We start from the raw sequence: 56274 nt of genomic DNA, 5'->3' as shown, positions 1-56274 counted from the left end.
GTTCAAGGCTTTCGGGCTCCGCGTGGCGGACGCCGTTGACGTAGACGGCGTTATCGATGATGGTCATTCAGGAAATCCTAGCCGGGGCGGCGGCACTGCTGAGACCGCTGATGAGGGGTTCGGTCCGGTACGGGATGTGGGTGTGCAGGGCCAGGACGGTTTCTGTCCGGATGACCCCCTTGATCCTCAGGACCTGCCGCAGGGAGGACTGCAGGTTGTGGGTATCGGTGGCTACCACCCGGCACCAGACGTCCCCGCGGCCGGAAATTTCGTGGACTTCCAGAACCTGCGGAATGAGGCGCAGCGCCCCCACGACGCCGTCGAGCTCGCGGTGGGAAACTTCGATGGTCACGAACGCCACGACGTCGTAACCCACCGCCTCAAGGTCAACCTCGCGGCCGCCCGGCCGCAGTACGCCGGCGCGGAGGAGGCGCCGCACACGCGACTGCGCCGTGTTGCGGGCGATGCCCAGGGAATCGCTGAGCTCTCCGATCTGGATCCGGGGATCCCTGATGAGCGCCAGCAGAATCCTCAAATCGGTGGGGTCCAATTTGTTCAAGAACGTCACTCTCCATCATCCAGGGATGCCCATGTTGACTATATTGCTCAATTATCCACCTGTTATTGGATGAATTACTCAGCACTGCCGCACTCTTGAACCAACACAGTTGTATCCGCGCCGGGCTCCCACAAGGACCACCCGCCGCGGCGAACCCCTAAGGCGGCACAAATGACGGTCTTCAGCGAATTGCGCATGCGTCCGGCGACAGCCATGCCCCGCGGTTGGAATGCCTCCACCACTGCGCGGCTGGTGATCTCCGGCGCGGTGATCTTCATGCTCCTGGTGGGCGCCAACCTCGCCACCCCGCTGTATCCGCTGCTCCAGGCCAACCTGGGACTGTCCAGCCTGGAGGTGACCGCAGCGTTCGCCAGCTACGTCCTGGCGCTGGTGGGAACACTGCTCCTGGCCGGGCACTGGTCGGACCACATCGGCCGCCGGGCGGCCCTCCTGGTCGCCGTGCTGACGGGACTGGCGGGCGGCTGGATCTTTGCCGAAGCCCACTCGCTGGCCGCACTGTGCGCCGGCCGGGCACTTCAGGGCGCGGCAGTTGCGCTTGCCACAGGAGCCAGCGCGGCCGCCCTGCGGGAGTTGCTTCCGTCCCGGCCAGAGTGGGCTTCGCGCTTTACGCTGCTGGCCTCGTCCGGGGGAGTGGCGGCGGGACCCGTGATCGGCGGCCTGCTGTCGCTGCTTCCCGGAGCCACCACGGCACCTTATGCCGTCCATTCCCTGCTGATGGCCGGGCTGCTGGTGCCGCTGTACCTGATCCGTGCCCGCCCGGCCATCATGGTTCCCGCGGTGTCCCGGCCGCTGCATGCCCTGGCGCCCCGCCGGCCCTCCGTGTCGCGGCAGGCGAGGGGCCCCTTTTGGCTGGCATCCGGCGTCGGCTTCCTCAGCTTCGCCGTGTTCGGCTTCTCACTCTCACTGGCCCCGGGTTATTTCGCACAGGTCCTGGGCACCGACTCCCGGCCACTGATCGGCGTCCTCGCGGGCCTGCCGCTCGGTGCGTCGGCCCTTAGCCAGTTGGTGACCGTGCACGGCCGGCGGACGGTACCGGCTGGCCTGGCGGTCCTGGGCGTCTCTGTCATGCTGCTGGGTGCCGCAGGGGCCTGGCACAGTCCCATGATGCTGGTCAGCGCCGCCGTCGCCGCCGGGGTGGGGCAGGGGCTGGCGTTCCGGACCGTCTTTAACGATGTGGCGGCCCGCGTGGAACCGGCCCGCCATGCGCAGATCATCAGCACCGTCTATGTGATCACCTACCTGGGAAGCGCAGTCCCCGTCCTGGGGCTGGGCTGGGCCAGCGCGGCGTTTGGGATGGCAGCGGCCGTGCAGGGCTTCGTCCTGCTCTGCGGCGGGGCGGCCTTGGGACTTGCAGCCGTGACGCTGGTGCAATCGGCACGGCGGAAGGTTTCCTGAACGGCCCCGGCCGCCCCGGGTGCTAGTCCGGAAGTGGTCCGTGGTTGCCCTGGATGTGTTCGAAGACGAGGGTGGTTTCGGTGTGGCCCACCACAGGGTCGGTGGCCAGGTTGTCCAGGACCCAGTCCCGCAGGTCTTCGGTGCTCCCGACGGCGATGTGCAGCAGGTAGTCGACCGAACCTGAGGTGTGGAATGTGGAAAGAACTGCGGGCAGGTGCGGCACCCGGGCGGTGAAGCGGTCGATCTGGTCGCGGTCGTGGGCGCGGAGCCGAACAGCCACCAGTGCCTGCACGGACCTGCCGATGGCTGACAGGCTCAGCTTCGCCTCGTAACCCTGGACGATGCCACGCTCCGAAAGGGCACGGGTGCGCATCAGGGCTGTGGAGGGGGCGATTCCCACCATCTCGGCGAGCTGTTTGTTCGAAATCCTGGCATCCGCCACCAGGGCCGCGAGGAGACGCTCGTCGATGGCGTCCAGCGGCTCCAGGTGCGCCCCGGGCCTGGTGTTCCTTGCATTCGTACTCACTGCGGTTCCTTCCAAGCGGTCCTAGTTCATCCTAGACCGCAGAATCGCCGCGAGCTGCGCAGCAGAAGCGCGTCCTGCCGAACATCCTGACACCCCGGGGGCTGCTCGTAACCGGTTAATTCGCCGGCAGGTTACGGCGTCAGGGTGTGTGCTCTGTCCCGGGATGGACGACGGCGACAGTTGCCGCAGTCAGGCACGCCAGGACCATGACCGCTCCCGCAAGGGCGTTCCACCCCCAGGCCTGGAAGACCAGGCCGCCGGCCCAGCCCAGCAGGCTGGAGCCGAGGTAGTAGGCGAGGTTGTACAGTGACGCCGCCTGCGCCCGTCCGGTCCTGGCGATGGCGCCCGTCCAACCGGAGCCGATGCTGTGGGCGGCGAAGAAGCCGCCGGTAAACACCACAAGCCCGGCCAGGATCAGGACCAGGGACTGGGTGAGGGTCAGGGCAAGTCCTGCCAGGGCAAGCGCCAGTCCTGCCAGCAGCACGTTCCGGCGGCCGTACCTGGTGGTCATGCCCGCGGCCCAGCGGGAGGAGAAGGTTCCGGACAGGTAGGCCAGGAAGATCAGGCTGATGACCGTGGCCGGAAGTCCAAACGGTGCACCGGACAACCGGAAGCCCAGGTAGTTGTAGACGGCCACGAATCCGCCCATCATCAGGAAGGCCTGCGCGTACAGGGCCAGCAGCCTGACGTTCCGCAAGTGTCCGCCGAGAGTCCGGACCGCACTGCGGAAGCCGGAGGCCTGGGCCGGGAGGAACCCCCGGGCCCGCGGTACCAGGACAAGGAAGGCGACGGCGGCAACCGTCGCCAGGAGGGACACGGCCAGGGCTGCCGACCGCCACCCCCAGATCTCCCCGACCGGCCCCGCGACCAGCCGCCCGGACAGTCCTCCCAGTGTGGTGCCGGCGACATAGCTTCCCGCGGCAACGGCTGCGTGGGCTTTGCTGACTTCCTCGTTGAGGTAGGCAATGGCGATGGCGGGAATGCCGCCCAGGGCCATTCCCTCGAGGAGCCGCAGCGCCAGCAGCATGGTGAAGCTGCTGGCCATCGGCACCAGCAGGCCCAGGACGGTGGCCGCGGTGATACCCCACATCATCGCCTTGACCCGGCCGATCCTGTCCGCCAGGAAGGACCACGGGATCACCGTGGCAGCCAGGCCGACGGTCGCGAGCGAAATGGTGAGGGCGGCCTCGGCGGCCGTGATGCGCAGGTCCGCGGCCAGGAGGGGGAGGACCGCCTGGGTGGAATAGAGCTGGGCAAAGGTGGCCACGCCCGCGCAGGACAGGCCGGCAAGGATCCGCCCGTACGCCCTGGATCCCTTGGCGTGGCCGGTCCAGAGAGGCGACGCATCAGTTCCGGCGCTTGCGTTCTGAGGCATCCAGCCAGCGTAGTCCCGGTAGATGAATGCCTCCAATGCATGCTTTATGCCAAAGTGATAGCAAATGTTGATTGTTTTTGCCTGGAAGGAACTGCCGATGGAGCCGGACCGGAAACAACTGGCGCAGTTGCTCCCGCTGCTGCCGGTGCTTGCAGAGCTGGGCCGGACCGAGCACGTGACGGAAACGGCGGAACTGCTCGGAGTACCCCAGTCAACGGTGAGCCGGGCGCTGGCGAGGGCCAGCGCCGCCGTCGGCACCGACCTCCTGGTCAGGGACGGACGCGGTGTCCGTCTGACTCCTGCCGCCCGCACACTGCTGCCCTACATCGAGCAGGCGCTCGCAGAGTTCCAGGCCGGACTGGACCTGGTGCGCAATGAATCCGAGGTGGTCAGGGGCACAATATCGGTGTCTTTCCAGCACACCTTTGGCGAGGCCACCCTGCCGCTGCTGATCAGTGCCTTCCGGGCACGGCATCCCGGGACTGGATTCCGCCTCAGCCAGGGGGCCCGCGACACCTGCCTGGATGAGTTGTCAGCGGGGGAGGCGGACCTCGCCCTCACGGCACCCGTTGCGCCCCCGGGCAAGAACCTGGACTCCGCACCCCTGTACCGCGAGCCGCTGCGCCTGGTGGTGCATCACGCCCATCCGCTCGCCCGGCAGCGGATGGCCCGGCTGGCCGACATCCGAACGGAACCCGTCGTGGTGCTCGGGCCCGGCTACGGGCTGCGTTCCCTCACGGATGCACTTTTCCGCGAGGCCGGCTTCCGCCCGCGGATCGCCTTCGAAAGCCAGGATTCCCATACCGTCCGGGGGCTGGTTTCCGCGGGCCTTGGCGTCAGTATCCTCCCGCCCGGCGGCGATGCCCCCGGCCGGAATCCGCGTCCTGAAACGGGGGACCTGGGGTGGGTGGAACTTCCGCTGGACTCGCCGCTCGCCTTCCGGGAAGTCGGCGTGAGCTGGCGCCGCCGGAAACCGGAGAGCGAACCGGTCCCTGCCCGGCTTTTCCGGGAGATGGTGGTGGGGCAGGGCGCCGGACTGCTGGCCGGGCTGGTCACCAGGGCAGAACGCTGAGCGGAGAAAGCGCCCGACGGCGGCGGGCTGGCTTCCGGGGCCCGGGGCCAGGGCACCAAACAGCACGAGGCAAGTACCCTTGTGACGTGACAAACACCCAGAAGCCCCCTGCCGCTCCGTTTGACCAAGCGGCAGGTTCCCCGGCCAGTCCATTGCACGGCATCACGATCGGGCTGGACATCGGCGGCACCAAAACGCACGGTATCCGTTTCGAGGGCGGTGTCCCCGTGGCCGACGAATCGGCCGGAAGCTCGAACGTCCAGAATGTCAGCCGGGAGCAGGCCGCACGCAACCTCGCGGACCTTTTCGCCAGGATCGGCGGAGGACCCGTGGACCGGGTGTACGCGGGATCCGGCGGAATCGATACCGACGAGGACGCCGCCGCCCTCGCCGCACTGATCCAGCCCCTTGCCCCCGGAGCACGTGTCACCGTTGTCCATGACTCCCGCCTCCTGCTGGCCGCGGGACGCGCCACCACGGGCGTGGCGGTCATTGCGGGCACCGGCTCGGCCGCCTGGGGACGCAATGCCGACGGCGGTGAGGCCAGGGCCGGCGGCTGGGGCTACCTGCTGGGGGATGAAGGCAGCGGCTACTGGCTGGGCAGGGAAGCGGTGCGGCACAGCCTGCGCAGGATGAACCAGGGGCTGCCCGTCGACCAGCTCACGGAGGCACTCCTGGTGTCCTGCGGGCTGGACCATCCCAACAAGCTCATCGCCTTGTTCCACTCACCGGACACCGGGAGGCGCTTCTGGGCGCAGCAGGCCAGGCACGTCGTGGAAGCCGCGGCTGCCGGGCACCGGGACAGCGCAACGTTGTTGGACCAGGCCGGGCAGGACCTCGCTGCCTTGGCCGGCCAGGTGCTGGGCCTCTTGAAGATCAAAGGTCCGGTGATCCTGGGCGGCGGGCTGGGCATGAATGTGGCACCCCTGCAGGAGTCCTTCCGCCGGCACCTCGCCGAAACCGGGGTCACGGACGTCAGGGTGCTGGATCAGGAACCGGTATTCGGAGTGCTGCAGTTGGTGGCAGAACCCGCTTAGCCCACGGAACGCTTCCTCGGCGTCAGCCGGACGCCAGGGAGCGGGGGAGCCGGGATGCGTCCGGCTTCCGCCCCGGCATCCGGCCCGTGTCCCGGGACCAGGCCGTAGCGGGCCGCTGCTGTTTCAGCGTCCGGCAGGCCGGCCTGCGCCTCCCAATCGTCCCTCGCCTTTTCCACTTCATCATGCGTGCGGCCCACAAAGTTCCACCACATCAGCAGTTCCTCGGCGAACGGCTCACCGCCAATCAACAGGAACCTCGTACCGGGCAGTGCCGCCACCCTCAATTCGCTGCGGCCGGTGCCGAGGTAGCCCAGCGGCCCCGCCGGCAGGTCCTGCCCATCCACCGCCAGGCCGCCGTCGAGCACCAGGATGCCGTGCTCAAAGCCGGGGTTCAACGGCAGCGCCGCCTCCCCTTCGCACGAAATGTCCGCGCCGACGATCGGCGAAAACACTGTTGCGGGGGAGGCCACCCCGGCAAACTCGCCCACCATGACCGTTACCGTAAAGCCCGGTCCGGCGGCGCGTGGCAGCTCGCGGTGCTGCTCAAATGCCGGTTCCCGGTGCCGGTCCCCGCCAGGAAGTGCGACCCACAGCTGCAGGCCCCGTTGCACCGGCAACTCCCCGCCGTCGGCAGGAAGCACAGCGAACTCGGAGTGCGAGACGCCGTGGCCGGCTGTCATGATGTTCAGCTCCCCGGGACGCACCACCACGTCGCTGCCCACGCTGTCCCGGTGGCGGATATGCCCCGCCAGCGGCCACGTGACCGTCTGCAGCCCGATGTGGGGGTGGGGAAGGACGGACATCGCCGTCCGGTCCGGGCCGAAACTGTCCAGGAAGCACCAGGCCCCGATCGTGGGAAGGCCGCGCTGGGGCAGCGTGCGCTTGACGTTCATGGCGCGGACCCCGCCCAGGGGTACTTCGCGTTCGGGCCACAGCTGCAGGCAGGGGCCGGACATCCCTCTTTCCGGGGCGGGCGGGCAAACTTCCTGCTGGGGCGAAACTTCCAAGTTGGTCACGCCTCCACTGTAGGCCCGGCCGCGGCGCCCCGACAGGAGCCGCCGGACGGCCGGACCCCGGGAAACCCATCCATCCCTGCCGGGGTACCGAATGGTTACAGTAGGGATTCCTTTGCGCGGATTAGGGCCCCAGCTGCTGAAGCCTGACCCCGTTTGGGTTACCGTAACTATCAGCGTGCTTATGGCAGTGTCGCGGTGCTGGGAACAGCCCGTCCAAGAGAACAGGTAAGTCCGCACCATGGACCAGGCGATGATCGAGTTCCAGAGCGTTACCAAGCAGTATCCGGGTGGCCAGCCGGCGGTGGACGGGTTGTCCATGTCCATTGCCAAAGGGTCCGTCACCGTTTTCGTTGGCCCATCCGGCTGCGGGAAGACAACATCGCTCAGGATGATTAACCGGATGGTGGAGCCCACGTCCGGGACCATCACCGTGGACGGCCGCGATGTCACCTCCGTACCGGCTGCGGAACTTCGGCGGTCCATGGGCTACGTGATGCAGTCGGCCGGACTGCTGCCGCACCGCTCCGTCCTGGATAACATTGCCACCGTCCCGCGGCTGAACGGGGTCTCAAAAGCGGAAGCCCGCAAGCGCGCCAGGGAACTCCTGGACGTGGTGGGCCTGGCGGCGTCCCTGGGCGGGCGCTACCCGTCACAGCTTTCCGGCGGCCAGCAGCAGCGCGTCGGCGTGGCGCGCGCACTCGCCGCAGATCCGCCCGTGCTCCTCATGGACGAGCCGTTCAGCGCGGTGGACCCCGTGGTCCGCGACGAACTCCAGCAGGAACTGCTCCGGCTGCAAAAGGACCTGGCCAAAACCATCGTCTTCGTGACCCACGATATTGACGAAGCCACCATCCTGGGCGACAAGGTGGCCGTCTTCGCCACCGGCGGCAAGCTGGCCCAGTACGCCTCGCCGGAGGAAATCCTGCGGGCGCCGGCAAACCAGTTCGTGGCGTCCTTCGTGGGGCGCGACCGCGGCTTCCGCCACCTCGGCTTTGCCCCGTCCGACGGTGTGGCCATCCACCCGGTGCCAACGATCATCAGGGCTTCCGGAGGGTATGAGTCGGATTCCAGCGCTGCCGGCGGCTGGCAGCTGGTGGTGGACGCGGACAAGCGCCCGCTGGGCTGGTCGGCGCCGGGGACCGAAATCGAACTCGTTCCCGGCGGTTCCCTGTTCCGTCCCGGAGATAGCCTCCGGCGCGCCCTGGACTCTGCCCTCTCCTCGCCGTCCGGCCTTGGCGTTGCCGTGGATGCCGACGGCGTAGTGCTGGGCGTGGTCCGCGGCGGCGAGGTCCTGGCACTGATCGAAGAAGCACGCCAGGTGCGGCAGGCTGCCCTCTGATGGATTGGTTCCTGGCCAACACCGGCATGATCCTGGAGCGCGGCGGACAGCACCTGGTGCTGGCACTCGTTCCCATGGTCCTGGGGCTGATCATTTCCATCCCGCTTGCACAGTTGGCCCGGCGGAACAATGCCCTCCGCTCCGTGGTGCTGACGGCCTCCTCCCTGCTATACACGATTCCGTCGCTGGCGCTGTTCATCATCCTTCCCACCATCCTCGGGACCCGGATCCTGGACCCACTCAACGTGGTGGTGGCCCTGACCATCTATGCCGTTGCGCTGCTGGTGCGCGCGGCCCTGGACGCCTTCGATTCCGTGGACGCGGACATCAGCCAGGCTGCGCAGGCCATGGGCTTCAAACCGCTGGCCCGGTTCCTGCAGGTGGACCTCCCGCTCTCCCTCCCCGTCATGTTCGCCGGCCTCCGGGTGGTATCCGTCAGCAACATCTCGCTGGTCAGCGTTGCGGCCCTCCTGGGTGTCGGCAACCTGGGCATGCTCTTCACAGACGGTCTCCAGCGGGACTTCGTCACCGAGGTGGTGGTGGGCATCATCGCCATCCTGGTCCTGGCGCTGCTGATGGACGCGGTTCTGGTCCTGCTGGAACGCATCCTCACCCCGTGGGAGCGGGCAGGGAAGCCGCAGGGCCACGGGACACAAGGCCACGGGACACAGGGCGTCCCCGCCGGAGCACCCGAAGCCGATGGCGCTGCTTCCACAGTTGGTGAAGCAGCATGAGCAACGTGTTCGCCGATACCTTCGCCTGGCTCGCAGACCCGCTGCACTGGTCCGGGAGCATGGGCATACCCGCCAGGCTGGGGGAGCACCTGCAATACACCGGCCTGGTCATGCTGATCGCTACCGCTATTGCAGTACCCGTCGGGATGTTCGTCGGCCACACAGGGAGGGGCCGGGTGGCCGTGGTCGCGCTCGCGGGCGCCCTGCGTGCCCTGCCCACCCTGGGCCTGCTGATCCTGTTCGTGCTGCTGGCCGGCATCGGGCTGATGCCACCCATCTGGGCCTTGGTGATCCTCACGGTCCCGCCACTCCTGGCCGGAACCTACGCGGGCATCTCCAGCGTGGACCGCAACGTTGTGGATGCTGCCAGGGCCATGGGCATGACCGAACTGCAGGTCCTGTTCCGGGCGGAACTGCCCAACGCCCTCACCGTCATGTTCGGCGGCTTCCGGACCGGCGTGCTGCAGGTGATAGCCACCGTCTCGGTGGTTGCCTACATCAACCTCGGCGGCCTGGGCCGGTATCTGTTTGACGGACTTGTCCTCAGCGATTTCCCGCAAATGCTGGGAGGTTCCCTCCTCATCGCCGTGCTGGCCATCGCCGTAGACCTCGTCCTGTCCCTGTTCCAGAGGCTGTTCCTGACACCAGGGGCCTCGAAGCTGTCCTTCCGCAGCCAGGAGGCTGCGGTTGATCTCACAGACCCCGTTGTTGCGGAGACTGTTGTACAAGGAGGTAAGTCATGAAAAATAGCCGTCCCCAGCGCCTCGGCAGGCGGGCGTTCACCGGCCTTGCCGCCGGGCTTGGCCTGGCCGTGGCGCTGTCCGCCTGCGGTGGATCGTCCGATCCCCTGAAAAACGCGCCCGCGTCCAGTGCGGGCGCTTCCGGGGGAGCCACCTCCCTGGTGGTGGGCTCCGCCGACTTCCCGGAAAGCCAGATCATCGCTGAACTGTACGCCGGCGCCTTGAACGCCAACGGAATCACCGCCACCACCAAGCCGAACATCGGCTCCCGGGAGGTCTACTTCAAGGCTGTCCAGGACGGTTCGGTGGATGTGGTGCCGGATTACAGCGGCAACCTGCTGCTCTACGTCAACAAGCAGGCCACCGAAGTCTCCGCCGGCGACATCGCCAAGGCGCTGCCGGGCAAGCTTCCGGATGGCCTCGGCGTCCTGGACGTTTCCAAGGCCGAAGACAAGGACGCCATGGTGGTCACCAAGGCAACGGCCGAGAAGTACCAGCTGAAGTCCATTGAGGACCTGGCCAAGGTCTGCAGCCAGATTGTCGTCGGCGCCCCGGCAACCTTCGCCGAGCGCGCCTACGGACTGCCCGGGCTGAAGAAGAACTACAACTGCGAACCCAAGAAGCTGGAGCCCTTCAGCGACGGCGGCGGCCCGGTGACGCTCAAGGCCCTCCTGGAGGACCAGGTGCAGGTGGCCGACATCTACACCACCACTCCGTCCATCGCGGACAACGACCTCGTGGTGCTGGATGATCCCAAGAACAACTTCATCGCCCAGCAGGTCCTGCCGCTGTACAACAAGGCCAAGATGACGGATAAGGCCAAGCAGGCACTGAATTCGGTGTCCAGCATCCTTACCACCGATGACCTGATCAACCTCAACCGGGCTGTCAGCGGCAGCCAGAAGCAGGATGCCAAGACCGCAGCAGCCGCCTGGCTGAAGGACAAGGGCATCGTCAAGTAGGGGCCCGTTCCCTGCCCGGGCGGGCAGGAACACACTGGTGACAACGACGGCGGCTGCCGGACTTTCGAAGGTCCGGCAGCCGCCGTCGGCCATGTGGCGGATGTCTCAACGGCCATTCATCCTTCCTGTGGCATATTTGAGGGATGGCAGAATTCAGGCAGTCCACGAAGCTCAATAACGTCCTTTACGACATCCGTGGACCGATCCTCGAAGCCGCCCAACAGATGGAGGCGGAGGGCCACCGGATCCTCAAGCTGAACATCGGAAACCCGGCACCGTTTGGATTCGAAGCGCCGGACGCCATCCTGGTGGACATGATCCGCCACCTGCCCCACGCCCAGGGCTACAGTGACTCGCGCGGCATTTTCTCGGCCCGCACCGCGGTCTCGCAGTACTACCAGACCCGCGGCATCCAGAACATCCACGTTGATGACATCTACCTGGGCAACGGCGTCAGCGAGCTGATCACCATGTCCCTGATGGCGCTGCTCGATTCAGGCGACGAAGTGCTCATCCCCACACCGGATTACCCGCTCTGGACGGCGTCCGTGGCGCTTGCCGGCGGCAAACCGGTGCACTACCTCTGCGATGAAGAGTCCGGCTGGCAGCCCGACCTGGAGGACATGGAAGCGAAGATCACGGCCCGCACCAAGGGGATCGTGGTCATTAACCCCAACAACCCCACCGGCGCCGTCTACCCCGAAAAGACCCTGAAACGGATCGTGGCCCTCGCCGAGAAGCACGGCCTCGTGATCTTTGCCGACGAGATCTACGAAAAGATCCTGTACGAGGACGCTGTCCACGTAAACCTCGCCGGGCTGACCGGCGACGACGTCCTGTGCCTGACCTTCAGCGGGTTGTCCAAGGCGTACCGGGTGTGCGGCTACCGGGCAGGCTGGATGGCCATTTCAGGACCCAAGAAGGATGCCGCGGACTACCTTGAAGGCATCAACCTGCTGGCCAACATGCGCCTGTGCGCCAATGTCCCGGCCCAGCACGCCATCCAGACGGCACTGGGCGGATACCAGAGCATCAACGACCTCATCCTCCCGGGCGGCCGGCTGCTCGAGCAGCGCAACAAGGCCTACGACATGCTCAACGCCATTCCCGGCGTCAGCACGCAGCAGGCACGAGGCGCGCTGTACCTCTTTCCGCGCCTTGACCCGGAGGTCTACCACATCAGGGATGACGAGAAGTTTGTCCTCGACCTCCTGAGGGAACAGAAGATCCTGGTCTCCCACGGCCGGGCCTTCAACTGGGTGCGCCCGGACCACTTCCGCATGGTGACACTGCCCAACGTGAAGGACATCGAAGAAGCCATTGGGCGCATGGGGGACTTCCTAAGCAGGTACCAAGGGAACTAGCCTGTGCTCACGGGCCACCGGGCCCGTGTATCCCCTGCGGAGAGGAACCCCATGGCCCGCGTCGTTGGCTTCGACCAGCATCCCTCTGACACGCTGCGCGTTGGAAAGGGATTTTCCCTGGCCTCGGTTGACCCGGATGCCACCCCTGGCTACAGCGGCAACAAGGCTGACGGTGAAGCGTTGCTGGCTGAGTTGGACGGAAAGCTCTCCGAGATGCAGGAACAGCTGTTCGCCGAATCACGGGCCGGCGGAAAGAAACGGATCCTCCTGGTCCTGCAGGCGATGGACACGGCGGGCAAAGGTGGAATCGTCAACCACGTCATGGCCACCATGGACCCGCAGGGCGTCCAGTTCAAGGCGTTCAAGGCCCCTACCGAGCAGGAGAAGTCCTACGACTTCCTGTGGCGCATCGAGAAGGAGGTCCCCGCAGCCGGCATGGTGGGGATCTTCGACCGCTCCCACTACGAGGACGTCCTCATCCACCGCGTCCATAACTGGGCCACCCCGGAAGAAATCAGCCGGCGCTACCGGGCCATCAATGAATTCGAGGCCCGGCAAACCGACGCCGGCACGAAGATCATCAAGGTGATGCTCAATATCAGCAAGGATGAGCAGAGGTCCCGGCTGCTGGCCCGCCTGGACAACCCTGCCAAGCACTGGAAATACAGCAGCGGCGACCTGAAGGAGCGCGCCTTTTGGGATGACTACATGGCTGCCTACCAGGCTGCCTTCGACGAGACCAGCTCAGCCATTGCGCCCTGGTACGTGGTGCCGGCCAACAAGAAGTGGTTCGCCCGTATCGCTGTGCAGCAGCTGGTGATGTCGGCGCTGTCCGATTTTCGGCTGGAGTGGCCCAAGGCTGAATTCGACGTTGACATCGAAAGGGAACTCGTCGCCCGTTCGTGACTCAGCGGCCTGGGGCCCGGGCAGTATATTCGGCCTTGCAGCCTGCTTACAGCGGCTGGTCGCGGGCAGCGGCCAGCCGCTTCCGTGCTCCCTCGAGCCACTCCTCGCACCGCGCAGCCAATGCCTCGCCTCGCTCCCACAGCGCCAGGGATTCCTCCAGGCTTGCGCCCCCCGCTTCAAGCCGGCCCACCACGGCGATGAGCTGCTCCCGGGCGTCCTCGTAGCTCAGGGCTGCGACGTCTGATTCGGGCTTCTGTTCAGTCATGCGTTTTCTTCCACTTCCTGGTGCTGGTCGGGGTTTCCCGGGTGCAGTGCCCCGGTGGGCTGCGCGGGTCCGTCGGACGTGGCGCCGAAGCGGCCCTCCGCGACGCGGATGGACAGGGCGGCGCCTGCCGGCGCTTCGTCGGGCCTGCGGACCACGGCGTGGCCGGCTTCGGCGATCCGGGCGGCCTGGTTCCCGGCGAGTTCGACGACGGCGTACCCCCGGTCCAGGGTTTTCTGCGGTGAGAGGGCGCGCACCTGGGCTTTCAGGTGCTGGAGCTGGTCCGCTGCCCGCACCACCGTGGAGTTCACGGCTGCGGAGGAACGCCGCAGCAGGCGCTCGATTTCCTCCGCCCGGACGGAGACCATGCCCTCCGGCGCCGCCATGACTGGCCGGGAATGCAGTGCCGCCAGCCGGTCCGACTCCCGGTCTATCATCCGGTCCATGGAGCGCCGCAGCTGTTCGCGTGCCTGGCGCACCCCGGCGAGCTCCTCGGACACCTCAGGAACGATCCGCTTGGCGGCATCCGTGGGGGTTGAGGCGCGGAGGTCGGCAACGTAGTCCAGCAGGGGGCGGTCCGCCTCGTGGCCAATGGCGCTCACCACCGGTGTTTCGGCCGCTGCCACCGCGCGGATGAGGTCCTCGCTGTTGAAGGGCAGGAGATCTTCGAGCGCCCCGCCGCCCCGCGCGATAACGATCACATCGACCTCCGGCCGGGCATCCAGTTCCCGCAGGGCGCGGACCACCTGGGCCACGGCCGTGTTGCCCTGGACGGCAACCTCGCGGATCTCGAACTCCACCGCCGGCCACCGCAGTGCCGCGTTGCGGAGGATGTCCTTCTTGGCGTCCGAGTCCCGTCCCGTGATCAGGCCGATCCGGTGAGGCAGCAGGGGCAGCCGCTTTTTGCGGGAGTCGGCGAACAGGCCCTCCGCCGCGAGGGCTTGGCGCAGCCGCTCAATGCGGGCCAGCAGGTCACCCAGGCCGACCGGCCGGATATCCCTGACCTGCATGTTCAGCCGACCGGTTTTCAGCCAGAATTCCGGCTTCAGCAGCGCCACGACGCGTGAACCCCGCTCCAGGGGAAGGTTCTGCCGTTCCAGGACTTTAGTCCAGACCGAAGCGGGAAGGGACACCTCGGCATCCACATCGCGAAGCGTGATGTAGGCGTTGCTGCCGCGCCGGTTCAGTTCAATGACCTGCCCTTCGACCCACGCGGACGGGGTCCGGTCGATGTGGGCCTTCAGCTTCTGCGAGAGCAGCTGCAGCGGCCACGGGTTGTCCGGACTGGTTTCCGCCGCGGTGGCTGGCAGGGTAGTGGGTGCAGTGCCTGGAAGGGAGGCCTGGTCAGACATGCGGACGCCGTTGGGAGGCTGGTGCTGCGGGCATGCGGTCCTTTATCTGTTGGTGGCGGTCAATCAACCTTATCCGTAAGGTCTAGCACCGGGTGCTGACAGGGACAGCCCCGCCACCCTGCCTAGGATGGGTTGAGTCCCCCAACCCCGAAGGACCTGTTGTGCGCACTTTTGTTTCCGCCCTGGCCACCGTGCTGGGCATCCTCCTGGCTGCCGTTGCCGTTCCCGCCATCTGGGTAGACCGCAATATCGTCCAGGAAGATGGATTTGTCCGTCTTGCTGCTCCGCTCGGCAAGGACCCGGAATTCCAACGGAAGCTGGCCACGGCGGCGGTGGGGACGATCGATACCGGGTCTGTTCCCGGTTTCCTCTCGGGACTGGTGGAACCGATGCTCGAGAAAGCGGCGGAGTCCCTGACCCAGCTTCCCGGCTATCCGGCAGCGTGGGAGGAGACCCTTCGCAGGAGCCACCGCCTCAGCTTCGCCGACCCCGCCGCGGCGCCGCAGGGCGGAGCGTCGGCCTCGTCGCTGACCCTCGACGTCGCCCCCTTGGTAGCCCTCGGCGCAGAGGAGATCAGCCGGGCCACAAGGCTTCCCCTCAACCCCCCGGAACAGACGCTGATTAATGTGGGCCAACCCGCGCAGCGGGAATGGACCGAACGGCTGGCCACCTATGCGCCGATGGGCTACGTCCTGGCCATCGGCTCGGCCGTGGCATTCCTGCTGGCGCTCGTGGCGGCACGCCGCCGCTGGACCGTGCTGCTGGCCTCAGGGGTTGGCGGCCTGGCGGTTGCAGGGCTGTGGGGGCTTGGCTTGCAGCTGGGCTCGGGCCGTGCCCAGGCCACCGACACCGGTAACGCGATAGCCAACATGTTCCGCGACGAGTTCCTTGCCGCCGCCGGTGCAGACTTCCAGGCATGGATCACAACCACCGCCGTTACCGGCGGCGTCCTGGTGGCAGCCGGCATTGTGACGTTGTTCGCATCCCGGAAACGGGTTGTGGCCAGCCGGTAGCATGGAGGCATGACCACCTCGGCTGTATCCCTTTCGATGCCATCCATTCCGCGCAGGCGCCGCTCCCCGGAGGAAGTAGCAGCTGCGGCCCCCGTGAACGGCACCAAGAAGGTACTGCTGGCTGCTCCGCGCGGTTACTGCGCCGGTGTTGACCGTGCCGTGATCGCCGTCGAGAAGGCGCTGGAACACTACGGTCCGCCCGTATACGTCCGCAAGCAAATCGTGCACAACGTCCACGTGGTCAGCTCGCTGGAGGAGAAGGGCGCCATCTTCGTGGACGAAACCGATGAGGTGCCCGAGGGCGCCCTGGTGATCTTCTCCGCCCACGGCGTTTCGCCGGCAGTCGTCGAATCTGCCGAAACCCGGGGCCTGCGCACGATTGATGCCACGTGCCCCCTGGTTACCAAGGTGCACAAGGAAGCCGTCCGGTTCGCCAAGGACGATTTCGATATCCTCCTGATCGGCCACGACGGCCACGAGGAAGTGGAAGGCACCTCAGGGGAAGCGCCGGAGCACATCCAGATCATCAACGGCCCGCACGAAGTGGACCAGGTCACTGTCCGGGACCCCGAGAAGGTCATCTGGCTTTCGCAGACCACGCTGAGTGTGGACGAGACCATGGAAACCGTGCGGCTGCTCAAGGAACGGTTCCCCACCCTGCAGGATCCGCCCAGCGACGACATCTGCTATGCCACCACCAACCGCCAGGTGGCCATCAAGAAGATCGCGCCGAAGGCCGACCTGGTGATCGTGGTGGGGTCGGCCAACTCATCCAACTCCGTCCGGCTGGTGGAAGTGGCGCTTGAATACGGCGCCAAGGCGTCCTACCGGGTGGACTTCGCCAACGAGGTGGACGAAGCCTGGTTCGAAGGAGTGGCCACCGTGGGAGTTACTTCCGGGGCCTCCGTTCCCGAGGTCCTGGTGCAGGACGTGCTGCGGTTGCTCGCCGATTATGGATATGGCGCCGTGGAGGAAGTAGTCACGGCTGAGGAAGACCTCCTCTTCTCGCTGCCCAAGGAGCTCCGGGCCACCTTGAAGCAGGCCGGCGACGTCAGCCGTGCCCTGGGCGGACGCCGGCCCCGCAGCTAGAACCGCCACCATATTTCCAAAGGAATGGGCCGGGCAGCATCTTGCTGCCCGGCCCATTCTGCATCCGGCGGCCGTGTCAGGCTGCTTCACCGTCGCCCTGCAGCTCGGGTGCCACCAGCGCCCGCGGCTGCACCTCCACCAAGGGGGGTGCCACCAGGCCTGTTTCCTCCAGGCTGTTGAGTTTGCGCGCGGTGGGCAGGACCCTGGCTTCCAGCGTCCCCACCATGGCGTTGTAGCGGTCCACGGACGTCTTCAGCGAGGATCCGAGCTTGGTGACGTTCTCGCCCAGCGTGCCCATCCGGTCGTACAGCTGCCGCGCGAGTTCGAACAGTTCGCGCGCACTGTCCGTCAGGACGTCCTGCCGCCACGTGAAGGCGACGGACTTCAGCACGGCCAGCAGGGTGCTCGGCGAGGCGAGGACGACGTTGCGGGACAGCGCGTGGTCCAGGAGCCCGGCGTCAGCTGTCAGCGCCGCCGCCAGGATGGACTCGGCCGGGATGAAGCAGACCACCAGTTCCGGCGAGTTCCCCGGGATGTCCCAGTACTTTTTGGTACCGAGCGCGTCCACGTGCGCCCTGAGGGCCTTGGCGTGTGCGGCCAGGAGGGCCTGCCTGTTGCGGCCGTCGTTCGCCGACTGCGGACCAGCCGGGCCCAGGCGAGGGTCCACGGAGCCCAGCTCCTGTGCCTCAAGGTAGGAGGACAACGGAACCTTGGCGTCCACCACCAGCTGCTTGTCGCCCGGCAGCTGCACCACCAGGTCCGGCCGCACCGCCGAGTCGTGGCCCGCACTGTGGACCTGCTCCACGAAGTCGACGTGGCGCAGCATACCGGCGGCCTCCACCACGCGCCGGAGCTGCACCTCGCCCCACTGGCCCCTGGCGCTGTTGGACCGCAGCGCCGACTCCAGGGCATGGGTGGAGCGAATGAGCTGCTCGTCGGAGAGCCGGGCCTCCTGCAGCTGCTGGGCCAGTTGGCCGTACTGCTCCACCCGGTCCCGCTCCAGCAATGCGACCTGCTGCTGAACGGCGGACAGCTTCTCCGCCACGGGCGCCAGGGCACGCAGCACACTTCCATCCTGTGTCCTGGCCTCGCCCAGCTCGCGGTTCTGTGCCGCCAAAAGCCGCCGCTCGGCGTCGGCCGCTGCCAGCTGCGCGGTGACCTCCGAAAGGCGGGACGAGACCTGGTCAAAGTCCGCCTCCAGCGCGTGCGAGTTCCGGCGCAATGAGAAATAAGTGGCTGCAGCGCCGGCAAGCGCACCCAGCAGCAGCATGAAGAGGGCCAGAATCAAGGCAAAAGCATCCATGCCTTCACTGTTGCATGGGGCTCTGACAATCACGGGCAGTGACATCCCCGGGTACTGGCCCGCGGGGTCCGGCGGGTAGAATCAATGCTCGTGGCTCTTACTATTGGCATCGTCGGACTGCCCAACGTCGGCAAATCAACCCTCTTCAACGCGCTCACCCGCAACCAGGTCCTGGCCGCGAACTACCCGTTCGCCACCATCGAACCCAATGTCGGCGTCGTGAACCTCCCGGACCCCAGGCTGCAGAAGCTCGCCGGGATCTTCGGCTCGCAGCGCGTCCTGCCCGCCGCCGTTTCCTTTGTCGACATCGCCGGCATCGTGAAGGGCGCATCCGAGGGGGAGGGGCTGGGCAACCAGTTCCTGGCCAATATCCGCGAGGCTGAAGCCATTGCCGAGGTTGTCCGGGTTTTCGACGATCCCGATGTGGTCCACGTTGACGGCAAGGTGGATCCCCGCTCCGACATGGAGACCATCAACACCGAGCTGATCCTTGCCGATCTGCAGACCATCGAAAAAGCCATTCCGCGGATCGAAAAAGAAGTCAAGATCAAGAAGCGGGAAGCCGCAGAGCTCGCCGCCATCAAGGCCGCCCAGGCGGTGCTTGAGCGGGGCGATACCATCTACTCCTCCATCAAGAGCGACAAGCTCGAGATGGAGCACCTCAAGGAGCTGGGCCTGCTTACTGCCAAGCCCTTCATCTACGTGTTCAATGCCGACGAAGGGATCCTGGCCAGCCCGGAAAAGCAGGAAGAGCTGCGCGCCATGGTGGCCCCGGCCGATTGCATCTTCCTCGACGCCAAGCTCGAAGCCGACCTCGTGGAGCTGGACGAGGAAGAAGCCCGCGAGATGCTCGAGATGAACGGCCAGGACGAATCAGGCCTGGACCAGCTGGCACGCGTCGGATTCCACACCCTGGGCCTGCAGACCTACCTCACCGCGGGCCCCAAGGAAGCGCGCGCCTGGACCATCCGGCAGGGGGACACGGCACCGCAGGCGGCCGGCGTCATCCACTCCGACTTCCAGCGGGGCTTTATCAAGGCCGAAGTAGTGTCCTTCGAGGACCTCGTGGACGCCGGTTCCATGGCTGAGGCGAAATCCCGGGGCAAGGTCAGGATTGAAGGCAAGGAATACGTCATGGCGGACGGCGACGTGGTGGAGTTCCGCTTCAACGTCTGATTAGGCCTATTTTTCCGCTTGTTCTAGCGGTTTTACCCTAGGCTAGTCCGCACAGAGTCCGCAGGAATCTTGAGAGCTTGTTCCATCATGGCTCCCGCCGCGGACCTTGTGCGGTCTTCAGCCGTGGGCCACAGGTGCGAATACGTGTTTAGCGTCGTTGTTGCTTTGGCATGGCCTAGGGCTCTTTGGACCGTGACGACGTCACAGCCGGCCGCGATGAGCCCGGAGGCGTAGAAGTGCCTTAGGTCATGCAGGCGGACGTCAGAGAGGCCAGCAGCCTTGACCGTCTTGCGCCACCAGTAACCCGTCGTGTTCTGATGGGGAGGCAGCCCGCCGTCACCGATGAAAAGCCACTGGTGGACGCTGTGCACGCCGATGTGCTCGACGTGCTGGGCAAGCATCTGCACCAGCCCGTCAGGGATATGCACAAGGCGCTCCGAACCGTACTTCGGGGGAGTGATGGCAACCTCACCCTTCCCGGCCCGCTGTACCTGCCGCTGTACCTTCAATGTGCGCCGCAGGAAATCAATGTCAGTGAGCTGCACAGCAGCGGCCTCGCCCAGGCGCAAGCCAGCAAAGGCACACATGGCGACGAGCGGACGGAACTGTATCTCAGCGGCCTCCAGGAGCTTGCCCACGTCTTCGGGGGAGGGGATCACCATGGCGTGCTCTGCCTTCCGGCCCCTGGGAAGCGTCACGCCGTCCGCAGGATCAGCAGCAAGCATCTTGTCATTCCGGGCGCCACGCAGCACTGATCGGACATTGTTGTACCGCGTCTTGATAGTTCCCGGCGCCAAGCCGTCCACGGCCATTTTCTTTACCCAAGCCTCAACGTGAGAGCGCTTGAGCTTTCCGAACTCGACGTCTCCGAACGTGCACGAGCGTACGGCCAAACTCATTGCCTTGGCAGTATTGGCTGCCCATATCTGCCGCTGGGACCAGTCAGCGAAAAACGAGTTGAGCGTGACCTTGCCCGACTTGGGATCCACGTAGGAGCCAGTCACAACTGAAGTGGTGACCTCATCCAGGAAGCGCTGAGCGTCTATCTTCCGCGGGAAGTGCTTAGCGTGTTCCTTGCCCGCGTCGTCACGGTACCGGGCGCGCCAGCGCCCGTCAGGCCGTTTCTGGATGCTTGCCATGGTCTACGCCGGACTCTCATCCCAGCCGGCGCTGTAGTCAGCCTGGAACAGGCGTTCCACGTCATCAGGGGAAGCTTCGCGCCCTAGATAGAGTCGGACAAATTTCGCCATCAGAGCCTCCACTTCAGGGATTTGTTTGCTGTAGAAATACGTGACTTCTTCGTCGCTGACAGGCCAGTTATCTAGACGTTTGGTGATGCCCGCGAGGTATTCGACCCCGTCGGCAGGGCTGCCGTCGATTTCGCGAAACAGCTCCGGATGCCTCTCCAGGTGATCCACTACCTGCCATATGTCCATCAATGTTGTCCAAAGTTCTTGGCCCAGTTTCCGAAGGTCGGAGTTTACCTGCATCCGGAGGGTCCGCAGTTCGACTACTGGCTCCTTGGGCGGTTCACGCACAAGGGCGCCCAAGCTAACACCCAGTGCCCGTGCTATTGAAGCGGCCTCAACAAGCCGCACGGAGCGGGTCCCTTTCTCGATTCGGGAGACGGCCGAGGCGTCAACGCTCATCCCCTCTTTTTCTAGGGCGGCTGCGAAATCTCTTTGACTGAGCCCCCGTGCCTGGCGACCCTGCGCCACGGCCAAACCGAAGAGTTCGTCGGTAGTGGCTGAATTTGGTTGTTGTTGCATGGAGAACATCATATGCGCTTGACAGCAACACGGGCAACCGTTAACTTGGGATTGTCGGCATGAACAATCATTGTCGAAATGGACAATCGGAGGATGATATGGCACTAGCAATTGCAACGCTGCTTACGCTGGCTGAGACGGCGGAGCGACTGAGGAAGTCCGAAGCGCAGCTTCGCTGGATGATCCACGCAGGAACCGCGCCAAAATCAGCCAAGATCGGCGGTCGGCGGATGTTCCGTGCGTCCGACGTGGAGGACTACATCAACGCCGCGTTCGAAGCTCAGGCGTCCTAGTGGAGAAGGTTTACACCAAGGCGGATATGGCTGCGGCCTGGGATTCGGCCTATTGGCACGGCACCAGTCACCAGGGCCCCCTGAACAGCGCCGTGGTGAACGCGAAGAACCCGTACCTTCAGGACGCGAACATGGTGCCGGCGACAACCCCGGCCAAGGCGTGCAAGGTGACCCTGAAGACAAAGAAAGGACGTGGTGAGTCCAACGCCAATCAGAACACCACGTCCTCAGAACCAACCAATTCCTAGAGGGAGATTCCAATGACTCAGCTTACCAAGTGGCCCGCGACCGTCAACGGTCTCATCAGCACAGCCTTAGAACGCGGCGTAAACCCCGCGGACCTGCTGGTAGAGCTCGAACGAGAACTCGGACCCTGCCCACGCCCGCCCGCCGGCTACACCCTTACCAAAGGAAAATCAGAACTTTGGATCGGCGATGACATCGTGAACACCGGCTGGATCCTGACACCCGGCTGGAACTTCGACACCGGCCACTGCATCAACGTCTGGACGGTCAAAGACCGGGACCTCACCCCACAGGAAGCCCTCGAACTTGGTACTGCCCTTATCCAGGCCGCACAGGCGGCCGGCCACCGCGCAGGGAAGTAGGCCGGGGCGGGATGACCATAAGCCAATGGGTGTACTGGGAAATTCGCCGCTGGTTGGCAGACCACGACCCCGACTTCCTGCAAGAGATGGACGCCGCTGAATGACGTATGGAGACGCAACCGCACCCGACCCGCTAGACGGCGTATTTGCAGCTGACTGGCTTACAAGACAGATTCTCCCCGCAGTGGAATACGTCGTCCCCGGCGTTATCCCCGAAGGCCTCACACTCCTGGTGGCGCCCCCGAAGATCGGCAAGTCGTGGATGGTCCTCGGTTTGGGCGTAGCGGCAGCGACGGGGGAACAAGCCTTCGGAACCATCCCGGTAAACCGCCGCCCGGTGCTCTACCTCGCCCTGGAGGACGGAGCTAGGCGCCTCCAGTCCAGACTCCGCACCATCGGAGTAACGACAGGACCCCGTGGCCTATTCTTCATGACGGAAGTCCCAGCCGGCCCCATCGCCACAATCTCCACTTTCCTGGAGCGCAACGCGGAACAGAAGCCGCTAGTCATCCTGGATACCTTGGGCAAGGTCCGCGGAACCTACGGCGGAAACGACGCCTACGGCAACGACTACAGCCAGATGTCATCGCTAAAAGATCTTGTGGACCGGCATCCGGGAACCTCGCTCATCGTTGTCCACCACACCAACAAGGGTGAGAAGTCAGACTTCCTGGACAGCGTTTCGGGTACGCAGGGATTGGCCGGCGCTGCCGACAGCATCCTCCTGATTCAACGGGATCGGCAGACCGAGAGCTCTACCCTCCACGTCACGTCACGGGATGCCATGGAAGGCCAGTATGCGCTCAGCCTTGCAAACGGCATGTGGAGGCTCGACGGATCCAGCCTCAGGGACGCAGCCAACGCCGCCAAGAACAAAGCCACAACCGAAGGCGTGGGCGACGACATGGCAGAACTCATCGCACTCGTGAACAAGTACCCCGAAGGAATGAAGCCAAAAGATATTGCCTCGCTGCTGCACTGGGAAGACAGCAAGGCGCGGCTCTACCTGCGGAGAGCTTGTGAGTCCGGCCGTATCGCTAACCCAAAGCGTGGCCTCTATACCCCTGTAACTAATGAAACTTCTGTAACTCTCCTGACTGAGGAAGACCCTGAAAGTTTCACAAGTAGCAGTAGTTACACCCATATACGGGAGGCGTCGTGAAGCTTTCCAAGGCAGACCTCATCGACCTCTGCGAAATCTACAAAGCCAAAGCCCTCGAAGAACACGACAAGTTCCGGCACTGGCAGGCAAGGGCCATAGAAGCAGAAGCCCGCCTCGCCATATACGAACCAGGCGACGAATCAACACACGAGAAGGGCAACTAATGCCACAGCCAGGAATGCCAGGAAACCTCAGGGGAGAAGACTGGATCGGCAGGGAAATAACCGACATCAAGCGCCAGATCCGCGAACTCGCCGCGGCTAACCCGTTCGGATTGTCCGGGCTGCGTCTGCAAAACGGCGGAATGGTTGTAGAGGGCTACCAGACGGTAAACGGCCCAGCCACCTTCACGGGCAGTCTGGACCTTCCAGCGGGCAGCGTCAGCGACACAGCACTTGCCAACCCTGTTCAGACCGCCACGGCAAGCAGCGGCGTTACGAACTACGCCATCGACACCACATCCACTGTCCGTGCATCCGCTACGCTCACCGTCCCGGCAGGCTTCACAAGGGCCATCATCACTGCCACCGCCACGGCCATGGGAACCAACTCCGGCACCGCGCCGGATTACCTCTACGTTTCCGCGGTAGTGGCAGGAGTCAACGGCGGAGAACTCTACTCATCGGCCGCAGCCGGGCTAGGCGTAGGAATCGCCGCACCATTCAATCCCACCCTTACCGGACTCACAGACGGCCAAGTGATCACGGTGGGAGTAGCCACCCGCGCCGGCACCGCCACATGGACAGCCGCCACAGCCAATCAGGCCAGTGTGGCCGCGACCGCCATCTTCCTGAAGTAGGAGCCACCCATGACCGCCCAGACCCCCGAACCCACAGCCCCAATCACGGACGCCCCGCTAACCTTCCAGGCACCGCCACCCGAGACACCAGGAGCCCCCAACCCGATCCCCCGCGGTATCCCATTCAACGAGCCCATAACGCCCACAACCACGACGACGGAGGCCCAGGCATGACTGACGCGTTCCTCTCAGACCCCCGCATCACATCAGCGGTAACCCCGGAAGTCCTCGCCTTCTTACGGCAGAACCAGCCGGCCCCAGGCGCCGACCCGGACACCGAAATTGGCCACTGGATCGCAGTAACAGCATGCGTCCTCGACGAACTAGCAAAAGCAAAGCAGAAAATCCGCGAATTGGAGGCAGACGCCTAATGTTCATCACCGCAGCCCACCAGTACGACCGCAACGTATCCGACGCCGCGAACTTCACCGCAGCACCGGCAGAGCTCGGGATCCCCGGCGGCGCACGGGAACCAGGCGTAGTGCTCAGGAACGGCAAAAGCATCAAAGCAGTAATGCCGGTATCTGAGGCCCTGAGGCTGGCCCACCAGATTGCCGACGCCCTGGCCTCACACAAGGCCCGAGCAGGACAGCAGCCCACCAGCGGAAGGGAAACCAACTAATGCCGCAAAAGCACGACCAGGGATGGAAGAAGCGACAGCCCACCGCACAGACCGAACCCACCGCGAATCCCGAACATCTCGCCAGGGCGTTAGTGGACAACGGGCTAGCATCCCCGCAAATCCTCGACCCCCGAGCCAACTACGGCCGACGCAGGGAAACCACACCATGAGCGAACAACCCGACACCACCCCGGAACCCACCGAGCAGGAAGCCGCAGACGCCGCGTTCTACGCATCAATCTACGGCGAACCCAAAGCCCCGGAACTCAGCACCGAAGACCAAGACCTCTACACCCAGATCTTCCCCAACAACTGAAAGACGCAGACACCATGGCACGCTTTGACCCCCGATTCGTCCGCATCAACGACCTCCGCGACATCGTGGACTCCGCCCAGGCCTACGGCATCAAGCCAGACCCCGCAGTAGCCCATGGGCTCAAAGTTCACGACATGATCCACGACCGCGCAGTCACCGCACCAACGGCACGGATTCTCGACCTCAGCGAAGACCAAGCGATTGAGCACACCATCCGCTTGGCTGGCACTTATGCCAGCTCCATCCAGGGCGGCGGACAGAGCGCAGTCCAATTCGCATCCCAGCGCGTACAGGACCAGATCACATCCGAACTACTGGAAGCCCTCGCAGCCGACGCGCCCCGCATCATCAAAGGCATGCGCCCCACGTTCGACGCCGCAGCAGCCCACCTGATCGATGCCACCAAAGCAGGCATCACCGCACGTTCAACAGCCCAAGACGTACTGGACCTCGAAGACGGGAGCGCCGCCGCCATCTGGAACGACCTGCCCGGACACGTCCGCACACTCCAAGGGATCAGGAGCCTACGCGCCAGGCTCTCCACCACGCTAGGTATCGCACCCCAAGACCTCTACGGCCTTGACCCATACGTGGACTACACCGCCTGCTTTGTGCACCCTGACACCGGCATCACACAGGGCTTCATCATCGTCTACCCCAACAACGCAGCCGGCCGCAGCGACTTCGCATCACCCCTCGCTGAATGGCTCGCACTCGCCGCCGCTGCCAACGGCAAGATGCAGCTCAACTAGAACCAGGCACACGGCGCGGGCCAGTCACACGCTGGCCCGCAGCCGTGACCCAACCACCCCGACAGGAAGCGATGGGGGCATGAACCCAAGGACCAACGAAACGGAACCGCCGGAGAGAACATCTCACACGGCCGCGAATTTCAGCTTTTGTGTGGAAGCACTGGGCACCTTCCCCATTACCCGCCCCCTACCGTTTCGGCCCGCCGGGGACCACGGTTTTGTTCTGTACGGGATGGGGGAACTCGGAATGCTCAGCGTGGGGGAGCAACCCAAAGCACTTCCAGCCCCTCCACCGACGGTGATCCCTGCGTACCGGGCGCATAGTTCAGACATCCCTGAAACTCTGTGCCGTGGGGGCATGCTCCATTGGCCATCTCTCACCACCACCGACGGTGAGCACCCTCGCAGTTCAGAGCAAGCTGAAATGTCACAACAACAAATGAAAGGTAGGCCAAAAAATGGCCGATAGAAGCATCTCGATATCGATCGAGGCGAAGGTATCCAATTTCGTCTCCAACATCAAGACGGCGCAGAAGTCCGCGGAGGATTTCGCTAGCCGGACTGCCGCGTTCGCCAAGGACCATGAGCAGAATCTAGACCGTGTTGGCAAGGCGTCCATGGTCATGGGCGGCGCTCTCCTGGCCGGCGTGGGACTGGCGATCAAGGCCTATTCCGAGTTCGACTCGGCAATGAGCGAAGTCCAAAGCTCAACTCACGAGTCAGCGGCAAACATGGACTTGCTGAGGGAAGCGGCAGTCAATGCCGGCGCAGATACCGCATTTTCAGCGAAGGAAGCAGCGCAGGGCATTGATGAACTAGCCAAAGCGGGCGTATCAACTAAAGACATTCTGGGCGGCGGTCTAACCGGCGCCCTTTCTCTTGCCGCCGCTGGTTCACTGGGCGTGGGGGAGGCCGCGGAAATCGCAAGCTCGGCACTCACCCAGTTCAAACTCTCAGGCGACAAGGTCCCGCACCTTGCAGACCTGTTGGCCGCTGGTGCTGGGAAGGCTCAGGGATCCGTGCATGACCTTGGAGCAGCCCTGAATCAGACAGGGCTTGTGGCGGCCTCCACGGGGCTGTCCATTGAGGAAACAACTGGTGGGCTTGCCGCGTTCGCCTCAGCCGGGCTTATTGGCTCAGACGCCGGTACATCTATGAAGACTATGCTTCAGAGGCTTACCCCGCAGTCCAAGGAAGCTGCCGAGAAGATGCAGGAACTTGGCATCTCCGCTTACGACTCACAGGGCAATTTCCGGGGCCTTGCAGCTTTCGCGGACAACCTCAAAACGTCCATGGCTGACCTGACGCCGGAGGCACGTAACGCGGCGATGGGGATTATCTTCGGTTCCGATGCTGTGCGCGCTGCCAACGTGCTGTACGAGCAGGGCGCGACTGGGATTAAGGACTGGACAGACAAGGTCAACGATCAGGGCTATGCAGCGGTAACAGCGTCCATCAAGACCGATAACCTCGCGGGCGATATTGAGCGTCTGGGCGGCTCGTTTGACTCCGTACTCATCAAGAGCGGTTCCGGTGCTGCCGAGTCCCTGCGCGGCCTTGTGCAGGGCGCTGAGGACTTTATAGACGCCATAGGGAAGATCCCTACGCCTATCCTGAATATGGGCCTTGGAATCGCCGGTGTAGCCGGTGGCGCTCTCCTGCTGGGCGGAGGTCTGATGACTGCACTGCCCAAGGTAGTGGAGTTCCGCACTTCAATGTCAGACCTTGCTGAGGCTTCCCCGCGTGCAGCTTCGGGCATCGGGAAAGTTGCTAAGGCCGCTGGCATCGCAGCAGCGGCGATGATCGGCCTGGAAATCTTCAACGCGGTTGCTTACGACAAGCACACCCACTCCACGGAGGAACTGGGCAACGCCATCCTCAAGCTGAATAAGGCAGCCTCAGGGGACGGTATATCCGCGCTGAATGCAGCCCTCAGCGACTTCGGCAATTTCGCCGGCAAGAAGATCGGCCCGGACATCAATTCCGCTGCGGACGCTATCGCCAGGATCACGCACCCGCAGGGCGCGGACGGTATCAACCGCTGGGCAGACCAGGCATTCTCTTGGACGCCCCTTGCTAAGTCTGAAACGACGCAGGTTGATGAGGCACTGGGCAAGCTTGGCGACGAGCTGGGAAACCTCGCACGCAACGGCGGAGCAGACGCCGCGGCACAGTCATTCAAGAAGTTGTCTGACGAGTTCATAAAGAACGGATCCACCGCACAGGACGCACTGGACCACCTGCCCGGCTACAAGGACGCACTGCTTGGGCTTGCTAACCAGGCGGGCGTAACCCTCAGCGCCCAGGATCTTCTGGACTACGCCATGGGCAAGGTCCCGGCATCCATGCAAGGTGCGTCCGCGGCGGTTGAAACCTACACCAGCAAGACGGGTGAGGCTAAGCCGGTGACTGAGGCGATGGCTAAGGCGTTGGAAGAGGTTGATCTTTCCGCGGCTGGGGCGATCACTGACATTGACGCTTTCGGTAAGTCATTGTTCGCCGCTGGGCTGTTGTCGCTGTCTGCGTCGGATGCTGCTATCGCCGTACAGGATGCCATTGACAAGGTGACTGAGTCGGTGCAGAAGAACGGCACGACGCTGGACATCAACACGGAGAAGGGCCGGGCGAACCAGTCCGCTTTCAACGGCCTGGCGAGCGCGTCTATCGCGTCGGCTGAGGCTACCGCAAAGGAAACCCTTGCAACGCAGGGTTCGGCGGCGGCTCAGGCACAGTTGCAGGGCTCACTAAGTCAGTCGTATGCGGACCTTATCCGGGCGGCTGGTCAGTTCGGTATCACTGGTGACGCGGCGGACACGATGGCGCGTAAAGCGTTGGGTATCCCGAAGAACGTCAACATTGATGCGTGGATCGCTGACCACGCATCAGCCACCCTGGAGGGCATCAAGGGTAAGGCTGACGGGCTGGATGGCCGGCAGGTAACCATGACGATCATTGAGCGGAACATCCGCACCATTGAGACACAGGTCAAGGGCGGTTCGGATGGTTTCGGGGATGACCCGTCGATGACTGCGCTACGCCGGGCAACTGGTGGCCGCGTCTACGGTCCCGGCACTACAACGTCAGACTCTGTCCCGGCTTGGTTGTCTAAGGATGAGTACGTGTTGAAGGCGTCGGCGGCTAAGGCCATCGGTTACGAGAACCTTGACCGGCTCAACGGGGCGGACACGCAGCCGCTAAAGGCGGGGTTCCAGTACGCGCCGGCTGCTGCCCCTGCCCGCCAGTCGGTTGCCGTCGCTTCCGGCGAGAACGCCCCGCGCTCGGTCAACTACAACACCACGATCAATCAGGTAGACGACCCGACAGGCACCGCACACGCGGTATCCCGGAGGCTCGCCGCTTTCGTACCGTAACCGCAACACCACAAGAGCCCCGTCTGGTTGAATTACCGGGCGGGGCTCTTTTTTGGCGTGACCGTGCTAAATAGCGCTGGGTGTTTTTTCGAAAATGAGAGTTTTCGACGAGCCGCTGGAAGTCGTTTGAGTCTCGTTCATAAGTCGGTATCCCCTGGCTTTCGCGCCTAAAACCACCGTCTCATACTTGGGTGACCGCGGATGAATCTTGAACACCACGTTGTCACCAACAAACGCCTCATCGAGTATCGCCGGCGCGTTCTCTTCGGCTTTCTTGTGCCCCTTGCTGTCGCTAGCAACCATGCCGATGGCGATCCAGCCGCCTACGCCATAGACCACTACGAAAAATATAATGACAAGGACGACTAGTCCGATAAGTATCCCCATGAGCGGAGTCTAGGTGCTCTCGGGCACTTGGCGCCATGGTTTGACCTAGGATCGACGGCATGACCATTCAAAAGCTGGCCTACTCCATCCAGGAAGCCGCTGAGGCCACTGGATACAGCTCCGACACTATCCGTAAGGCGCTCCGCAACAATGATCTTGTTGCCCGCTACGCCAATTCGAAACCAGTCGTTCTGGCCGAGGAACTGGCGGACTGGCTTCGGTCGCTGCCAACCGAAGCGCCGGCGGACCAGTAGGTATTAGTCCGCAAAAAGTCCGCAAGAGGTCCACAAGCTCGCAATTTGAACCGACAACCGCCCACACTGAAAACCCCTAAAATTCAAGGGAAACAAGGCTTGCCAACGCTGCACGGGTTAATAAGGTACGTTCCGCTTCAACGTCTAGCGCCGCTTCGTCAATCAGGCAGGGTGCCGCGGTCCAGTTGCGGCACCCTGCCTTAGGGTTGCGGTATGACTCCCGGCCCGCTCCTGCGCCTCGTCCTGCCCCATCAGCTCTTTGAGCAGCAGCGGGATGGTACGGACCCGGACACGGTCTTTGTGCTCATCGAGCACGACCTCTACTTCCGCCAATACCGGTTCCATTCACACAAGCTGGTCCTGCACCGGGCGTCGATGGCTGGTTTTGCCCGCCGCCTGCGCGCACTTGGGCACGACGTGGTTGTCCTCTACAGCGACCCAGCGCGGATATCCCGTGTCCAGCTGGCGGACCTTGTCCGGCAGCGGCGCCCCCGGGGAGTGTCCTGGTTTGACGTCGTCGATGACTGGCTCGCGAGGGACCTGGAAGCCGGCCTTGAGGACGGCGGTTACAGGATGCGCAGCCAGGACGTGCTTGAGACACCGAATTTCCTGACGTCGCGGGCGCAGTTGGACGACTGGTTCGCGGACAATCCGGCCCGTATGCATGACTTCTACATCTGGCAGCGACGGCGGTTGGACATCCTGGTGGACAACGGCGCTCCGGTCGGCGGAAAGTGGTCGTTCGACGCGGACAACCGCAGGAAGCTTCCCCGCGGCTATACCCCACCCACTGTCGGCAGGTTCAGGGGGCACCCCGTGCTCCAGGAGGAGGGGACGTTCAACCTGGATGCGCTGGCATCGCCGGGCAGCGGGCAGGGAAAGGACGCCGGCTCCGACGCCGCGGGCGACGTCGAAACCGCCATCGCCTGGGTCGCCACGGATTTTCCGGATGCCCCTGGAGACCCCCACCTATTCGCCTGGCCCACCACCGCGGAAGAGGCCCAAAGGCACCTGCAGGAGTTTGTCGAAGAACGCCTCGCGGGCTTCGGCCCCTACGAAGATGCGATCTCCGCAGCGCATCCATTCGTCAACCACGGCCTGCTGACCCCCGGGCTCAACATCGGCCTTCTGAACCCGGGCGATATCCTGCAGGCAGTTCTGGCGGGTGCGGATGAAAATACCCCGCTCGCCTCCCTTGAGGGCTTTGTGCGCCAGGTCATTGGCTGGCGGGAGTACATGCGCGCCACGTACCGGCTGCGCGGCCGCCGGATGCGCACTGCCAACCTGCTCAACCACCGGAACCAGCTGGGACCCGGCTGGTGGGATGCAACTACTGGCTTGCTGCCCGTGGACCTGGTGATATCCCGCGTACTTGCCACGGGGTATGCGCACCACATCGAACGGCTCATGGTGCTGGGCAACGCCATGTCCCTGCTCCGGATCCATCCTGACGACGTCTACGAGTGGTTCATGGAAATGTTCGTCGATGCCTACGACTGGGTGATGGTGCCCAACGTCTACGCCATGAGCCAATTCGCCGCAGGGGCGGACATCACCACAAAGCCCTATGTGTCAGGCAGCAACTACTTGCGGAAAATGTCCGACCTGCCGCCGGGGGAGTGGATGCCTGACTGGGATGCGCTGTACTGGGCCTTCATCCAGGACCACCGGCTGGTTTTCGAGCGGAACCCGCGCTCGCGGATGATCGTTTCCCTTCTTGACCGGATGGAGCCCGGCGTGCGGGAGGGCCACCGGCGAAGGGCCTGCGGGCTGCTTAACCGGCCCGGGGCGGACAGGTTGTTGCAGGGGCCCCCTCCTGCATCCGGAGGGGGTGCGGATCCGGGTACCGGGCCGCAGCACCAAGTATCCTGAGTATGCAGGGCGTGATCGCAGCGGCCCCAGTCCCCTCCGGAGAGGGAAAAACCACAAGGAGGCGGCATGCCGGTCAGGCGCCTGATGCAGTTGCTCACCGCGGCGTTGGCGGCAGCCCTGGTCCTGTCCGGCTGTTCTGGCGGCAGCGCCCCGTCCGTGGTGGTGGGGGAGGCGAAGCGCGGCGGCAGCGTCACCGTGGCAGAAGTCAATGCGTTCTCCTCGTTCAACCCCTACAGCGCCGGCGGCAATACCGACATCAACTCCAAGATCGGTGCCATTACGCACTCCGGCTTCTACTACCTGGACGACAGCTCCAAAGTGGTCCGCAATGACAAGTTCGGGCACTTCGAGAAGGTCTCGGACCAGCCCCTCAAGGTGAAGTACACGGTCAACGAGGGCGTGAAGTGGTCAGACGGGGCCCCGATCGGCGCGGCAGACCTCCTGCTGGCCTGGGCTGCAGGATCGGGGTATTTCGACGACGTCGATCCTGTTGCCGGCAAGGGCACCAAATACTTTTCCGTCGCCTCGGACACCACGGGCCTGGCGGGCACCCTGTTCCCCGACATCGGTTCGGACGGCCGGTCCATCACCATTGAGTACGCCGCGCCCTACGCTGACTGGGAAGTGGCCTTCGACGTCGGACTCCCAGCCCACGTCGTTGCTGCAAAAAGTGGACTCAACGACGAAAAAGACCTGGTCAATCTCCTCAAGGACACGCCGCGGGGCAACCCGGAAAAGCCGGCCTCCAACCCGGCCCTCAAGAAGGTCAGCGACTTCTGGAACACCGGGTTCGACGCGAAATCCATTCCCGATGACCCCGCGCTGTACCTCTCCAGCGGCCCCTACATTGTCCGCGACATCGTGCAGGGTGTCTCCATGAAACTGGTCCGGAACCGGGACTACGTGTGGGGCGCCGAACCCTGGCTCGATGAAATCAACGTCAGGTTCACAGGGGCCGTGCCGGCTGCAGTCGACGCCCTGCGCAGCGGCCAGGCAGACATCATCTCGCCCCAGCCTTCGGCCTCAACGGACAGCCTCCTCAGCGGACTCTCCAGCCAGGGCATCACCGTTCAACGCTACAAGCAGTCCGCCTATGACCACCTTGATTTGAACTTCACCGGGACGTTCTCCGACAAGGATGTCAGGGAGGCCTTCCTGAAGACTGTGCCGCGGCAGGCGATCGTGGATGCGGTGGTGGGAACCCAGGACACCAAGCCGCTGGATTCGCAGGTGTTCCTCCCCGGCCAGCCGAAGTACGACGACACCGTGAAGAACAACGGGTCCGCCGACTACGCCAAGGTGGACATCGATGGGGCAAAAAAGCTCCTGAAGGGCGCCTCTCCCAGCATCCGCATCCTCTACAACCGCGACAACCCGAACCGGGCCAGGGCATTCGGCTTGATCCGCGATTCAGCCGCGCTGGCGGGATTCAAGGTGGTCGACGGCGGACTGGCAAGCGCCGACTGGCCCGCGGCGTTGAGCCGCGGCGGCTTTGAGGCCGCCCTCTCAGGGTGGATCGGGACCGAGGTGGGCGTCAGCAGGGTGCCACAGATTTTCCGCACCGGGGCAGGCAGCAACTTCACGGGATATTCCGACGGCGACGCGGACAAGATCATGGAACAACTCGCCGCCACGACGGATCTCGGTAAGCAGGACGAGCTCCTGGCCGAGATCGACAAGCACGTGTGGGAGGACGCCTACGGGCTGCCGCTCTACCAAACCCTGGGTACCACAGCCTTCAGCTCCAGGGTGGCCGGAGTGAAGACGAGCCCTGGACCGCTGGGCGTCTGGTGGAACGTGTGGGACTGGCGGCTGTCCCAGTAAGCGCGCCTGGCGTGGGCTCCTTTGGCGCCCGCGGCGCCGATTCGCCGTCCGGCCTACCGCCGAGTAGCATGTGACGTGCCTAACTATCCACACCTGACGGGGGCATTGCACTGCCCCGGTCACGGTTTGGCAACGGAGTACCAATATCTGGACTGCGTGCGGTTAGGCTAACTCGTATTGTGTAGGTTCCGTCACAGCGGTGAGCTGCTTCGGCCTGCGGGGAAGCACAAGATTCCCCTATACATCTCTCCCACAACTCATAGGAGGCGGAATGCGTTTTACGCGCACTTCCAAAGCACTGGGCATCGTGGCGGTCGCCGCGCTTGCCCTGACCGGGTGCGGCGCCGGCGGCGGCGGCGGCACTGACGGATCCAGCAACGCAGCCGGCGATCCGAACAAGGTCATCACCGCCTACAGCAACGAGCCACAAAACCCGTTGCTGCCGGCAAACACCGGAGAGGTTTATGGCGGCCGCGTCGTCAACCTGCTCTTCGAAGGTCTCCGCAGCTACGACGCGAACGGCAAGGCAGTCAATGCGCTGGCCGAATCCATCGAGTCTCCCGACGCGCAGAACTGGACCATCAAGGTCAAGCAGGGCCAGAAGTTCACCAACGGTGAGGCCATCACGGCCAAGACCTTCGTCGACTCCTGGAACTTCGCCGCCAACTCGAAGAACCTGCAGCAGAACGGCTTCTTCTTTGAGTCCATCGAGGGCTACCCGGAAGTATCCGCGGTAACGTCCTCGACAGGTGCGGACGGCAAGAAGACCACCACTCCCGCGCCGACCGCCGACACGATGTCGGGCCTGAAGGCGACGGATGACTCGACCATCACGGTCAAGCTCGCCCAGCCTGAGGCCGACTGGTCCCTGCGCCTCGGTTACTCCGCCTTCTACCCCATGCCCTCCGCAGCACTGAAGGACCCCAAGTCCTACGGTGAGAACCCCGTGGGCAACGGTCCCTACAAGTTCGAGAAGCAGGGCTCCTGGGTCCACGACCAGTCCATCTCCCTGGTCAAGAACGCCGACTACAACGGCACCCGCCCCGCCAAGAACGGTGGCGTGACGTTCAAGTTCTACACCGATCCGGGCCCCGCTTACACGGACCTGCAGTCGGACAACCTGGACATCACCGACGTCCTGCCGTCCAACGCCCTGAAGACCTACGTCAACGATTTCCCGGACCGCAATGCCACCAAGGCTGTTGCCACCGACTCCACGCTGAACATCCCCGGTTACAACCCGAACTTCCAGGGTGAAGCCGGCAAGCTGCGCCGCCAGGCACTGTCCTACGCCATCAACCGCGAGGAAATCGCCAAGGTGGTCTTCAACGGCACCCGTACCCCGGCCAAGGCGTTCGCGCCGCCGGTCATCGACGGTTTCAAGGAAGGCCTCAAGGGCAGCGAAGTCCTGAAGTTCGACGCCGCCAAGGCAAAGGACCTGTGGGACCAGGCCAACAAGATCAAGCCGTACGACGACTCCAAGCCGCTCCAGATTGCCTCCAACACCGACGGCGGCAACAAGGAATGGATCGACGCCGTAACCAACGGCTTCAAGAACAACCTCGGCATCCAGGCTGAAATCCAGCCCTTCGCCAAGTTCGCCGAAGTCCTGAACCTGCGCAAGTCCCAGCAGCTTCCGGGCCTGACCCGCTCCGGTTGGCAGGGTGACTACCCGTCGCTCTACAACTTCCTGGGTCCGGTTTGGGCCACTGACGCTCCGTCGAACTACGAGAAGTACTCGAACCCCGAGTTCGACAAGCTCCTCAAGGAAGGCCTTGCCAGCAAGACCACCGACGAGGCAAACGCCAAGTTCAACCAGGCGCAGGAGATCCTGTTCCAGGACCTGCCCGGCCTGCCGCTGTGGGACCAGGCACGTCCGATCGTGTGGAGCAACAACATCACGAAGGCCGAAACTGGCTGGAACGGTGAAATTCTCTACTACGGCATCACCGCCAAGTAGTCCCAGATCTAACTTGCCGTAAGGCTGATGGGGGTTCCGGTCACGTCCGGGCCCCCATTGGCTTGCAAGCGGCAGGAAGGCATTCATGAACGCGTTTTCCCCTTTACCGGAAGGCAGGTGATCCTGTGATCCGGTTCATCCTGCGCCGACTCCTCCAGGTGATCCCTGTTTTCCTCGGCACTACCCTCTTGGTGTACTACATGGTGTTCGCCCTGCCGGGCGATCCCATCGCGGCGCTGTTCGGCGACCGCCAGCCCCCGCAGTCAGTCATCGACACCCTGCGCACCCAGTACAACCTGGACCAACCCTTCTGGGTCCAGTACGGACTGTTCCTCAAGAACCTCTTCACGTTTAACCTGGGCAATGACTTCACGGGGCAGCCGATTGCAGCCAGCCTCGCCCGCGTCTTCCCCGTGACGGCGATGCTCGCCATTGAGGCACTGGCCATCCAGGCCATCTTCGGCGTTGCCTTCGGCGTCTTCGCCGGCCTGCGCCGTGGTGGCTGGTTCGACTCCACTGTCCTGGTCGCCTCGCTGGTGGTCATCGCAGTCCCCACCTTCGTCCTGGGCTTCGTCTTCCAGCTCGTGTTCGGCGTGCAGCTTGGCTGGGCAAAACCCACCGTGGGCGCCAACGCCAACTGGGTCACCCTGCTGTTGCCGGCGGTGGTCCTTGGACTCGTGTCCTTCGCCTATGTCCTTCGCCTGACCCGTGCATCGGTCAGCGAGAACATGAACGCCGACTACGTGCGGACAGCCACCGCCAAGGGCCTTTCCCGGCCGCGGGTAGTGGTGGCGCACATCCTGCGTAACTCACTGATCCCGGTAGTGACCTACCTGGGCGCCAACCTTGGCGGCCTCATGGGCGGTGCCATTGTTACTGAAGGCATCTTCAACGTTCCCGGAGTCGGCAACAAGCTCTACCAGGCTGTCCTCCGCAGTGAAGGCCCCACCATCGTCTCCATCGTCAGCGTGCTGGTGCTGGTGTTCGTGGTGGCCAACCTGCTTGTCGATCTTTTGTACGCCTGGCTTGACCCGAGGATCCGCTATGACCAGTAATAACAGCCACTTCGTGGCCCCCATTGATGAGACCCCGCTGCAGGCCACTGACGCCGTGAAGGCGGACCAAGCCCCGCTCAGCCTGTGGGCCGATGCCTGGCGCAAGCTCCGGCGTCGTCCGCTGTTCATCATCTCGGCACTGCTCATCCTTGCCCTGATTGTGGTTGCGCTGTTCCCGGGCCTGTTCACATCGACGCCCCCCAACGAGGGCTGTGAGCTGGCCAATTCCGAAGGCGCCCCCACGGCCGGGCACCCGTTCGGCTTCACTTTCCAGGGCTGCGACGTCTACTCCAGGGTTATCCACGGCACGCAGGCCTCGCTTTCCGTAGGCCTGCTTTCCGTCCTCTGCGTGCTGGTGATCGGTGTGACACTCGGCGCCCTCGCCGGCTATTACGGTGGCTGGGTCGACGCCGTCCTCGCACGCCTGGGTGACATCTTCTTCGCCCTGCCGCTGGTCCTGGGTGCCTTGGTGATCACGCAGCTGCCCCTTTTCCGGGAGAACAAGAGCGTGTGGACCGTGGTGTTCGTCATTTCGCTCCTTGCGTGGCCGCAGATGGCCCGCATCACCCGCGGAGCCGTCATCGAAGTACGCAACGCGGACTTCGTTACCGCTGCCCGCGCGCTGGGGGTCTCCAAGTTCGGCGCACTGATCCGCCACGTCCTGCCCAACGCTTTGGCTCCGATCATCGTCCTGGCGACGCTGGAACTGGGCGTGTTCATCGTGGCCGAAGCCACCCTGTCCTTCCTGGGTATCGGTCTGCCCCAGAGCATCATGTCCTGGGGCAATGACATCGCCGGCGCGCAGGCATCGATCAGGACCCGGCCGGAAATCATGCTCTACCCGGCCGCGGCGCTGTCCATTACGGTGTTGAGCTTCATCATGCTCGGGGACGCCGTGCGTGACGCCCTGGACCCGAAGAGCCGTCAGCGATGAGAGATAACAAGATGACCAGTGCAGACGTCCGTATTGATGAATCCGGGGCCGCCGGTGTAAGGCCGCTGCTCGAGATCCGCGACCTTGCCATCACCTTCAAGACCGGCAGCGGCGAGGTCAAGGCAGTGCGTAATGCGCACCTGACCATCATGCCCGGCGAAACCGTAGCCATCGTGGGCGAGTCGGGCTCCGGCAAGTCCACCACCGCCCTGGCCGCCATCGGCCTGCTGCCCAACAACGGCAAGGTGTCCGGCGGCCAGATCCTGCTCGACGGCGAGGACATCGCCCATGCGAGCGAGCAACGCATGATCGAGCTGCGCGGCAACACCATCGGCATGGTTCCGCAGGACCCGATGTCCAACCTGAATCCCGTGTGGAAGATCGGGTACCAGGTCCGGGAGACACTGCGGGCGAACGGCCGGCCCAGCGGTCCGGACGATATCGCCAAGGTGCTGTCCCAGGCGGGACTTCCGGACGCGAAGCGCCGGGCCGGCCAGTACCCGCACGAGTTCTCCGGCGGTATGCGCCAGCGTGCACTGATCGCCATTGGCCTCTCCTGCCAGCCGCGCCTGCTGATTGCGGACGAGCCGACGTCGGCCCTCGACGTCACTGTCCAGCGGCAGATCCTGGACCACTTGGAGACCATGACCAAGGACCTGGGCACGTCGGTGCTGCTGATCACCCACGATCTTGGCCTGGCCGCCGAGCGTGCCGACAAGGTCGTGGTCATGTACCAGGGCCGCGTCGTTGAGGCGGGCCCGTCACTGGAACTGTTGCGCAATCCCCAGCACCCGTACACCAAGCGGCTCGTCGAGTCCGCGCCTTCCCTTGCCAGCCGCCGCATCCAGGTGGCCAAGGAACAGGGCGTGGAGACGTCGGACCTGCTGGCACCTGCCGCCGAAACGGTGAAGCCGGAGACCTTCCTGCAGATCCAGGACCTGCGGAAGGTCTACAAGCTCCGCTCGGGGCTGGGCAAGGCGACGGACTTCGCAGCCGTCGACGGCGTGAGCTTCGACGTCCGGCGCGGCACCACGACGGCGATCGTGGGGGAGTCCGGATCCGGCAAGTCCACAGTGGCCAAGATGGTGCTCCAGCTGGAAAAGCCGACGGACGGGAGGATCCTGTTCGACGGCGTCGACACGTCGGCCCTGAAGCCCGGCGAACTGTTCAAGTTCCGCCGGCGGGTCCAGCCGATTTTCCAGGACCCGTACGGCTCGCTCGATCCGATGTACAACATCTTCCGCACCATCGAGGAGCCATTGCGGGTCCACAAGATCGGGGACCAGGCCAGCCGGGAGAAGAAGGTCCGGACGCTGCTGGACCAGGTGGCACTGCCACAGTCCGCCATGCAGCGCTATCCCAACGAGCTGTCAGGCGGGCAGCGGCAGCGTGTTGCCATTGCCCGGGCACTGGCGCTGGACCCCGAGGTCATCATCTGTGATGAGGCTGTCTCCGCCCTCGACGTCCTGGTTCAGGCGCAAGTGCTGAACCTGCTCGCCGACCTCCAGGCCAACCTTGGGCTGACCTACCTGTTCATCACCCACGACCTCGCAGTGGTGCGGCAAATTGCCGACCATGTGTGCGTCATGGAAAAGGGGCGCCTGGTGGAAACGGGATCCACGGACGATGTCTTCGAGTCGCCCCAGCAGGAATACACGAAGGCCCTGCTCAACGCCATCCCCGGTGCGAAGCTCATGCTTCCGCCCGAGGTGGCGTAGCTGGAGCCTTTCTTCGGAATGGCTGGAGCCGGGACCTTCGGGTCCCGGCTCCTCCCATGTGCGCTGAAGACAGAAACGCTGCGGCTGTCAGTCCTGGAACGTACTGCCCGCTTCGGGCACGGCAGCGAGGGCTCCTTGGGCCGGCGAAGGATTGCGGCCAAGTCCAAGTTCCCGGAGCCTGGCTGCGAGGATTCCGCCAAGGGCCCGGCGGCCATCAGAGTTCATGTGCACCGCATCGGCGAGGTCTTTCGCCAGCCCGTACCTGGTGAGCCAGTCGCCTGCAGAGATGAACGGCAGTCCGTTGGCTCCCGCCACGGCACCCAACACGGCGTCAACCTCGCTCCGGCGGCCGCCGCCGTCGTTCGCTCCGCGCGCCAAGGTGCCGATCATCGCCAGCCGTGTGCCGGGATAGCGGGTCCGGAGTTCAGTGACCAGCCGTTCGGCATTCCGGGCGATCTGTGCGTTGCTTGCCCCGCCGGCGGCATCGTTGCCGCCACCTTCGACCACAATCAATGCGGGAGTGCCGGAGGGGAGAAGCCAGTCTCCGCGCTGCAGGGCGTCTATGTAGTTTCCCGTGGCACCGTTCGCCGCGACGTAGCCCGTGCCGCCGCGGCCGCAAAAGTACACGTTGTACCCGGCGGCAGCGAGGCCCAGGCGCGGCCAGCCGTCAACGGGTTCCGCCTGCGAGTCCCCGATCAGCAGGACGGTGCCGGCGACGTCGGGCACAACCGCTTCCAGCCGTCCGTTGCCTGTATTCAGGACGCGGGCCGTGGCTGCCACGGCAGGTTCGGCGCTGCCGGTCCGGCCGCCGGATACCTGGCCTGCGGCCGCCCGTGACAGGGCTGTACCGGGAACAGCGTCGCCCCCGGTGTTGCCCACGATTCCCGATACCGCCACGAGCGCGGAGACCGCGGCGCAGGCAGCCCAGGCGAAACCACGCAGGGTGCTTGCCTTTGCAGGGGGCATCGTTTGTCTCCGGCGTGCTCAATGGATGGGCTGTGTCACAGACATCATGTCATGCACCGGAATCCTGGAGTGAACTTGGTCACACCCATTGCGGCGCCGTGGCTGATACTGGCTCAATCGGCGGCAGCCTGTCCCGCCGGAATTTAGGCCAACAAATAACTCAGCGGCTAGAATAGAGGAAGGCGCCCTGTGCCAAGGGCCTTGTCCGTCGTGCGTTCCAGTTGGAAATGTCGCGATACAACAGCTGACTCCACTGAATCGAGCCTTTACGCATGTCTGAAACCACCACCAACACTGCGGTAGCCACTGCATCGCGCAGTGACCTCCGCAACGTCGCGATCGTGGCCCACGTTGACCACGGCAAGACCACCCTGGTCGACGCCATGCTCAAGCAGACCAACTCCTTCGCCGAGCACAACCACGTCGAGGACCGGGTCATGGACTCCGGCGACCTGGAGCGCGAAAAGGGCATCACCATCCTGGCCAAGAACACCACGGTGGCCTACAACGGTCCCTCCTCCAACGGCGAGACCATCACCATCAACGTCATCGACACCCCCGGCCACGCCGACTTCGGCGGCGAGGTGGAGCGCGGCCTGTCCATGGTGGACGGCGTCGTGCTCCTCGTCGACTCTTCCGAGGGCCCGCTGCCCCAGACCCGCTTCGTGCTGCGCAAGGCGCTGGCCGCGCACCTCCCGGTGATCCTCCTGGTCAACAAGACCGACCGCCCCGACGCCCGCATTGACGAAGTTGTCCACGAGTCCATGGACCTGCTCCTGGGCCTGGCTTCCGACCTCGCCGATGAAGTGCCGGACCTGGACCTGGACAAGGTCCTGGAAGTTCCCGTTGTGTACGCCGCCGCAAAGGTTGGCCGCGCGTCCCTCGAGCAGCCGGCCAACGGCTCCGCACCGGACAACGAGGACCTCGAGCCGCTCTTCAAGACCATCATTGAGCACATCCCGGCGCCCACGTACAACCCTGAGGGCGTCCTGCAGGCGCACGTCACCAACCTGGACGCTTCCCCGTTCCTGGGCCGACTCGCGCTGCTCCGCATCTACAACGGCACCCTCCGCAAGGGCCAGCAGGTTGCCTGGGCCCGCCAGAACGGTGAGCTGAAGACCGTCAAGATCACCGAACTGCTCGCCACCAAGGCACTGGAGCGCGTTCCGGCCGAGTCCGCCGGGCCCGGCGAGATCGTGGCCGTCGCCGGTATCGAGGACATCACCATCGGTGAAACCCTCACCGACGTCGAGAACCCCCAGCCGCTGCCGCTGATCACCGTGGACGATCCCGCGATCTCCATGACCATTGGTATCAACACCTCCCCGCTGGCCGGCAAGGTCAAGGGCGCCAAGGTCACCGCCCGCCAGGTCAAGGACCGGCTGGACAAGGAACTGATCGGTAACGTCTCCATCAAGGTCCTCCCGACCGAGCGTCCCGACGCCTGGGAAGTCCAGGGCCGTGGCGAGCTCGCACTGGCCATCCTGGTCGAGCAGATGCGCCGCGAGGGCTTTGAACTGACCGTCGGCAAGCCCCAGGTTGTCACCAAGACCATCGACGGCAAGATCCACGAGCCGATGGAGCACATGACCATCGACGTGCCGGAAGAGTACCTCGGCGCCGTCACCCAGCTCATGGCTGCCCGCAAGGGGCGGATGACCAACATGGCCAACCACGGCACCGGCTGGTGCCGCATGGAGTTCATCGTTCCGGCCCGTGGCCTGATCGGGTTCCGCACCCGGTTCCTGACCGACACCCGCGGTGCAGGCATCGCAGCTTCCATCTCAGAAGGCTATGAGCCGTGGGCCGGCCCCATCGAGTACCGCACCAACGGTTCCATGATTGCCGACCGCGCCGGTGTGGTTACCCCGTTCGCCATGATCAACCTGCAGGAACGCGGCTCCTTCTTCGTGAAGCCCACCTCCGAGGTCTACGAAGGCATGATCGTGGGCGAGAACTCCCGAGCCGACGACATGGACGTGAACATCACCAAGGAAAAGAAGCTCACCAACATGCGTGCCGCTTCCTCCGACACGTTTGAGAACTTGACGCCGCCGCGCGAACTCACCCTTGAAGAGTCGCTGGAATTCGCCCGCGAGGATGAGTGCGTCGAGGTGACCCCGGAAGCCATCCGCATCCGCAAGGTCATCCTGGATACCAACGAGCGTGCCAAGGCCAACCGCGCCCGCGCCAAGGCCTAGTAACTCCGCAGGTCTGCAGAACGCCACCGGCATTTGCCGGTGGCGTTCTGCGTTAAGCCGGGCGGCGCGGCCAAACCAGGCCTCGATGCGCAGGAACGGCGTGGGCGCACTGAGCGCCTGCTTCCGCGCCCGGGTCCGTTCTCCACATAGCCGTTTCCACCACCTGCGGATGCTCCCCGCCAGGCGCAGGCTTCAGACATGCGAACTGTTTCTGAAGCGCTGGCTCGGATGCTGACCCCGTGCTTATCCATGCGGCGCGCCATCACGCCGCACCTGGTTGCGTCACGGCCGCAGTGGCTTCCGGGTTATGGGTGATCAAGGTTCCGGATAGGCCGCATCTTGCCGCCCGCCATGGCAGGCCAATAGCCGGCTGTGTGGTACACCGCAGCGACCTTCCGTTGACTCCTCTGGACGTCGTCTGCCAGTCTCTCCGCTGTCTGCCGGCTCTTCAAGGCCTGACTATCGCGGAGTCCGCCGTCAAGAAGGGCCACATCCAACTCGCGGAGCTGCGGGCGCGGTTTCCGGCCGCCCGTGAAAAGGCCCTGCTGAACCTGGTTGGCAGAATCCGACCCCAGTCCGGCTCCATCATCGAAACCATCGCCCGGTATCTGCTTGAAGAAGCGGGGCTTACAGTCGAGTTGCAGGTGCACATTCCTGGAATGGGCCACCTGGATCTCCTTGTTGATGGTCTGCTGGGGATTGAGGCGGACGGCTATGCCCACCACAGCAGCCGGGAGGCCTACCGGGAAGACAGGCGGCGCTGGAATGTCACCGTCATCGGGGGTGTCCCAACCCTTCGGGTGACGTTCGAGATGCTGGTCCGCGACCCCGCGGAGTTCGTCCGGATGGTGGAGCTGGCCCTGGCCACGTACCGCCGGGCGCGGTGAAGGACCGGGTCATGGCGCAGGGACAGTCCCGGCGCAGCGAGGCCTAGGCGGGGCGCGCGGGGCGGCGCGGGGGAGCGGGCGGGACTTCCTTCGCGGCCACCACGAGCTCCAGGGGAATGACGACGTCGGCCCGGCGGGTGCGGACGGTGCAGGAACCGGCGTCGCACGCCAGCAGGTGGCCCAGCGCATCCGTCAGGCCGCCATCGATCCGGTAGCGCACCACCACCCGGGTTCCGGGGCCGGCCGCGGCCAGGAAGCGGACGGGGGCGGACGCTGGCAGACTCACCAGTTCATACTAGGCCGCCGGCTAGGTTAGCGGGAAAGGGCTGGGAGATAATAGGCTCAGATGTCAAGAGTCCGGCCGTGCTGCCGGATGCAAGAGCCGGCGGGCAAGCCGGAACCCAACGTGGAGAGGCCAGGGACGTGACGTACGTAATCGCGCAGCCGTGTGTGGATGTTAAAGACAAGGCATGCATTGAGGAGTGCCCGGTCGACTGCATCTATGAAGGCGAGCGTTCGCTGTACATCCATCCGGACGAATGCGTCGACTGCGGCGCCTGCGAGCCGGTGTGCCCGGTGGAGGCCATCTACTACGAGGATGACACTCCCGAGGAATGGGCCGACTACTACAAGGCCAACGTCGAATTCTTCGACGACCTCGGCTCCCCGGGCGGGGCGGCAAAGATCGGCAACACGGGCAAGGACCACCCGATGATCGCAGCCCTGCCGCCGCAGAACCAAGACCACTGACGCGGACGGGAACGTGACCGCAGCAGTGAATTCGTTTGGCCTGAACCTGCCCGACTACCCGTGGGAGGCTATGGCCCCCTACGTGGCCAAGGCCTCGGAACACCCGGGCGGGGCAGTCAACCTCTCCATCGGCACGCCCGTGGATCCCACCCCGCAGTTGGTCCAGGACGCACTGAAGGCCGCCGCCAACGCTCCGGGATATCCCACTGTCCATGGCACGCCGGCGCTGCGGGAAGCCATCGCGGGCTGGTTCGAACGCCGGCGCGGAGTGGCGGGCCTGGACCCCAAAAACATCATGCCTACGGTGGGTTCCAAGGAACTCGTTGCGTGGCTGCCGCTGCTGCTGGGCCTTAAGCCCGGAGACGTCGTCGTACGTCCCAAGGTGGCCTACCCCACGTACGATATCGGTGCCACCCTGGCCGGGGTCACTTCGGTGGCCACGGACAACCTGGACGAGCTTGACGACGCAACACGTGCACGCGTGCGGCTCATCTGGGTCAATTCCCCGGGCAACCCGACGGGGAGCGTCCGCGATGCGGAGTCCCTGAAGGCCCTGGTGGTCCAGGCCCGTGAAATCGGAGCCGTGGTGGCATCGGACGAATGCTACGCAGAGCTCGGCTGGGGCGACTGGGACGTCCAGCGCGGCGGCCGGCGCGTCCCCAGTATCCTTGATCCCCACGTTGCCGGCGGCTCGCACCAGGGCCTGCTGGCCGTGTACTCGCTGAGCAAGCAGTCCAACCTGGCGGGCTACCGCGCAGCCTTCGTTGCCGGTGATCCGGACCTGATGCCCAACCTGGTCAACAGCCGCAAGCACGCGGGGATGATCGTTCCCTACCCCGTCCAGGAGGCCATGCGGGTGGCGCTGGGCGATGACACCCACGTCGAGGCCCAGAAGGACCTGTACCGGGGCCGGCGCGAACGCCTGGTGCCCGCGCTGCTGGACTTCGGCCTGGAGATCAAGGAGTCCGATGCCGGCCTGTACCTGTGGTCGACGGCGGGAGAGGACACGTGGGCCACGGTGGCCCGACTGGCCGAACGGGGCATCGTGGTTGGCCCGGGCGTCTTCTACGGTGACGCGGGCAACGGCTATGTCCGCGTGGCCCTGACCGGATCCGACGAGCGGATCGATGCCGCTGTTGCACGGCTGGCCTGATCCGGCTCCCAGGGACCCCGTAATAATCGTGTGACTCGCCCCACATTCGGTGCATTTTAGGCCGGATGGGAAGCCTGCGGATTAGTGACACCCGCCAAGGAGCGGTACTTTTTAAGTTGACGATCAATGGTGGCTTTCTACAAGAAGGCAGCCCGGGTGTTGGAACCTGTCTCCTCAGGCTCAGTGCACGGCTCACCTGATGTTGGATCAAGCTTTCGACAGAGGCCGAAGACGCCTCATGAAGGGGACTCCATGACTGAGACCAACAATGCTGCGACCCTGCTCCACGCAGGTGGCGAGCTGAAGCTCCCGCGCATCCAGGTTGTTGAAGGGAACGAAGGTTACGACGTCTCCAAGCTGCTCAAGCAGACCGGTGCCGTGACCTTTGACCCCGGCTTCATGAACACCGCAGCAACCACGTCCGCCATCACCTACATCGACGGCGATGCGGGCATCCTGCGCTACCGCGGGTACCCCATCGAGCAGCTGGCGCAGCACTCCAGCTTCCTCGAGGTGTCCTACCTGCTGATCTACGGCAACCTGCCCACGCCCACTGAGCTGGACGAGTTCGACCAGAAGATCCGGCGCCACACCCTGCTGCACGAGGAGCTCAAGGGCTTCTTCGGCGGCTTCCCCCGCGACGCGCACCCCATGCCGGTGCTGTCCTCGGCCGTGTCCGCGCTGTCCACCTTCTACCAGGACTCCCTGGACCCGTTCAACGCCGAGCAGGTGGAGGTCTCCACCATCCGCCTGATGGCCAAGCTGCCGGTCATCGCCGCCTACGCGCACAAGAAGTCCATCGGCCAGCCCATGCTGTACCCGGACAACTCCATGAACCTGGTGGAGAACTTCCTGCGCCTCAGCTTCGGCCTCCCCGCGGAGCAGTACGAACTGGACCCGGTCATCGTCAAGGCGCTGGACCTGCTCCTCATCCTGCACGCGGACCACGAGCAGAACTGCTCCACCTCCACCGTGCGCCTGGTGGGCTCCTCCAATGCCAACCTCTTCGCCTCCGTTTCGGCCGGCATCAACGCACTCTTCGGCCCTGCCCACGGTGGCGCCAACGAGGCAGTGCTGAAGATGCTCCGCCAGATCCAGGCCGAGGGCCTCAAGCCCGAGGACTACATGGAGAAGGTCAAGAACAAGGAAGACGGCGTCCGCCTCATGGGCTTCGGACACCGCGTCTACAAGAACTACGATCCGCGCGCCAAGATCGTCAAGGCCACGGCCCATGAGATCCTCAGCAAGCTCGGCGGCAACGACGAACTGCTGGACATCGCCATGCGCCTGGAAGAGAAGGCGCTCAGCGACGACTACTTCATCCAGCGCAAGCTCTACCCGAACGTGGACTTCTACACCGGCCTGATCTACAAGGCCATGGGCTTCCCCGAGAAGATGTTCACCGTCCTGTTCGCCATCGGCCGACTGCCGGGCTGGATTGCCCAGTGGCGCGAAATGATCAGCGACCCGAACACCAAGATCGGCCGCCCGCGCCAGCTGTACATCGGCGAGCCGGAGCGCGACTACCCCGCACGCTGATTCCCGGTCAGCCAGGGACAGTAACGGCAATAACGACGGCGGCCGCCCACCTTTCCAAGGTGGGCGGCCGCTGCGCGTTGTGCCACATTCAAGGGGACTACGAGGCGTAGCCCTGGGGGTTGTTCTTCTGCCAGCGCCAGTGGTCCTCGCACATCTGGTCCACGGTCTTCGTGGTGGACCAGCTCAGGTCTGCCAGGGCCGAGGTGGCATCGGCCCAGAAGGCCGGGAGGTCCCCCGCGCGGCGGCCGGTGATCTCGTAGGGGATGGGCTGGCCCACTGCCTTTTCGAAGGAGCGCAGGACCTCCAGGACGGAGGAACCCTTGCCGGATCCGAGGTTCCAGCGGAAAACACCGGTGCGGTCCGCGATGTGGTTCAGTGCGGCCACGTGTCCTTCGGCCAGGTCCACCACGTGGATGTAGTCGCGCAGGCAGGTGCCGTCCGGGGTGTCGTAGTCGCCGCCGAAGACCATAAGCTTCTCGCGCCGGCCCACGGCCACCTGGGCAATGAACGGGACAAGGTTGTTCGGAATGCCTTGCGGGTCTTCACCGATGCGGCCCGAGGGGTGCGCGCCTACCGGGTTGAAGTAGCGCAGCAGGGCTATGTGCCACTGTGGGTCGGCTGCGCCGAGGTCGGAGAGGATGTCCTCGATCTGTTCCTTGGTGCGCCCGTAAGGGTTGTTCGCGCCGATTTCCATCTTTTCCACATACGGAATGGGGTTGTGTTCCCCGTAGACGGTGGCTGACGAGCTGAAGACGATGGACCGGACGCTGTGCCTGTCCATGACGCGGACCAGATTCAGCGTGCCCACCAGGTTGTTGTAGTAGTACTTCAGCGGCTCCTGCACTGATTCACCCACGGCCTTGAGGCCTGCGAAGTGGATGACGGCTTCAATGCCGCTCCCGGCGAAAACTTTTTCGACGGCGGCCTCGTCCACCAGGTCAACGTTGTGGAACTCCGCGGTCTTGCCGCTGAGTTCGGCTACGCGGCGCAGCGACTCCTCGCTGGAATTGACCAGGTTGTCGATGACGACCACGTCGTGGCCGGCTTCCTGCAGGGACAGAACAGTATGGGAACCGATGTAACCGGTGCCCCCTGTGACCAAGATTTTCATGCCTCAACGCTATCCCACCCGCAGCGTTGCCCGCCGCTATGTGGCGGACGGCGGGTGGGCCGTGACGGGACAGAAAAAGCACAAGTGTGCTACTAAGGATGGTGCCCAAAATTGTAGACGCCGGTGCCCGGCGGCAGGACGTAGTGCAGGCGGTTCTCCGCATCATCGCCGTGGACGGGCTCGAACGGGCGTCGCTGCGCGAAGTGGCGGACGAGGCCGGACTGGCCGTCGGCTCGGTCCGGCACTACTTCGAGGGCAGTGAGGAGCTCCTGGCCTTCGCCTTCGGCACCGTGGTGGACCGCGTCGTCGGCAGGCTGGAGGGCCTGCTGCCGGCCGTGTTCGGAGCCGGCAAGGCCAGCCCTGGCCAGCGCGAGGCCGTTTTAACCCTCCTGGGTGGAATGCTTCCGCTGGATGAGGTGACAGCAGTGGAAGCCTGCGCATGGCTGGCCTTCAAGAACGCCGCACGCATCCGGCCCTTCCTGGTGGCGGAAGCGGACCGCAGCCACCGCGAAATGGCGGCCATCGTGGGTGCATTGGTGGCAAGCCTGCTCCCGGACGATGAACCGCAGGAGAACCTCGTCCTGGAGGCGGAGCGGCTGCTGGCCACGTTGGACGGACTGTGCATGCACGCGCTCCTGCAGCCCGCCTGGATGACGGCGCAGATGTGCCGCGACGTGCTCGAGCGCCATCTGGACGGGCTGGCACGCTGAGCGACCAAAGCCCGTCCGGCACTACCGCGAACTGGCTGCGGGAATAGACTGGGAGCCGGGTAGGCCGGGCCGGAATATGGCGCCCGGGACCGGGAGGCCAGGAAAGGACTTTGGATGCAGCACGCAGGCGGTTCAGGGTGGCAGATCACCACCGACACATCCGGACCGATGATGATTGCTCTTTACGTCCGGGACGCTGCCGGCCTGAACGGAGCGGGGCGCCCCATGCTGTCCCATGCGTCACCCAAAGTCCGTTCAGCGGACCACAGCCACCTGACCGCGGATGTCGGCGGGCTCGGGGCACTGAAGACCGAGTGGGAGGCCTGGTGGGAGCAACTGCTCAAGGCCCACCCGCACACCTCCCCGGAACTTTCGCCGCCGGATTTCGAAGCCTTCGGCAACTCCCCGGCCCTCCAGCGGGTCCTGCAGGCCCACTTTGGCTCTGCCCTCACCTGGGCACGGGAGCGGAGGAGTGAATATGCCGAGCTCGAAGCGGAGCGGGTGGCCAGCGGAATTGACCAGCTGATCGGGGACATGGTGGACGATAGGCTGATGGAGGTGGGGCGGGACTCCCGGGATTTCACGCTGACCATCATCGAGTTGCCGCTGGACGAACAACGTGCGTGGTACCTGGAACCGGACAAGATGATCATGAGCCACGAGCTGATGGGGCAGCCTGAGCTGTTCCGCAGCTATGTCCAGCCGGTGCTGGAAATCCTGGTCTGACACGCGGCCGGCGGCCCGACGGCGGCCCTTACGTGCCGGCGTCGTCCTTCCGCACCGTAATGCGCACCTGCCCGTCCTGGACACCCGCCGCCTGCCACCCGTCGCCGCCTGGCCGGTCCCAGGTGCGGCCGGCTACTTCCACCCTGGTCACGGCCAGGTCCTTTGCGTTGGCAACTGCCCACGCGGCAACCGACCACCCCAGTGCCCCGCCGGCGTCCACCACCAGGGTGTCGCCGTCCACCTGCGCATCGACGCCGCCGTAGGCCTGGTCCAGGTCAGTCACCACAGTGGCCGAGTTGCCACCGGCCGTGGGGGAGCGAAGCGTGCACTGTACGCCAGCCGGGGTCTGGCCGGTCAGCCCGGAAGCGAACGCCCGGCCCATCTCTTCGTGCTGGGCATAGGCCTTGGGGTAGGCGGACCGCTGGACCTGCTGGGCAGCGTCGGTGATGTCCAGCGTCTCGTAGCCCGGGATCTTCACCAGGGCGTCATAGAAGGCGTTGACCGCGTAGTAGGGGTCCATGATCTGGGCCTCGGTGCCCCAGCCCTGGGACGGCCGCTGCTGGAAGAGTCCGCGCGAGTCCGGCCCGGCCTGGTCGCCGTGACCGATGTTGCGCAGCTTGGACTCCTGCATGGCAGTGGCCAGGGCGATGGTGGCGGCGCGCGCGGGGAGGCCCCGCCGGACGGCTGCCGCTGTGATCAGGGCGGCGTTGGCCGCCTGGTCCGGCGCCAGTTCCCCCGTCCGGTCGCCGGCTGTGGCTGTGCAGCGTTCCGACACGAGGGTCTCGGAACGCTGCACGAAGTACACCGCCGTGTAGATGCCTCCCGCTGCCAGCGCAAGGGTGAGGAGCAGCACCGCGAGGCGGCGCAGGCCGCGCCTGCGTGCCACGGACATGGGTGCCACGAAAGTACTAGTTGGCGTGCAGGGCGTCGTTCAGTTCCACGGTCTGGCCCTTGCGGGGGAGTGCCTCCACCGCGCCCGTGGTGGAGTTGCGGCGGAACAGCAGGTTGGGGACGCCGGAGAGTTCGGCGGCCTTGACGATCCTGGTGGTGTCCTCGCCCACCTCGTCCTTGGGGCCCGGCACACGGACCCGGGTGCCTGCCGTGACGTAGAGGCCAGCCTCGACGACGGAATCATCACCGATGCTGATGCCGACGCCGGAGTTCGCCCCGAGCAGGACCCGCTCGCCGATGGTGATCTTTTCCTTGCCGCCGCCGGACAGGGTTCCCATGATGGAGGCGCCGCCGCCGACGTCGCTCCCGTCCCCGGTCACGACGCCCGCGGAAATGCGCCCCTCCACCATGGACGTGCCCAGGGTTCCGGCGTTGAAGTTTACGAAGCCCTCGTGCATGACGGTCGTGCCGGCGGCGAGGTGCGCACCCAGGCGGACCCTGTCGGCGTCGGCAATCCTGACGCCGCTGGGTACCACGTAGTCCACCATGCGCGGGAACTTGTCGATGCCGTAGACGGTGACGGCGCCCCGGCGGCGCAGCCGGGCGCGGGTCAGTTCGAAGCCCTCGACTGCGGCGGGACCAAAGTTGGTCCACACGACGTTGGGGAGCTTGCCGAAGATGCCATCCAGGTTGATGGTGTTGGGCCTAACCAGGCGGTGCGAGAGAAGGTGCAGCCGGAGGTAGGCGTCTGCGGTGTCGGCAGGGGCTTCGTCGAGGTTGATCTGGACGAAGACCACCTTCTGCTCGGTGCCGCGGTCCTGGTCTGCGCCGTTCTCAGCGATGGCAGTCAGGGCGTCGTCGGCATTTTCGACCGAGCGGAGGTCCTCGGCGGCAACACCGAGTGCCGGTGCGGGAAACCAGACGTCCAGGACAGTATCCGCGCCGCCGGCGGTGGCGACGGTGGCCACGCCAAAGCCATGGGCGGAACGGTCGTCAGCGTTGGGAGTCAGGGTTTCGGGCACGGCGGAGGAAGCGGTCTCAGTCATGTGCCCCAGTCTATCGAGGGCGGGGCTGGCGGTTCGAACTAGACTGGCTTCGTGACTGCTGAAACCGCCCCCGAATCTTCCGTATCCACCCTTGACCTGCACCAGGACGTGGCGCTGCTGACCGCGGCACTGATGGATATCAACAGCGTGTCGGGCAACGAGAAGCGGCTCGCGGACGCCGTCGAAGCCGCCCTGCGGGAGATTCCCCAGCTGACCGTGGTCCGGGACGGCGACGCCATCATTGCCCGCACGGAGCTGGGCCACAGCGAACGGGTCATCCTCGCCGGGCACCTGGATACGGTTCCGTTGCCCCTGGCGGAAGGTTCCAGGGGCACCGTCCCCTCCAGCTGGGAGTCAGGTGTTCCGGGTGAAGGGATCCTCTATGGGCGCGGTGCCACGGACATGAAGGGCGGAGTGGCGGTCCAGCTGGCGCTGGCAGCGGGAATGTTCGACGACGGCGCGCAGCCAAAGCGGGACGTCACCTTCGTGTTCTACGACCATGAGGAAGTTGAGGCGGTGAAGAGCGGGCTGGGACGCCTGGTCCGGAACCACGGCGACCTGCTGCAGGGAGATTTTGCCATCCTGCTGGAGCCGACGGACGGCACGGTGGAGGGCGGCTGCAACGGAACCAGCCGGTTCGAAGCCAGTACTGCAGGGGAGGCCGCCCACTCTGCCCGGGCGTGGATGGGCAGCAACGCCATCCACGCCGCCGCCCCCATCCTGGCGCGCCTCGCCGCCTACGAGCCACGGACCATCAACGTTGACGGGCTTGATTACCGGGAAAGCCTCAATGCGGTGAAGATCAACGGCGGCACGGCCGGCAATGTCATTCCGGACCGCTGCGTGGTGGAGATCAACTACCGGTTCGCCCCGGACAAAACCTCCGACCAGGCTGAAGCGCATGTCCGGGAGCTCCTGGAAGGCTTCGACGTGGTGCGCACCGATGCAGCCGCCGGTGCGCGTCCCGGACTGCAGCACCCGGCTGCCGCGTCCTTCGTTGCCGCTGTGGGTGCGGAGCCCAAACCCAAATACGGCTGGACCGACGTCGCGCGGTTCAGCGAACTGGGGATCCCGGCAGTGAACTTCGGCCCGGGCGACGCCCTGCTGGCCCACAAGGACAACGAGCACGTTTCCGCCGATGCCATCCGAACCTGCCTGCGCGCCCTGGAGCAGTGGCTCGCCGGCTAGGACGGCCGGCTGGCGGCGTAGAAAGCCGGCTACGGAAAGGGCCCGGAACCTGACGGTTCCGGGCCCTTTCACGCCGGCAATGCCGGCGGGTGGCTAAACCTCGGCGGGAACAGCCGCCGCAGGTATGACTGCTGCGCCGGGCTTGCGGGAGAGCCTGCGCTCCAGCCATTTTGCGACAGCGGCCAGGATCAGGCACATACCCACATAGAGCACGGCGGCCACGATGGCTGCCGGGATAATCGGGGAACCGTACTGGATCTGGCTGCCGAAGTACTTTGCCTGGAAGAGGATCTCGTTGTACGTGACGATGAACCCCAGGGCGGTGTCCTTCAGGATGACCACCAGCTGGGAGATGATGACCGGAAGCATGGACCGGATGGCCTGCGGCAGCAGGATGCTGGTCATGACTTTGCTCTTGGGCAGGCCAATGGCATAACCGGCCTCGCTTTGGCCCCGGGGCAGGGACTCGATGCCGGCCCGGAACACCTCGGCGAGAACGGAACCGTTGTACAGCACCAGCCCTGCGACCACGGCAGTGAAGGGCGTAATTCCCTGGACACCGATGGTCGGCAGGCCGTAGTAGAAGATCATCATGAGGATCAGCAGCGGAACCGCGCGGAACAGCTCGGTGAAGCCGTAGCACGGCGCGCTGATCCAGCGGCGGTCCGACAAGCGGCCAAACGCCAGGAGGATGCCGAGGACCAGGCTGAGGACTGCCGCAGTGCCGAAGGCGGCCAACGTGGCACCTACGGACTGGGCAATGGTCTGCTGCACCAGCGGAAAGGTGAACAGCTGCCACTTCTTCGCCTCGAACTGGCCGCTTTCCGCGAAGCGGAGCAGGACGAACCCGACGATCAGCAGGATCACGATGGCGGTGGCGACGCCGAAGATCCGGTACCGGGCGCGTGCCTTGGGGCCGGGGGCGTCAAAAAGGATTGAACTCATCGTGCAACCTTCCACTTCTGTTCAAGCTTTCGCTGCAGGGCGGAAAGGATGAACACGAGGATGATGAACACCAGCGCCACCCACAGGAGGCCGGTCATGGCCGGCTCGCCGCGTTCGGAGAGGTTCGCCCGGATGGCCCCGGCTTCAAAGACGGAGAAGCCTGCGGCGACGGTGGTGTTCTTGAGCAGGGCGATGAAAACGCTGAACATCGGTGGGATGACAGCGCGGAAGGCCTGCGGCAGGATCACGAGGGTCAGCGTCTGGGTGAAGGGGAGCCCGATGGCGCGGGCTGCTTCCGCCTGTCCGACCGGGACGGTGTTGATGCCGGAACGGACAGCTTCCGCCACGTAGGTGGCGGTATACAGGCTCAGTCCGATGATGGCGGCGGTCGTAAAGTCGATCGGGACCAGGCCCAGCTTCGGGTAGCCGAGGGCGAAGAAGAAGAGGACCAGCGTCAGCGGGGTGTTGCGCACGACGTTGACGTAGAGCGTCGCGGTGGCACGCATGGCGGGTACGGGGGAGACGCGGAGCGCGGCAACGACGGTACCGAGGATCAGGGCGAAAATTGCCGAGAAGAAGAAAAGTATTAGCGTGTTGCGGAATCCCGTGATGAAGAGATCCGAATTGTTCAGCAGCGTATTCACAGAATCGTCGCTTTCGACAGTTGAAGAGGGGGCGGCTGCATGGCCGCCCCCTCAACTTTGGTTTAGTAGTTCTCTACCTTGGGCTGTTCGACCTTCGTGCCCGACTGGCCCAGCGTCTGGTCGTAGATCTTCTGCCACACAGAGTTACCGTCGGTGAACGTCTTGTTCATGAACTGACGCAGCGCGGTGTCGCCCTTCTTCAGGCCCACGCCGTACTTTTCAGTGGTGAACGGCTGGCCAACTACCTTCAGGCTGTCCGGTTCCTGGGCAGCGTAGCCGAGCAGGATGGCCTGGTCGGTGGTGACAGCGTCAACCTGGCCGCTCTTGAGCGCCTCGACGCACTGCGAGTAGGTATCAAACTCGGTGGTCTTGGTGTTCGGGAAGTTTGCCTTGATGTTCTGGATCGGCGTGGAACCGGTGGCCGAGCAGACGTTCTTGCCCGTGAGGTCCTTCTCGCTGTTGATGCTGGAGTTGTCCTTCTTGACCAGCAGGCCCTGCCCGGTGACGAAGTAGGGTCCGGCGAAGTCGATCAGCTGCTTGCGCTTGTCCGTGATGGAGTAGGTGCCCACGTAGTAGTCGATGTCACCGTTCGTGATCGCCGACTCGCGGTTGGCGGACGGGATCGGCTTGAACTCGATCTTGTCCTTGCTCATGCCCAGCGATGCTGCCATCCACTTGGCAATCTCGATATCGAAGCCCGTGTATTCACCGGTGGCCGCGTCTTTGAAGCCAAGGCCCGGCTGGTCCTGCTTGACGCCGATGCGGACCTTGCCGCTGGACTTGATGGCGTCGTAGGTCGGGCTGCCGGTGAGCGTGACGTTGTCAGCAACTTTGTAGGGAGCCTCATCAGTACCGGAGGAAGCAGTTCCGCCGCCGCCTGAGCCGCCGCAGGCGCTGAGGGACAGGGCCAGCGCCGCAGTCGCCGCGACAAGCAGCGGCTTCTTCCGGGTAAAGAAGTTTTTCATGGGGATACCTTTCATTGAGCGGCCGCGCTGGGGCAGCCGGTGCGGTGTGCTAGTGGGTCAGGAGCTTGGACAGGAAGTCCTTGGCGCGGCTGCTCTTCGGGTTGGTAAAGAACTCCTCCGGAGTCTCGTCCTCCACGATCTGCCCGTCGGCCATGAACACCACGCGGTCCGCGGCCTTGCGGGCGAAGCCCATCTCGTGAGTGACGACGATCATGGTCATGCCTTCCTTGGCCAGCTGGACCATGACATCGAGGACCTCGTTGATCATTTCGGGGTCCAGCGCTGAGGTCGGCTCGTCGAAGAGCATGACTTTCGGCTTCATGGCCAGTGCGCGCGCGATGGCGACGCGCTGCTGCTGGCCACCGGAGAGCTGGGCAGGAAGCTTCGGCGCCTGCTGCCCGACGCCCACGCGCTCCAGCAGCGCCATGGCATCTTTTTCGGCCTCAGCCTTGGAAGCGCCCTTGACCTTGATCGGTCCGAGGGTGACGTTCTCCAGGATGGTCTTGTGCGCAAACAGGTTGAACGACTGAAACACCATCCCGACGTCGGCCCGGAGCTTCGCCAGGGCCTTGCCCTCGGCGGGAAGCTCCTTGCCATCGATGGTGATGGAGCCGTCGTCGATTGTTTCCAGGCGGTTGATGGCCCGGCAGAGGGTGGACTTACCGGAGCCGGAGGGCCCGATGACCACAACAACCTCGCCCTTGCGGACCTGGAGGTTGATGTCCTTCAGAACGTGCAGCTGGCCGTAATGCTTATTTACGGCGTTCAGGGAGACGAGAGCATCGCCGGGCACATGAGTAGTCATAGAAAGAATCTAGCGAACAACAGTGGGTTATGACGCCAATCACCCCAAGTTCCTGCTGATCGTGATTCAAGAGATACCTCATGTTGGAGGTTAGCCTAGGGGAATGAGCATCAATGCAGATCCGGCCAAGAATTCCCAGCCGCGCCGTAAGGGGCCCCTTGAGCTGCGGCGCAAGCAAGCGGCAGTGGACATGTCGGACCAGCACCTGCTCGATACGAAGGGCCCGGGGCAGTTCGTCCACACCGATCCCTGGCGGGTCCTGCGGATCCAGAGCGAATTCGTCGAAGGCTTCGGTGCGCTTGCAGACATTGGAAAAGCGGTCAGCGTCTTCGGTTCGGCGCGTACCAAGCCGGGAAGCCTCTACTACGAAATGGGCGTCCAGGTGGGGCGCAAGCTCGCCGAGGCCGGGGTTGCGGTGATCACCGGCGGCGGCCCGGGTTCCATGGAGGCGGCCAACCGGGGAACGGTGGAGGGCAACGGGGTGTCGGTGGGCCTGGGCATCGAGCTGCCGTTCGAACAGGGCCTGAACCAGTGGGTGGACCTGGGCATCAACTTCCGCTACTTCTTCGCCCGCAAAACCATGTTCGTCAAATATGCGCAGGGGTTCATCGTCCTGCCCGGTGGGCTGGGCACGCTGGATGAACTGTTCGAGGCCATGGTCCTCGTCCAGACGCGGAAGGTCACGTCCTTCCCCATCGTCCTCCTCGGCGTCGACTTCTGGGGACCGATGATCGACTGGATCAGGGGCACCCTGGTGGCTGAAGGAATGGTCTCCGAAAAGGACCTGGACCTGATCCAGCTGGTGGATGA

At 64.6% G+C, this 56274-nt stretch carries 59 protein-coding genes (2 of these 59 running past the window's edge); 39 read left to right on the top strand and 20 right to left on the bottom strand.

Features of this window, described 5'->3' with window-relative positions:
- Window positions 1–67, bottom strand: partial view of a magnesium/cobalt transporter CorA gene (gene corA / locus PV772_RS08905; protein WP_347885907.1) — the 5' end (the start) only. 929 nt of this gene lie to the left of the window's left edge; only the first 67 of its 996 coding nucleotides appear in the window; it begins with the start codon at window positions 65–67; its stop codon lies off the left edge, out of view.
- Entirely contained in the window at window positions 68–559 is a 492-nt protein-coding gene (locus PV772_RS08900) for an Lrp/AsnC family transcriptional regulator (RefSeq protein WP_210411212.1), read from the bottom strand.
- A 171-nt stretch (window positions 560–730) separates the two neighbouring features.
- Here PV772_RS08900 and PV772_RS08895 point away from each other — a divergent pair, with 171 nt between their 5' ends.
- Complete coding sequence (locus tag PV772_RS08895; protein ID WP_141159855.1) at window positions 731–1975, top strand: MFS transporter; 1245 nt, start codon at window positions 731–733, stop codon at window positions 1973–1975.
- Between the two features lie 22 nt (window positions 1976–1997).
- On the opposite strand, the gene PV772_RS08890 is transcribed toward PV772_RS08895, so the two are convergent.
- Both PV772_RS08890 and PV772_RS08885 read right to left on the bottom strand, forming a co-directional pair.
- Window positions 1998–2501, bottom strand: a complete 504-nt coding sequence (locus tag PV772_RS08890) for an Lrp/AsnC family transcriptional regulator (protein ID WP_026265760.1) — start codon at window positions 2499–2501, stop codon at window positions 1998–2000.
- A gap of 139 nt (window positions 2502–2640) precedes the next feature.
- Complete coding sequence (locus PV772_RS08885) at window positions 2641–3876, bottom strand: MFS transporter (protein ID WP_347885906.1); 1236 nt, start codon at window positions 3874–3876, stop codon at window positions 2641–2643.
- Between the two features lie 97 nt (window positions 3877–3973).
- On the opposite strand from PV772_RS08885, the gene PV772_RS08880 reads away from it, so the two are divergent.
- Both PV772_RS08880 and PV772_RS08875 read left to right on the top strand, forming a co-directional pair.
- Complete coding sequence (locus tag PV772_RS08880; RefSeq protein ID WP_347885913.1) at window positions 3974–4948, top strand: LysR family transcriptional regulator; 975 nt, start codon at window positions 3974–3976, stop codon at window positions 4946–4948.
- An 86-nt stretch (window positions 4949–5034) separates the two neighbouring features.
- Window positions 5035–5985 (top strand): BadF/BadG/BcrA/BcrD ATPase family protein, encoded by a 951-nt coding sequence (locus tag PV772_RS08875; protein WP_347885905.1) that lies wholly within the window; start codon window positions 5035–5037, stop codon window positions 5983–5985.
- Here PV772_RS08875 and PV772_RS08870 read toward each other — a convergent pair.
- Complete coding sequence (locus PV772_RS08870; RefSeq protein WP_347885904.1) at window positions 5982–7001, bottom strand: pirin family protein; 1020 nt, start codon at window positions 6999–7001, stop codon at window positions 5982–5984. The two genes, PV772_RS08875 and PV772_RS08870, sit on opposite strands and share 4 nt — an antisense overlap.
- Before the next feature lie 238 nt (window positions 7002–7239).
- On the opposite strand from PV772_RS08870, the gene PV772_RS08865 reads away from it, so the two are divergent.
- The 6 genes from PV772_RS08865 to PV772_RS08840 all read left to right on the top strand — a co-directional run bounded on the left by PV772_RS08865 (window position 7240) and on the right by PV772_RS08840 (window position 13046).
- Entirely contained in the window at window positions 7240–8340 is a 1101-nt protein-coding gene (locus tag PV772_RS08865) for an ATP-binding cassette domain-containing protein (RefSeq protein WP_307357242.1), read from the top strand.
- Window positions 8340–9074 (top strand): ABC transporter permease, encoded by a 735-nt coding sequence (locus tag PV772_RS08860; RefSeq protein ID WP_141159861.1) that lies wholly within the window; start codon window positions 8340–8342, stop codon window positions 9072–9074. Before PV772_RS08865 ends, PV772_RS08860 begins: the two co-directional genes overlap by 1 nt.
- Entirely contained in the window at window positions 9071–9817 is a 747-nt protein-coding gene (locus tag PV772_RS08855; protein WP_141181994.1) for an ABC transporter permease, read from the top strand. The genes PV772_RS08860 and PV772_RS08855 overlap by 4 nt, the downstream gene beginning before the upstream one ends.
- Complete coding sequence (locus PV772_RS08850) at window positions 9814–10776, top strand: ABC transporter substrate-binding protein (protein ID WP_141181993.1); 963 nt, start codon at window positions 9814–9816, stop codon at window positions 10774–10776. Before PV772_RS08855 ends, PV772_RS08850 begins: the two co-directional genes overlap by 4 nt.
- 143 nt (window positions 10777–10919) lie before the next feature.
- Window positions 10920–12140, top strand: coding sequence for a pyridoxal phosphate-dependent aminotransferase (locus PV772_RS08845; protein WP_347885903.1), 1221 nt, complete (start codon window positions 10920–10922; stop codon window positions 12138–12140).
- A gap of 51 nt (window positions 12141–12191) precedes the next feature.
- The gene (locus PV772_RS08840; RefSeq protein WP_141181991.1) at window positions 12192–13046 is read left to right on the top strand and encodes a polyphosphate kinase 2 family protein; all 855 of its coding nucleotides are present in this window, start codon (window positions 12192–12194) and stop codon (window positions 13044–13046) included.
- Window positions 13047–13092: 46 nt separating this feature from the next.
- On the opposite strand, the gene PV772_RS08835 is transcribed toward PV772_RS08840, so the two are convergent.
- Window positions 13093–13311: an exodeoxyribonuclease VII small subunit gene (locus tag PV772_RS08835; RefSeq protein ID WP_141159866.1), complete on the bottom strand. Its 219-nt coding sequence runs from the start codon at window positions 13309–13311 to the stop codon at window positions 13093–13095.
- Window positions 13308–14660, bottom strand: a complete 1353-nt coding sequence (gene xseA, locus PV772_RS08830) for an exodeoxyribonuclease VII large subunit (protein WP_141159867.1) — start codon at window positions 14658–14660, stop codon at window positions 13308–13310. The genes PV772_RS08835 and xseA overlap by 4 nt, the downstream gene beginning before the upstream one ends.
- A 161-nt stretch (window positions 14661–14821) precedes the next feature.
- Here xseA and PV772_RS08825 point away from each other — a divergent pair, with 161 nt between their 5' ends.
- The gene (locus tag PV772_RS08825) at window positions 14822–15673 is read left to right on the top strand and encodes a hypothetical protein (RefSeq protein ID WP_347885902.1); all 852 of its coding nucleotides are present in this window, start codon (window positions 14822–14824) and stop codon (window positions 15671–15673) included.
- Between the two features lie 9 nt (window positions 15674–15682).
- Window positions 15683–16762: a 4-hydroxy-3-methylbut-2-enyl diphosphate reductase gene (locus PV772_RS08820; protein WP_141159869.1), complete on the top strand. Its 1080-nt coding sequence runs from the start codon at window positions 15683–15685 to the stop codon at window positions 16760–16762.
- Between the two features lie 76 nt (window positions 16763–16838).
- Here PV772_RS08820 and PV772_RS08815 read toward each other — a convergent pair whose 3' ends face one another.
- On the bottom strand, window positions 16839–18065 hold the full coding sequence (locus tag PV772_RS08815; protein WP_141159870.1) for a DNA recombination protein RmuC: 1227 nt from the start codon (window positions 18063–18065) through the stop codon (window positions 16839–16841).
- A 90-nt stretch (window positions 18066–18155) separates the two neighbouring features.
- Here PV772_RS08815 and ychF point away from each other — a divergent pair, with 90 nt between their 5' ends.
- Window positions 18156–19241 carry a redox-regulated ATPase YchF gene (ychF, locus tag PV772_RS08810; protein WP_347885901.1) on the top strand — a complete coding sequence of 362 codons (1086 nt, stop codon included), beginning with the start codon at window positions 18156–18158 and terminating at the stop codon, window positions 19239–19241.
- A 32-nt stretch (window positions 19242–19273) separates the two neighbouring features.
- On the opposite strand, the gene PV772_RS08805 is transcribed toward ychF, so the two are convergent.
- Complete coding sequence (locus PV772_RS08805) at window positions 19274–20380, bottom strand: site-specific integrase (RefSeq protein ID WP_347885900.1); 1107 nt, start codon at window positions 20378–20380, stop codon at window positions 19274–19276.
- Between the two features lie 3 nt (window positions 20381–20383).
- Window positions 20384–21010 carry a helix-turn-helix transcriptional regulator gene (locus PV772_RS08800; protein ID WP_347885899.1) on the bottom strand — a complete coding sequence of 209 codons (627 nt, stop codon included), beginning with the start codon at window positions 21008–21010 and terminating at the stop codon, window positions 20384–20386.
- A 98-nt stretch (window positions 21011–21108) separates the two neighbouring features.
- On the opposite strand from PV772_RS08800, the gene PV772_RS08795 reads away from it, so the two are divergent.
- From PV772_RS08795 to PV772_RS08745, 11 genes are all read left to right on the top strand, one after another.
- The gene (locus PV772_RS08795; RefSeq protein ID WP_347885898.1) at window positions 21109–21303 is read left to right on the top strand and encodes a helix-turn-helix domain-containing protein; all 195 of its coding nucleotides are present in this window, start codon (window positions 21109–21111) and stop codon (window positions 21301–21303) included.
- On the top strand, window positions 21303–21551 hold the full coding sequence (locus PV772_RS08790) for a hypothetical protein (protein ID WP_347885897.1): 249 nt from the start codon (window positions 21303–21305) through the stop codon (window positions 21549–21551). Before PV772_RS08795 ends, PV772_RS08790 begins: the two co-directional genes overlap by 1 nt.
- Window positions 21552–21563: 12 nt before the next feature.
- Entirely contained in the window at window positions 21564–21911 is a 348-nt protein-coding gene (locus PV772_RS08785) for a hypothetical protein (RefSeq protein ID WP_347885896.1), read from the top strand.
- A 100-nt stretch (window positions 21912–22011) separates the two neighbouring features.
- Window positions 22012–23073, top strand: coding sequence for an AAA family ATPase (locus tag PV772_RS08780; protein WP_347885895.1), 1062 nt, complete (start codon window positions 22012–22014; stop codon window positions 23071–23073).
- Window positions 23070–23237 carry a hypothetical protein gene (locus PV772_RS08775; RefSeq protein WP_347885894.1) on the top strand — a complete coding sequence of 56 codons (168 nt, stop codon included), beginning with the start codon at window positions 23070–23072 and terminating at the stop codon, window positions 23235–23237. The genes PV772_RS08780 and PV772_RS08775 overlap by 4 nt, the downstream gene beginning before the upstream one ends.
- Window positions 23237–23872, top strand: coding sequence for a hypothetical protein (locus PV772_RS08770; RefSeq protein ID WP_347885893.1), 636 nt, complete (start codon window positions 23237–23239; stop codon window positions 23870–23872). The genes PV772_RS08775 and PV772_RS08770 overlap by 1 nt, the downstream gene beginning before the upstream one ends.
- A gap of 170 nt (window positions 23873–24042) precedes the next feature.
- Window positions 24043–24243, top strand: a complete 201-nt coding sequence (locus PV772_RS08765) for a hypothetical protein (RefSeq protein WP_347885892.1) — start codon at window positions 24043–24045, stop codon at window positions 24241–24243.
- Complete coding sequence (locus PV772_RS08760) at window positions 24243–24494, top strand: hypothetical protein (protein ID WP_347885891.1); 252 nt, start codon at window positions 24243–24245, stop codon at window positions 24492–24494. Before PV772_RS08765 ends, PV772_RS08760 begins: the two co-directional genes overlap by 1 nt.
- A gap of 166 nt (window positions 24495–24660) precedes the next feature.
- On the top strand, window positions 24661–24810 hold the full coding sequence (locus PV772_RS08755) for a hypothetical protein (RefSeq protein ID WP_347885890.1): 150 nt from the start codon (window positions 24661–24663) through the stop codon (window positions 24808–24810).
- A 14-nt stretch (window positions 24811–24824) separates the two neighbouring features.
- Window positions 24825–25562: a hypothetical protein gene (locus PV772_RS08750; protein ID WP_347885889.1), complete on the top strand. Its 738-nt coding sequence runs from the start codon at window positions 24825–24827 to the stop codon at window positions 25560–25562.
- Between the two features lie 458 nt (window positions 25563–26020).
- The gene (locus PV772_RS08745; RefSeq protein WP_347885888.1) at window positions 26021–28933 is read left to right on the top strand and encodes a phage tail tape measure protein; all 2913 of its coding nucleotides are present in this window, start codon (window positions 26021–26023) and stop codon (window positions 28931–28933) included.
- Between the two features lie 66 nt (window positions 28934–28999).
- Here PV772_RS08745 and PV772_RS08740 read toward each other — a convergent pair whose 3' ends face one another.
- Entirely contained in the window at window positions 29000–29320 is a 321-nt protein-coding gene (locus tag PV772_RS08740; protein ID WP_347885887.1) for a hypothetical protein, read from the bottom strand.
- Window positions 29321–29379: 59 nt separating this feature from the next.
- On the opposite strand from PV772_RS08740, the gene PV772_RS08735 reads away from it, so the two are divergent.
- The 7 genes from PV772_RS08735 (at window position 29380) to PV772_RS08705 (ending at window position 38937) form a co-directional block, all read left to right on the top strand.
- Window positions 29380–29574, top strand: coding sequence for a hypothetical protein (locus PV772_RS08735; RefSeq protein ID WP_347885886.1), 195 nt, complete (start codon window positions 29380–29382; stop codon window positions 29572–29574).
- Window positions 29575–29787: 213 nt separating this feature from the next.
- The gene (locus tag PV772_RS08730) at window positions 29788–31446 is read left to right on the top strand and encodes a cryptochrome/photolyase family protein (RefSeq protein ID WP_347885885.1); all 1659 of its coding nucleotides are present in this window, start codon (window positions 29788–29790) and stop codon (window positions 31444–31446) included.
- Window positions 31447–31512: 66 nt separating this feature from the next.
- Complete coding sequence (locus tag PV772_RS08725) at window positions 31513–33270, top strand: ABC transporter family substrate-binding protein (protein WP_347885884.1); 1758 nt, start codon at window positions 31513–31515, stop codon at window positions 33268–33270.
- Window positions 33271–33541: 271 nt separating this feature from the next.
- Complete coding sequence (locus PV772_RS08720) at window positions 33542–35230, top strand: ABC transporter substrate-binding protein (protein WP_141159874.1); 1689 nt, start codon at window positions 33542–33544, stop codon at window positions 35228–35230.
- A gap of 125 nt (window positions 35231–35355) precedes the next feature.
- Window positions 35356–36285, top strand: coding sequence for an ABC transporter permease (locus PV772_RS08715; RefSeq protein WP_141181986.1), 930 nt, complete (start codon window positions 35356–35358; stop codon window positions 36283–36285).
- On the top strand, window positions 36275–37219 hold the full coding sequence (locus PV772_RS08710) for an ABC transporter permease (RefSeq protein ID WP_141159876.1): 945 nt from the start codon (window positions 36275–36277) through the stop codon (window positions 37217–37219). The genes PV772_RS08715 and PV772_RS08710 overlap by 11 nt, the downstream gene beginning before the upstream one ends.
- Window positions 37220–37230: 11 nt before the next feature.
- On the top strand, window positions 37231–38937 hold the full coding sequence (locus tag PV772_RS08705; RefSeq protein ID WP_141159877.1) for an ABC transporter ATP-binding protein: 1707 nt from the start codon (window positions 37231–37233) through the stop codon (window positions 38935–38937).
- An 87-nt stretch (window positions 38938–39024) separates the two neighbouring features.
- Here PV772_RS08705 and PV772_RS08700 read toward each other — a convergent pair whose 3' ends face one another.
- Window positions 39025–39903, bottom strand: coding sequence for an SGNH/GDSL hydrolase family protein (locus tag PV772_RS08700; RefSeq protein ID WP_347885883.1), 879 nt, complete (start codon window positions 39901–39903; stop codon window positions 39025–39027).
- Between the two features lie 272 nt (window positions 39904–40175).
- On the opposite strand from PV772_RS08700, the gene typA reads away from it, so the two are divergent.
- Window positions 40176–42104 (top strand): translational GTPase TypA, encoded by a 1929-nt coding sequence (gene typA, locus PV772_RS08695; protein WP_141159879.1) that lies wholly within the window; start codon window positions 40176–40178, stop codon window positions 42102–42104.
- A gap of 398 nt (window positions 42105–42502) precedes the next feature.
- Window positions 42503–42991, top strand: a complete 489-nt coding sequence (locus PV772_RS08690; RefSeq protein ID WP_347885882.1) for a hypothetical protein — start codon at window positions 42503–42505, stop codon at window positions 42989–42991.
- Between the two features lie 43 nt (window positions 42992–43034).
- Here the strand turns inward: PV772_RS08690 and PV772_RS08685 are convergent, their stop codons facing one another.
- Window positions 43035–43277, bottom strand: a complete 243-nt coding sequence (locus PV772_RS08685; protein WP_347885881.1) for a hypothetical protein — start codon at window positions 43275–43277, stop codon at window positions 43035–43037.
- A 137-nt stretch (window positions 43278–43414) separates the two neighbouring features.
- Here PV772_RS08685 and fdxA point away from each other — a divergent pair, with 137 nt between their 5' ends.
- From fdxA to PV772_RS08670, 3 genes are all read left to right on the top strand, one after another.
- Window positions 43415–43741: a ferredoxin gene (gene fdxA, locus PV772_RS08680; RefSeq protein ID WP_013601705.1), complete on the top strand. Its 327-nt coding sequence runs from the start codon at window positions 43415–43417 to the stop codon at window positions 43739–43741.
- 13 nt (window positions 43742–43754) lie between these two features.
- On the top strand, window positions 43755–44894 hold the full coding sequence (dapC, locus tag PV772_RS08675) for a succinyldiaminopimelate transaminase (RefSeq protein WP_141159882.1): 1140 nt from the start codon (window positions 43755–43757) through the stop codon (window positions 44892–44894).
- Window positions 44895–45146: 252 nt separating this feature from the next.
- The gene (locus tag PV772_RS08670; RefSeq protein WP_056334606.1) at window positions 45147–46433 is read left to right on the top strand and encodes a citrate synthase; all 1287 of its coding nucleotides are present in this window, start codon (window positions 45147–45149) and stop codon (window positions 46431–46433) included.
- A 97-nt stretch (window positions 46434–46530) separates the two neighbouring features.
- On the opposite strand, the gene galE is transcribed toward PV772_RS08670, so the two are convergent.
- Window positions 46531–47544: a UDP-glucose 4-epimerase GalE gene (gene galE / locus PV772_RS08665; RefSeq protein ID WP_141181982.1), complete on the bottom strand. Its 1014-nt coding sequence runs from the start codon at window positions 47542–47544 to the stop codon at window positions 46531–46533.
- A gap of 101 nt (window positions 47545–47645) precedes the next feature.
- Between galE and PV772_RS08660 the strand changes: the two genes are divergently transcribed.
- Together PV772_RS08660 and PV772_RS08655 are read left to right on the top strand one after the other, a co-directional pair.
- Window positions 47646–48254 carry a TetR family transcriptional regulator C-terminal domain-containing protein gene (locus tag PV772_RS08660; protein ID WP_347885880.1) on the top strand — a complete coding sequence of 203 codons (609 nt, stop codon included), beginning with the start codon at window positions 47646–47648 and terminating at the stop codon, window positions 48252–48254.
- Window positions 48255–48368: 114 nt separating this feature from the next.
- Window positions 48369–48980 carry a hypothetical protein gene (locus PV772_RS08655; protein WP_141159886.1) on the top strand — a complete coding sequence of 204 codons (612 nt, stop codon included), beginning with the start codon at window positions 48369–48371 and terminating at the stop codon, window positions 48978–48980.
- 28 nt (window positions 48981–49008) lie between these two features.
- On the opposite strand, the gene PV772_RS08650 is transcribed toward PV772_RS08655, so the two are convergent.
- Both PV772_RS08650 and dapD read right to left on the bottom strand, forming a co-directional pair.
- Complete coding sequence (locus tag PV772_RS08650) at window positions 49009–49872, bottom strand: hypothetical protein (protein WP_141161525.1); 864 nt, start codon at window positions 49870–49872, stop codon at window positions 49009–49011.
- 16 nt (window positions 49873–49888) lie between these two features.
- The gene (gene dapD / locus PV772_RS08645; protein ID WP_141181981.1) at window positions 49889–50917 is read right to left on the bottom strand and encodes a 2,3,4,5-tetrahydropyridine-2,6-dicarboxylate N-succinyltransferase; all 1029 of its coding nucleotides are present in this window, start codon (window positions 50915–50917) and stop codon (window positions 49889–49891) included.
- 51 nt (window positions 50918–50968) lie between these two features.
- Between dapD and dapE the strand changes: the two genes are divergently transcribed.
- On the top strand, window positions 50969–52105 hold the full coding sequence (gene dapE / locus PV772_RS08640; protein ID WP_347885879.1) for a succinyl-diaminopimelate desuccinylase: 1137 nt from the start codon (window positions 50969–50971) through the stop codon (window positions 52103–52105).
- A 93-nt stretch (window positions 52106–52198) separates the two neighbouring features.
- Here dapE and PV772_RS08635 read toward each other — a convergent pair whose 3' ends face one another.
- The 4 genes from PV772_RS08635 to PV772_RS08620 form a co-directional block, all read right to left on the bottom strand.
- Entirely contained in the window at window positions 52199–53050 is an 852-nt protein-coding gene (locus PV772_RS08635) for an amino acid ABC transporter permease (RefSeq protein ID WP_347885878.1), read from the bottom strand.
- Complete coding sequence (locus tag PV772_RS08630) at window positions 53047–53694, bottom strand: amino acid ABC transporter permease (RefSeq protein WP_141181978.1); 648 nt, start codon at window positions 53692–53694, stop codon at window positions 53047–53049. The genes PV772_RS08635 and PV772_RS08630 overlap by 4 nt, the downstream gene beginning before the upstream one ends.
- Window positions 53695–53756: 62 nt before the next feature.
- Window positions 53757–54659 (bottom strand): glutamate ABC transporter substrate-binding protein, encoded by a 903-nt coding sequence (locus PV772_RS08625; protein ID WP_141181977.1) that lies wholly within the window; start codon window positions 54657–54659, stop codon window positions 53757–53759.
- Window positions 54660–54708: 49 nt separating this feature from the next.
- Window positions 54709–55464 (bottom strand): amino acid ABC transporter ATP-binding protein, encoded by a 756-nt coding sequence (locus tag PV772_RS08620; protein ID WP_141181976.1) that lies wholly within the window; start codon window positions 55462–55464, stop codon window positions 54709–54711.
- Between the two features lie 103 nt (window positions 55465–55567).
- Here PV772_RS08620 and PV772_RS08615 point away from each other — a divergent pair, with 103 nt between their 5' ends.
- A protein-coding gene (locus PV772_RS08615) for a TIGR00730 family Rossman fold protein (protein WP_141181975.1) crosses the window boundary here: on the top strand, window positions 55568–56274 show its 5' portion. Its footprint extends 76 nt past the window's final position; only the first 707 of its 783 coding nucleotides appear in the window; its start codon is at window positions 55568–55570; its stop codon lies off the right edge, out of view.

It is taken from the genome of Pseudarthrobacter sp. CC12, assembly GCF_039907755.1.
Taxonomy (GTDB): Bacteria; Actinomycetota; Actinomycetes; order Actinomycetales; family Micrococcaceae; genus Arthrobacter; species Arthrobacter niigatensis.
The sequence above is the reverse complement of the archived record's forward strand: the minus strand, read 5'-3'. Positions and strand labels throughout refer to the sequence as shown.

Bases quoted from the DNA above. Each gene is read 5' to 3' on its own strand.
- PV772_RS08750 (WP_347885889.1), top strand. From the start codon at position 24,825: ATGGCACGCTTTGACCCCCGATTCGTCCGCATCAACGACCTCCGCGAC.
- PV772_RS08805 (WP_347885900.1), bottom strand. From the start codon at position 20,380: ATGGCAAGCATCCAGAAACGGCCTGACGGGCGCTGGCGCGCCCGGTAC.
- PV772_RS08835 (WP_141159866.1), bottom strand. From the start codon at position 13,311: ATGACTGAACAGAAGCCCGAATCAGACGTCGCAGCCCTGAGCTACGAG.
- PV772_RS08865 (WP_307357242.1), top strand. From the start codon at position 7,240: ATGGACCAGGCGATGATCGAGTTCCAGAGCGTTACCAAGCAGTATCCG.
- typA (WP_141159879.1), top strand. From the start codon at position 40,176: ATGTCTGAAACCACCACCAACACTGCGGTAGCCACTGCATCGCGCAGT.
- PV772_RS08860 (WP_141159861.1), top strand. From the start codon at position 8,340: ATGGATTGGTTCCTGGCCAACACCGGCATGATCCTGGAGCGCGGCGGA.
- galE (WP_141181982.1), bottom strand. From the start codon at position 47,544: ATGAAAATCTTGGTCACAGGGGGCACCGGTTACATCGGTTCCCATACT.
- PV772_RS08795 (WP_347885898.1), top strand. From the start codon at position 21,109: ATGGCACTAGCAATTGCAACGCTGCTTACGCTGGCTGAGACGGCGGAG.
- PV772_RS08700 (WP_347885883.1), bottom strand. From the start codon at position 39,903: ATGCCCCCTGCAAAGGCAAGCACCCTGCGTGGTTTCGCCTGGGCTGCC.
- PV772_RS08725 (WP_347885884.1), top strand. From the start codon at position 31,513: ATGCCGGTCAGGCGCCTGATGCAGTTGCTCACCGCGGCGTTGGCGGCA.
- PV772_RS08745 (WP_347885888.1), top strand. From the start codon at position 26,021: ATGGCCGATAGAAGCATCTCGATATCGATCGAGGCGAAGGTATCCAAT.
- PV772_RS08840 (WP_141181991.1), top strand. From the start codon at position 12,192: ATGGCCCGCGTCGTTGGCTTCGACCAGCATCCCTCTGACACGCTGCGC.
- PV772_RS08815 (WP_141159870.1), bottom strand. From the start codon at position 18,065: ATGGATGCTTTTGCCTTGATTCTGGCCCTCTTCATGCTGCTGCTGGGT.
- PV772_RS08655 (WP_141159886.1), top strand. From the start codon at position 48,369: ATGCAGCACGCAGGCGGTTCAGGGTGGCAGATCACCACCGACACATCC.
- PV772_RS08650 (WP_141161525.1), bottom strand. From the start codon at position 49,872: ATGTCCGTGGCACGCAGGCGCGGCCTGCGCCGCCTCGCGGTGCTGCTC.
- PV772_RS08885 (WP_347885906.1), bottom strand. From the start codon at position 3,876: ATGCCTCAGAACGCAAGCGCCGGAACTGATGCGTCGCCTCTCTGGACC.
- PV772_RS08710 (WP_141159876.1), top strand. From the start codon at position 36,275: ATGACCAGTAATAACAGCCACTTCGTGGCCCCCATTGATGAGACCCCG.
- PV772_RS08765 (WP_347885892.1), top strand. From the start codon at position 24,043: ATGACTGACGCGTTCCTCTCAGACCCCCGCATCACATCAGCGGTAACC.
- PV772_RS08755 (WP_347885890.1), top strand. From the start codon at position 24,661: ATGAGCGAACAACCCGACACCACCCCGGAACCCACCGAGCAGGAAGCC.
- PV772_RS08760 (WP_347885891.1), top strand. From the start codon at position 24,243: ATGTTCATCACCGCAGCCCACCAGTACGACCGCAACGTATCCGACGCC.
- PV772_RS08780 (WP_347885895.1), top strand. From the start codon at position 22,012: ATGACGTATGGAGACGCAACCGCACCCGACCCGCTAGACGGCGTATTT.
- PV772_RS08770 (WP_347885893.1), top strand. From the start codon at position 23,237: ATGCCACAGCCAGGAATGCCAGGAAACCTCAGGGGAGAAGACTGGATC.
- PV772_RS08635 (WP_347885878.1), bottom strand. From the start codon at position 53,050: ATGAGTTCAATCCTTTTTGACGCCCCCGGCCCCAAGGCACGCGCCCGG.
- PV772_RS08895 (WP_141159855.1), top strand. From the start codon at position 731: ATGACGGTCTTCAGCGAATTGCGCATGCGTCCGGCGACAGCCATGCCC.
- PV772_RS08800 (WP_347885899.1), bottom strand. From the start codon at position 21,010: ATGCAACAACAACCAAATTCAGCCACTACCGACGAACTCTTCGGTTTG.
- PV772_RS08820 (WP_141159869.1), top strand. From the start codon at position 15,683: ATGACCACCTCGGCTGTATCCCTTTCGATGCCATCCATTCCGCGCAGG.
- PV772_RS08735 (WP_347885886.1), top strand. From the start codon at position 29,380: ATGACCATTCAAAAGCTGGCCTACTCCATCCAGGAAGCCGCTGAGGCC.
- PV772_RS08620 (WP_141181976.1), bottom strand. From the start codon at position 55,464: ATGACTACTCATGTGCCCGGCGATGCTCTCGTCTCCCTGAACGCCGTA.
- PV772_RS08855 (WP_141181994.1), top strand. From the start codon at position 9,071: ATGAGCAACGTGTTCGCCGATACCTTCGCCTGGCTCGCAGACCCGCTG.
- dapD (WP_141181981.1), bottom strand. From the start codon at position 50,917: ATGACTGAGACCGCTTCCTCCGCCGTGCCCGAAACCCTGACTCCCAAC.
- PV772_RS08850 (WP_141181993.1), top strand. From the start codon at position 9,814: ATGAAAAATAGCCGTCCCCAGCGCCTCGGCAGGCGGGCGTTCACCGGC.
- PV772_RS08625 (WP_141181977.1), bottom strand. From the start codon at position 54,659: ATGAAAAACTTCTTTACCCGGAAGAAGCCGCTGCTTGTCGCGGCGACT.
- PV772_RS08880 (WP_347885913.1), top strand. From the start codon at position 3,974: ATGGAGCCGGACCGGAAACAACTGGCGCAGTTGCTCCCGCTGCTGCCG.
- PV772_RS08785 (WP_347885896.1), top strand. From the start codon at position 21,564: ATGACTCAGCTTACCAAGTGGCCCGCGACCGTCAACGGTCTCATCAGC.
- xseA (WP_141159867.1), bottom strand. From the start codon at position 14,660: ATGTCTGACCAGGCCTCCCTTCCAGGCACTGCACCCACTACCCTGCCA.
- PV772_RS08720 (WP_141159874.1), top strand. From the start codon at position 33,542: ATGCGTTTTACGCGCACTTCCAAAGCACTGGGCATCGTGGCGGTCGCC.
- PV772_RS08845 (WP_347885903.1), top strand. From the start codon at position 10,920: ATGGCAGAATTCAGGCAGTCCACGAAGCTCAATAACGTCCTTTACGAC.
- PV772_RS08705 (WP_141159877.1), top strand. From the start codon at position 37,231: ATGACCAGTGCAGACGTCCGTATTGATGAATCCGGGGCCGCCGGTGTA.
- PV772_RS08740 (WP_347885887.1), bottom strand. From the start codon at position 29,320: ATGGGGATACTTATCGGACTAGTCGTCCTTGTCATTATATTTTTCGTA.
- PV772_RS08730 (WP_347885885.1), top strand. From the start codon at position 29,788: ATGACTCCCGGCCCGCTCCTGCGCCTCGTCCTGCCCCATCAGCTCTTT.
- PV772_RS08670 (WP_056334606.1), top strand. From the start codon at position 45,147: ATGACTGAGACCAACAATGCTGCGACCCTGCTCCACGCAGGTGGCGAG.